The organism is Spongisporangium articulatum (genome assembly GCF_044465595.1).
GTDB lineage: Bacteria > Actinomycetota > Actinomycetes > Actinomycetales > Kineosporiaceae > Spongisporangium > Spongisporangium articulatum.
In genome coordinates, this window is sequence record NZ_JBITLV010000008.1 from 1 (window position 1) to 57,671 (window position 57,671).

Annotated in this window: 48 protein-coding genes (1 of these 48 running past the window's edge); 19 read left to right on the forward strand and 29 right to left on the reverse strand. The window is 72.1% G+C overall.

Translation table 11 applies throughout. The features are described from left to right. Positions 1 to 82: 82 nt before the first annotated feature. The 3 genes from ACIB24_RS20900 to ACIB24_RS20910 form a co-directional block, all read right to left on the reverse strand. The gene (locus tag ACIB24_RS20900) at positions 83 to 472 is read right to left on the reverse strand and encodes a hypothetical protein (RefSeq protein ID WP_398284136.1); all 390 of its coding nucleotides are present in this window, start codon (positions 470 to 472) and stop codon (positions 83 to 85) included. 368 nt (positions 473 to 840) lie between these two features. Continuing rightward, on the reverse strand, positions 841 to 1,479 hold the full coding sequence (locus ACIB24_RS20905; RefSeq protein WP_398284137.1) for a TetR/AcrR family transcriptional regulator: 639 nt from the start codon (positions 1,477 to 1,479) through the stop codon (positions 841 to 843). Further along, positions 1,476 to 1,904, reverse strand: coding sequence for a hypothetical protein (locus ACIB24_RS20910; RefSeq protein ID WP_398284138.1), 429 nt, complete (start codon positions 1,902 to 1,904; stop codon positions 1,476 to 1,478). Before ACIB24_RS20910 ends, ACIB24_RS20905 begins: the two co-directional genes overlap by 4 nt. Positions 1,905 to 2,171: 267 nt before the next feature. Between ACIB24_RS20910 and ACIB24_RS20915 the strand changes: the two genes are divergently transcribed. Continuing rightward, positions 2,172 to 3,659, forward strand: coding sequence for a sugar transferase (locus ACIB24_RS20915; protein ID WP_398284139.1), 1,488 nt, complete (start codon positions 2,172 to 2,174; stop codon positions 3,657 to 3,659). A 122-nt stretch (positions 3,660 to 3,781) separates the two neighbouring features. Beyond that, positions 3,782 to 4,108: a YciI family protein gene (locus ACIB24_RS20920; protein WP_398284140.1), complete on the forward strand. Its 327-nt coding sequence runs from the start codon at positions 3,782 to 3,784 to the stop codon at positions 4,106 to 4,108. A 3-nt stretch (positions 4,109 to 4,111) separates the two neighbouring features. Here the strand turns inward: ACIB24_RS20920 and ACIB24_RS20925 are convergent, their stop codons facing one another. Beyond that, a complete protein-coding gene (locus ACIB24_RS20925; protein ID WP_398284141.1) occupies positions 4,112 to 4,702 on the reverse strand; it encodes a hypothetical protein in 591 nt (196 codons plus the stop codon). Between the two features lie 129 nt (positions 4,703 to 4,831). Then, positions 4,832 to 6,796 (reverse strand): serine/threonine-protein kinase, encoded by a 1,965-nt coding sequence (locus ACIB24_RS20930; RefSeq protein WP_398284142.1) that lies wholly within the window; start codon positions 6,794 to 6,796, stop codon positions 4,832 to 4,834. 134 nt (positions 6,797 to 6,930) lie between these two features. On the opposite strand from ACIB24_RS20930, the gene ACIB24_RS20935 reads away from it, so the two are divergent. After that, complete coding sequence (locus ACIB24_RS20935) at positions 6,931 to 8,700, forward strand: protein kinase domain-containing protein (RefSeq protein WP_398284143.1); 1,770 nt, start codon at positions 6,931 to 6,933, stop codon at positions 8,698 to 8,700. Then, complete coding sequence (locus ACIB24_RS20940) at positions 8,697 to 9,863, forward strand: FHA domain-containing protein (RefSeq protein ID WP_398284144.1); 1,167 nt, start codon at positions 8,697 to 8,699, stop codon at positions 9,861 to 9,863. Before ACIB24_RS20935 ends, ACIB24_RS20940 begins: the two co-directional genes overlap by 4 nt. On the opposite strand, the gene ACIB24_RS20945 is transcribed toward ACIB24_RS20940, so the two are convergent. The 6 genes from ACIB24_RS20945 to ACIB24_RS20970 form a co-directional block, all read right to left on the reverse strand. After that, positions 9,857 to 10,519 carry a hypothetical protein gene (locus ACIB24_RS20945; RefSeq protein WP_398284145.1) on the reverse strand — a complete coding sequence of 221 codons (663 nt, stop codon included), beginning with the start codon at positions 10,517 to 10,519 and terminating at the stop codon, positions 9,857 to 9,859. The genes ACIB24_RS20940 and ACIB24_RS20945 overlap by 7 nt on opposite strands. Continuing rightward, complete coding sequence (locus tag ACIB24_RS20950) at positions 10,516 to 11,337, reverse strand: hypothetical protein (RefSeq protein ID WP_398284146.1); 822 nt, start codon at positions 11,335 to 11,337, stop codon at positions 10,516 to 10,518. The genes ACIB24_RS20945 and ACIB24_RS20950 overlap by 4 nt, the downstream gene beginning before the upstream one ends. Further along, positions 11,337 to 12,536 (reverse strand): hypothetical protein, encoded by a 1,200-nt coding sequence (locus tag ACIB24_RS20955; protein ID WP_398284147.1) that lies wholly within the window; start codon positions 12,534 to 12,536, stop codon positions 11,337 to 11,339. The genes ACIB24_RS20950 and ACIB24_RS20955 overlap by 1 nt, the downstream gene beginning before the upstream one ends. A gap of 11 nt (positions 12,537 to 12,547) precedes the next feature. Next, on the reverse strand, positions 12,548 to 12,820 hold the full coding sequence (locus tag ACIB24_RS20960; protein ID WP_398284148.1) for a hypothetical protein: 273 nt from the start codon (positions 12,818 to 12,820) through the stop codon (positions 12,548 to 12,550). A 93-nt stretch (positions 12,821 to 12,913) separates the two neighbouring features. Further along, positions 12,914 to 17,254, reverse strand: a complete 4,341-nt coding sequence (locus ACIB24_RS20965; RefSeq protein ID WP_398284149.1) for an FtsK/SpoIIIE domain-containing protein — start codon at positions 17,252 to 17,254, stop codon at positions 12,914 to 12,916. Then, the gene (locus ACIB24_RS20970; protein WP_398284150.1) at positions 17,254 to 18,039 is read right to left on the reverse strand and encodes an FHA domain-containing protein; all 786 of its coding nucleotides are present in this window, start codon (positions 18,037 to 18,039) and stop codon (positions 17,254 to 17,256) included. The genes ACIB24_RS20965 and ACIB24_RS20970 overlap by 1 nt, the downstream gene beginning before the upstream one ends. Before the next feature lie 79 nt (positions 18,040 to 18,118). On the opposite strand from ACIB24_RS20970, the gene ACIB24_RS20975 reads away from it, so the two are divergent. Both ACIB24_RS20975 and ACIB24_RS20980 read left to right on the forward strand, forming a co-directional pair. Beyond that, complete coding sequence (locus tag ACIB24_RS20975) at positions 18,119 to 20,623, forward strand: extracellular solute-binding protein (RefSeq protein ID WP_398284151.1); 2,505 nt, start codon at positions 18,119 to 18,121, stop codon at positions 20,621 to 20,623. Between the two features lie 26 nt (positions 20,624 to 20,649). Then, positions 20,650 to 21,630, forward strand: a complete 981-nt coding sequence (locus ACIB24_RS20980; RefSeq protein ID WP_398284152.1) for a hypothetical protein — start codon at positions 20,650 to 20,652, stop codon at positions 21,628 to 21,630. A 5-nt stretch (positions 21,631 to 21,635) separates the two neighbouring features. Here the strand turns inward: ACIB24_RS20980 and ACIB24_RS20985 are convergent, their stop codons facing one another. After that, positions 21,636 to 22,256 carry a dihydrofolate reductase family protein gene (locus ACIB24_RS20985; protein ID WP_398284153.1) on the reverse strand — a complete coding sequence of 207 codons (621 nt, stop codon included), beginning with the start codon at positions 22,254 to 22,256 and terminating at the stop codon, positions 21,636 to 21,638. After that, positions 22,253 to 23,470, reverse strand: coding sequence for an HNH endonuclease (locus tag ACIB24_RS20990; RefSeq protein WP_398284154.1), 1,218 nt, complete (start codon positions 23,468 to 23,470; stop codon positions 22,253 to 22,255). The genes ACIB24_RS20985 and ACIB24_RS20990 overlap by 4 nt, the downstream gene beginning before the upstream one ends. Positions 23,471 to 23,687: 217 nt before the next feature. Between ACIB24_RS20990 and ACIB24_RS20995 the strand changes: the two genes are divergently transcribed. Together ACIB24_RS20995 and ACIB24_RS21000 are read left to right on the forward strand one after the other, a co-directional pair. After that, on the forward strand, positions 23,688 to 24,632 hold the full coding sequence (locus ACIB24_RS20995; RefSeq protein ID WP_398284155.1) for a DUF6615 family protein: 945 nt from the start codon (positions 23,688 to 23,690) through the stop codon (positions 24,630 to 24,632). A 90-nt stretch (positions 24,633 to 24,722) separates the two neighbouring features. Next, entirely contained in the window at positions 24,723 to 26,534 is a 1,812-nt protein-coding gene (locus ACIB24_RS21000) for a serine/threonine-protein kinase (RefSeq protein WP_398284156.1), read from the forward strand. Between the two features lie 7 nt (positions 26,535 to 26,541). Here ACIB24_RS21000 and ACIB24_RS21005 read toward each other — a convergent pair whose 3' ends face one another. Further along, entirely contained in the window at positions 26,542 to 26,970 is a 429-nt protein-coding gene (locus ACIB24_RS21005; RefSeq protein WP_398284157.1) for a hypothetical protein, read from the reverse strand. Positions 26,971 to 27,167: 197 nt separating this feature from the next. Here ACIB24_RS21005 and ACIB24_RS21010 point away from each other — a divergent pair, with 197 nt between their 5' ends. Further along, positions 27,168 to 28,715, forward strand: a complete 1,548-nt coding sequence (locus tag ACIB24_RS21010; protein ID WP_398284158.1) for a polysaccharide biosynthesis tyrosine autokinase — start codon at positions 27,168 to 27,170, stop codon at positions 28,713 to 28,715. 78 nt (positions 28,716 to 28,793) lie between these two features. Here the strand turns inward: ACIB24_RS21010 and ACIB24_RS21015 are convergent, their stop codons facing one another. The 8 genes from ACIB24_RS21015 to ACIB24_RS21050 form a co-directional block, all read right to left on the reverse strand. Continuing rightward, entirely contained in the window at positions 28,794 to 30,572 is a 1,779-nt protein-coding gene (locus ACIB24_RS21015; protein WP_398284159.1) for an outer membrane protein assembly factor BamB family protein, read from the reverse strand. A 301-nt stretch (positions 30,573 to 30,873) separates the two neighbouring features. Then, positions 30,874 to 32,187, reverse strand: a complete 1,314-nt coding sequence (locus tag ACIB24_RS21020) for a hypothetical protein (protein ID WP_398284160.1) — start codon at positions 32,185 to 32,187, stop codon at positions 30,874 to 30,876. Further along, complete coding sequence (locus tag ACIB24_RS21025) at positions 32,184 to 33,389, reverse strand: glycosyltransferase (RefSeq protein ID WP_398284161.1); 1,206 nt, start codon at positions 33,387 to 33,389, stop codon at positions 32,184 to 32,186. The genes ACIB24_RS21020 and ACIB24_RS21025 overlap by 4 nt, the downstream gene beginning before the upstream one ends. Then, entirely contained in the window at positions 33,382 to 34,515 is a 1,134-nt protein-coding gene (locus tag ACIB24_RS21030; RefSeq protein ID WP_398284162.1) for a glycosyltransferase, read from the reverse strand. Before ACIB24_RS21030 ends, ACIB24_RS21025 begins: the two co-directional genes overlap by 8 nt. Continuing rightward, positions 34,512 to 36,020 carry a hypothetical protein gene (locus tag ACIB24_RS21035; protein WP_398284163.1) on the reverse strand — a complete coding sequence of 503 codons (1,509 nt, stop codon included), beginning with the start codon at positions 36,018 to 36,020 and terminating at the stop codon, positions 34,512 to 34,514. Before ACIB24_RS21035 ends, ACIB24_RS21030 begins: the two co-directional genes overlap by 4 nt. 10 nt (positions 36,021 to 36,030) lie before the next feature. Further along, positions 36,031 to 36,987 carry a hypothetical protein gene (locus ACIB24_RS21040; protein WP_398284164.1) on the reverse strand — a complete coding sequence of 319 codons (957 nt, stop codon included), beginning with the start codon at positions 36,985 to 36,987 and terminating at the stop codon, positions 36,031 to 36,033. A gap of 231 nt (positions 36,988 to 37,218) precedes the next feature. After that, positions 37,219 to 37,782 (reverse strand): hypothetical protein, encoded by a 564-nt coding sequence (locus tag ACIB24_RS21045; protein ID WP_398284165.1) that lies wholly within the window; start codon positions 37,780 to 37,782, stop codon positions 37,219 to 37,221. A 66-nt stretch (positions 37,783 to 37,848) separates the two neighbouring features. Then, on the reverse strand, positions 37,849 to 38,145 hold the full coding sequence (locus ACIB24_RS21050) for a hypothetical protein (RefSeq protein WP_398284166.1): 297 nt from the start codon (positions 38,143 to 38,145) through the stop codon (positions 37,849 to 37,851). A 349-nt stretch (positions 38,146 to 38,494) separates the two neighbouring features. Between ACIB24_RS21050 and ACIB24_RS21055 the strand changes: the two genes are divergently transcribed. Then, positions 38,495 to 38,863, forward strand: a complete 369-nt coding sequence (locus ACIB24_RS21055) for a BLUF domain-containing protein (RefSeq protein ID WP_398284167.1) — start codon at positions 38,495 to 38,497, stop codon at positions 38,861 to 38,863. Between the two features lie 14 nt (positions 38,864 to 38,877). Here the strand turns inward: ACIB24_RS21055 and ACIB24_RS21060 are convergent, their stop codons facing one another. Genes ACIB24_RS21060 through ACIB24_RS21075 form a run of 4 tightly spaced genes read right to left on the reverse strand, consistent with a single transcriptional unit; the run spans position 38,878 to position 42,138 of the window. Then, positions 38,878 to 39,600 carry a hypothetical protein gene (locus ACIB24_RS21060; protein WP_398284168.1) on the reverse strand — a complete coding sequence of 241 codons (723 nt, stop codon included), beginning with the start codon at positions 39,598 to 39,600 and terminating at the stop codon, positions 38,878 to 38,880. A gap of 10 nt (positions 39,601 to 39,610) precedes the next feature. Further along, entirely contained in the window at positions 39,611 to 41,608 is a 1,998-nt protein-coding gene (locus ACIB24_RS21065; protein WP_398284169.1) for a putative bifunctional diguanylate cyclase/phosphodiesterase, read from the reverse strand. 49 nt (positions 41,609 to 41,657) lie between these two features. After that, positions 41,658 to 41,954 (reverse strand): hypothetical protein, encoded by a 297-nt coding sequence (locus tag ACIB24_RS21070; RefSeq protein ID WP_398284170.1) that lies wholly within the window; start codon positions 41,952 to 41,954, stop codon positions 41,658 to 41,660. A 10-nt stretch (positions 41,955 to 41,964) separates the two neighbouring features. Continuing rightward, positions 41,965 to 42,138, reverse strand: a complete 174-nt coding sequence (locus ACIB24_RS21075; protein ID WP_398284171.1) for a hypothetical protein — start codon at positions 42,136 to 42,138, stop codon at positions 41,965 to 41,967. A gap of 323 nt (positions 42,139 to 42,461) precedes the next feature. Between ACIB24_RS21075 and ACIB24_RS21080 the strand changes: the two genes are divergently transcribed. The 6 genes from ACIB24_RS21080 (at position 42,462) to ACIB24_RS21105 (ending at position 50,137) form a co-directional block, all read left to right on the forward strand. Then, complete coding sequence (locus tag ACIB24_RS21080) at positions 42,462 to 44,027, forward strand: polysaccharide biosynthesis tyrosine autokinase (RefSeq protein WP_398284172.1); 1,566 nt, start codon at positions 42,462 to 42,464, stop codon at positions 44,025 to 44,027. 131 nt (positions 44,028 to 44,158) lie between these two features. Further along, positions 44,159 to 45,718 (forward strand): sugar transferase, encoded by a 1,560-nt coding sequence (locus tag ACIB24_RS21085; RefSeq protein WP_398284173.1) that lies wholly within the window; start codon positions 44,159 to 44,161, stop codon positions 45,716 to 45,718. 115 nt (positions 45,719 to 45,833) lie between these two features. After that, positions 45,834 to 46,823 carry a glycosyltransferase gene (locus ACIB24_RS21090; RefSeq protein WP_398284174.1) on the forward strand — a complete coding sequence of 330 codons (990 nt, stop codon included), beginning with the start codon at positions 45,834 to 45,836 and terminating at the stop codon, positions 46,821 to 46,823. Positions 46,824 to 46,864: 41 nt separating this feature from the next. Then, positions 46,865 to 48,157: a glycosyltransferase family 4 protein gene (locus ACIB24_RS21095; protein ID WP_398284175.1), complete on the forward strand. Its 1,293-nt coding sequence runs from the start codon at positions 46,865 to 46,867 to the stop codon at positions 48,155 to 48,157. A 14-nt stretch (positions 48,158 to 48,171) separates the two neighbouring features. Next, on the forward strand, positions 48,172 to 49,059 hold the full coding sequence (locus ACIB24_RS21100) for a WecB/TagA/CpsF family glycosyltransferase (protein WP_398284176.1): 888 nt from the start codon (positions 48,172 to 48,174) through the stop codon (positions 49,057 to 49,059). Positions 49,060 to 49,183: 124 nt separating this feature from the next. Beyond that, complete coding sequence (locus ACIB24_RS21105; RefSeq protein ID WP_398284177.1) at positions 49,184 to 50,137, forward strand: hypothetical protein; 954 nt, start codon at positions 49,184 to 49,186, stop codon at positions 50,135 to 50,137. Here ACIB24_RS21105 and ACIB24_RS21110 read toward each other — a convergent pair. Next, positions 50,122 to 51,549 carry an O-antigen ligase family protein gene (locus ACIB24_RS21110; protein WP_398284178.1) on the reverse strand — a complete coding sequence of 476 codons (1,428 nt, stop codon included), beginning with the start codon at positions 51,547 to 51,549 and terminating at the stop codon, positions 50,122 to 50,124. The genes ACIB24_RS21105 and ACIB24_RS21110 overlap by 16 nt on opposite strands. A 3-nt stretch (positions 51,550 to 51,552) precedes the next feature. Continuing rightward, on the reverse strand, positions 51,553 to 52,974 hold the full coding sequence (locus ACIB24_RS21115) for a hypothetical protein (RefSeq protein WP_398284179.1): 1,422 nt from the start codon (positions 52,972 to 52,974) through the stop codon (positions 51,553 to 51,555). Positions 52,975 to 53,091: 117 nt separating this feature from the next. Between ACIB24_RS21115 and ACIB24_RS21120 the strand changes: the two genes are divergently transcribed. Genes ACIB24_RS21120 through ACIB24_RS21130 form a run of 3 tightly spaced genes read left to right on the forward strand, consistent with a single transcriptional unit; the run spans position 53,092 to position 56,779 of the window. Next, positions 53,092 to 54,165, forward strand: a complete 1,074-nt coding sequence (locus ACIB24_RS21120; RefSeq protein ID WP_398284180.1) for a glycosyltransferase — start codon at positions 53,092 to 53,094, stop codon at positions 54,163 to 54,165. Further along, positions 54,162 to 55,721 carry an oligosaccharide flippase family protein gene (locus ACIB24_RS21125; RefSeq protein WP_398284181.1) on the forward strand — a complete coding sequence of 520 codons (1,560 nt, stop codon included), beginning with the start codon at positions 54,162 to 54,164 and terminating at the stop codon, positions 55,719 to 55,721. Before ACIB24_RS21120 ends, ACIB24_RS21125 begins: the two co-directional genes overlap by 4 nt. Continuing rightward, positions 55,718 to 56,779 (forward strand): hypothetical protein, encoded by a 1,062-nt coding sequence (locus tag ACIB24_RS21130; protein ID WP_398284182.1) that lies wholly within the window; start codon positions 55,718 to 55,720, stop codon positions 56,777 to 56,779. Before ACIB24_RS21125 ends, ACIB24_RS21130 begins: the two co-directional genes overlap by 4 nt. Before the next feature lie 19 nt (positions 56,780 to 56,798). Here the strand turns inward: ACIB24_RS21130 and ACIB24_RS21135 are convergent, their stop codons facing one another. After that, a protein-coding gene (locus ACIB24_RS21135) for a DUF4124 domain-containing protein (protein ID WP_398284183.1) crosses the window boundary here: on the reverse strand, positions 56,799 to 57,671 show its 3' portion. 192 nt of this gene lie beyond the right edge of the window; only the last 873 of its 1,065 coding nucleotides appear in the window; the start codon falls outside the window, past its right edge; its stop codon occupies positions 56,799 to 56,801.

Genomic DNA, 57,671 nt, shown 5'->3' on the forward strand with positions numbered 1-57,671 from the left:
CGAGATCGTGTCCGACATGCCCAGCTCCAAACCGCCAAGCATCACGCTCGGCGTGTCGAGCCAGACCCAGTTACACCGTTAATCAGACAGTCCCGCCACCCGCAGCGGCCAGACCGGTGTTGACCGCCGCCCAGGACCCGTCCTTCTGCTGGACGCGCACCGGGTGGTTCGTGATGTCCTTCGACAACATCCCATTCGGGTTCGCCCACACAGTGGCCGTGGGCGTCCGCTCCGACACCACCTCGACCCGCTCGCCCGAACCATGAGCCTGCGCCAGAGCCGCAGCCTCATCTTGCGGATGGTCTCCCAGGTCGATCGGAGCCGGAGCGGCCGCCTCAGCCTTCGGCGCCGCTGCAACGTCCGCCGCGAACGCCACCGCCGAGACACCACTGACGATCAATGCCGCCGAGACCACAGTGGCCAGTCCGCGCTGACGCGGGGAACGCTGCGAGAAGAACGAGAAAGTACGCACGACCAAACAGCCCCGATGCAGCCATCACACGCCCCAGCCACCCGTGCAGCGGTCCCGTGATTCCGCTGCGCCAAGCCGTGCGAAGCCGCCACTCTTCTTGAGCAACTCGTTCGGCAACACGAAGTAACCCACAGCAATTGCAAGATCACAAGAGGTTGACAAAGGGCGTTCTACTCTGCGTGGCCCTTACCGGCCGACTCGTCTGCCACGAAAATGTCTGGCGAAAATCCCTGCCTAAAAAGTGTTTCCATCATTCTGCAGACGATCTGACGATGTCGTTGACGGATCACGCACGTCCGCCCGAACGCACCGACCCCGAGGTCCGGCGAGGGCCGAGCCGATGGTGAGCGGCGTCGTCCCGGTGCTTGTCACTTCACCGGCGCCGAGGCGCCCGGTCCGCAGAAGCCCCGCAGGAGAACCGCCGCGGCGTGCTCGGCGTACCGCTCGGCGTCCACGGCGGGGTGCGCGTCGAGATAGGTGAGGACGGCGTCGACCGCCCCCTGGTAGACGACCGCCATCAACCGCGGGTCCAGGTGCGGGTCGAAGTGCCCTTCGACCTGCCCGCGGCGGAACAGCGCCTCCTGGCCGGCGTAGGTCTCCTCGAAGTCGTCGAGGCCGAGCCGCAGGCTGCCGTCGGCGTGGCGCAGGTGGACGACGATCTCGCGCAGGCTCGCCAGCTCGTCGCGGTGGGTGGTGCGCAGCGCGACCGCGCGACGGACCGCGGCGGGGATCACCTCCGGGGCAGCTTGAGTCAGGTCGATGTCGGTCGCGACCCGGTCGCGCAGCAGCGCCAGGGTTCGGCGGGCGGTGAACTCCAGCAGGTCGTCCCGGTCGGAGAAGTAGTGCCAGAGGAGGCCTTTCGACGTGCCGGCCCGCTGGGCGATCGCGTCGGCCGTCGCGCCCGAGTAGCCGGCCTCGGCGATCACGGCGACGGCGGCGTCGGCGAGCTGCTCGCGGCGCCGTTCGGCGCTGAGTCGCTTCCGCGGGGCGGCCTGCTCGTCGCTCACCGGGCCGCCGGCTCGGCGTCACGGGCGTGGGAACGCAACCGGATGCGCACCACGAGGAGGATCAGCACGGCCATCATCACCGCGATGCCGACCATTTCGAGGCGCATCCACCCCGGGAACGTGCCGGGCAGCAGCGCCTCCACCACGTTGACGAGGAAGAGGGCCGCCGCGATCAGGCCGACCGCCCGCAGCCCCGCAACCCGCCCGGCCGTGGCCGCCCGCATGCGCAAAGGCAGGAGCGCCGCGAAGAAGGCGACGATGACCGCGTGGACCCACGCCGACTCGCCGGCCTGGCGCGGGTCGACCTTCGCCAGGATCGCCAGCAGCACCAGGGTGCCCAGGGCGACGACTACGTACGCGGAGATCGTGAACCGGGCGGCTCGCAGATCACTTACCGACTCCGACGAGTCGAACGTGTTGACCATGCGGTCAATAATATTGACCCGTAGGTCAATAAGCAACTGGGTGCGATTTGGCGTGTTTGCCTACGCCGGAGTCCCTACTTGGTTACCGTCAGGTTTCACCGGCGCCCCGAGATGCAGTGATGTCCATCAAGGGGGCATCTTGGTCGGTTGACCTGGCCTAATGTGGGTATTGCGGTTCCGGGGCCACCCCGGTCCGGCCGACCAGGGGCGCTCGGTGGCACGGCCCGAGCAGAGCACCAGGTAGGCAGGACGGGAGGGTTCGGCGGGATGACTCAGATCTCCAGCCAGCACGTCCCCATCGACCGCCTCATGACCTCCGCCGCGCAGACCGCCGGCCTCCCGATCCGGCGCGACGGCCAGGCGGCGAGCATGCTGCGCCGCTACCGGAACCTCGTGATCACGGGTGACGTGCTGGTCAGCGCTTCCGCCGTGGCCGCCGCGGTCTGGCTGCGGTTCGACACCGAGACCCCCTGGTTCTACGCGATCACCCCGGTCGTCGCGCCCCTGCTGTGGCTGGCGTTCCTCGCGGTGAACCGCACCTACGAGACCCGCTTCCTCGCCTCCGGCAGCGAGGAGACCGACCGGGTCGTGCGGGCCGGGCTGGCCCTGTTCACGCTCGTGGCCGTCGGCTCGTACACGCTGGCGGGCAACGTGTCCCGGGCCATCGTGCTGTTCTCGGCGCCAGCCATCGTCGTCGGCTCGCTCACCCTGCGCTGGTACCTGCGGCAGCGGGTGCACAACGCGCGCCGCTCCGGCCGCGGGGTGCACCGCACCGTGATCGTCGGCCGGCATGACGCCGCCCGCCACCTGATCTCGATGCTCCAGCGGGCCTCCTACCGGGGCCTGGCCCCGGTGGCCGCCTGCGTCCCGGACCTGCAGGGCCTGCGCCCCGGCGACATCGACGGCATCAAGGTCATGGGCGGCCCCGAGGACGTGCTCGACGTCGTCGACCGGGTCGGCGCCCACACCGTCGCGATCGTCTCCCACCCCGACCTCGCCGGCCACGAACTGCGGCGCCTGTCCTGGGCCCTGGAGGAACGCCAGGTCGACCTGCTCGTCTCCCCCGGGATCATGGAGGTCGCCGGCCCCCGCCTGTCCATCCGCCCCGTCGCCGGCCTGTCCTTGCTGCACCTGGAGAAACCCCGCGCGCACGGCGGCAAGCTCCTGTTGAAGGCGGTCGTCGACCGCCTCTTCGGCACGTTCCTGCTGCTGCTGTTCGCGCCGGTGCTGTTCGCCGTGGCGCTGGCCATCAAGCTCGACAGCCGCGGCCCGGTCTTCTTCCGCCAGACCCGGGTCGGCGTCGACGGCCGCGAGTTCGCGATCGTCAAGTTCCGCTCGATGGTCGTGGACGCCGAAGCGCGCCTCGCCGCGCTCGCCTCCTCCTCCGAGGGCAACGGCATGCTGTTCAAGATGCGTGAGGACCCGCGCGTCACCCGGGTCGGGCGCTTCATCCGCCGCTACTCCCTCGACGAACTCCCCCAGCTGATCAACGTGGCCCGCGGCGAGATGTCCCTCGTCGGCCCGCGCCCGCCGCTACCGTCGGAGGTCGCCACCTACGACGGCGACGCCACCCGCCGCCTGCGGGTGCGCCCCGGGATGACGGGGCTCTGGCAGGTGTCCGGCCGGTCCGACCTGTCGTGGGAAGAGAGCCTGCGGCTAGACCTGCGCTACGTCGACAACTGGTCCATCGGCATGGACCTCAGCATCCTCTGGAAGACGATCCGCGCGGTCCTGGGTAGCGACGGGGCCTACTGACCCCCTCCTCCGCGTTGATCATGCGCAAACGCAGGATCGCCTGTCGCATCGGCCACTCGCCATTCGTAGTACTGCTGAGCGGCCGCTACCCACGCGGCCCTGAGCGCAGGAGATGATCAGCGATGCAATACCTGCTTTCCGTGGTCCACGACAGCCCCGACGCCCAGGCCTCCCCTGACGAGACCGCCGCGATCGACACCTTCAACGCGCAACTCCAGGAACAGGGGCAGTGGGTGTTCGCCGGCGGGCTCGGCTACCCGGACAACGCGACCACGATCGACGCGCGTGGGGCCGAGACGGTGATCACCGACGGACCGTTCGCGGAAACGAAGGAGTACCTCGTCGGGTTCTGGATCATCGAGGCGCCGGACCTCGACGTGGCCCTGAAGCTGGGCACCGCGGGCTCGAAGGCGTGCAACCGGAAGGTCGAGGTCCGGCCGTTCCTGTGACTGTCAGTCCTCCGCGGCCATGAACTCGTCGCAGCTGCCCTGGGTGTCGTCACTGTCGTCGACCACGGGGTGAACGTCCGCCTGCACCCGCATGGCATTGTGGGGAATCGCGGTCGTGACGAAGCCACCGGTGGCCGCTTCCTTGGCCAGGGCCGGTTGCAGCTGGCGCTGCCCCCGGTCGTCGAGGGCTACGACTATCACCTTGAAGTTCTTGCCGGACTCCCGGGCCAGCTCCTTCGCGTCCATGCTGCCGAGATGTCCACCGGTGCGCCACTTTCCGTCGGTTCCCACGGCTATCGCTCCCCCACCTGTGACGTAATACGTCAGCTGGTCGGGCGACTGGACGAGCGCCACCAGCACCCACTGCGGGTCGAGGTCCGCTGTCCCGCAAACCTGCAACTGACCGTCGAGGACACTCGCGCCGGTGGCCGGCACGGCCAGGGTCAGCGATCGAACCGTGTGCGACTTCACCTTGTTCAACAGGTCGACCGGCGTCGAGAAGAAGAAGACGGTCACACCACCGAGCACCGTGAGAATCGAGGCGATCGAGCCGACAGTCTCCAGAATGGACCGCCCACGTGGTGTTTCCGTCATGTCCGCCGCACCCCCGCTGTGAAACCCGACCGGGCCGACGATCCGGATGATCGTCTGCGGCGACTATGGGGCCTGTCGACAAGAGCTTTCGAGGGCAGCCCTGCCCAAGCCCGGGCAGCAAGGATCGGGTCAGCGGCAGACCCAGGGACGGCTACGGGCAGTCATCCCGGCCACGGTGGCGGCTATGTGTTTTGTTCCGCTCACTCCTGTGTAGCCCCAGCCGTCCTCCGTGCCGGAACTGCTGCCGCCCGAGGAGTCCGTCTCGATCGATGTCTTCTCCTTGGCCCCGTTGGGGAAGGAGAGTTTGACGGGATAACGGGTGTCGGGCTTGAGGCCCCGCACGACCACGTCCACGGTGCAGTATCTCTCCCCGTCGTCCTTGAACTTATCGCCGGGGCGGACTTTGAGGGACGGCTTGTCGTACGTACGCACCTCCGCCTCGACCGTGTCGGACAGCGCGCCCGACAGCGCCCGGGTGACGGCGGTGGCCGTGTACGTCGTCGCGTACTCGCCCTCGATCGTGCACTCGCCGCGTCCCTCCAGGACCGGCGGGCAGTCGCCGAGGGCGGCCTTCGACAGGCTCACCGTGGTGACCGTTCCCCGCTGAGGGATCACGTCCCACAAGAGTCTGAGCCGCTTGCCGTGCGGATACTCGTCCACGCTGAGATCCAGCGTGGGAGCACGTGGTGGGTGCTCCGGGCACCCCCGGTCGAGGTTGTTGACACAATAGGCGGCCGCGTCCTCGTACTGGCCGACGAGCGCCTCAGCGGCCGACCTGTCCTCTACGGAGACGCGGTCCTTCAGTCGCTGCCGTAGGGCCAGGGGCAGGGCGGACGTCGGCACCGACGTCTTCTCGTAGGAGACCAGCAGCGGTAACCAGGCACCCCGCTGAATGGCGACGACCCCGTCCCGGTCCTTCACACCGTAGGTGTGGCGCTCGACCAGGCCGAGAACGAGCCCGCACGCGACGATCACGGCGAGACCCATGGCCGCGACGCCGACCAGGCGACGACGAGACCGGCGACGCCTGACCACGAGCTCGGCCGGCTCCGGCGGCTCGCCGGCGGGCGGCTCGGGCTCGGCATCATCTCGACGCCGGGTGACCTCGTCGGAATCCTCGGCATTCAGGACGGTCGTCTCGCCCGTGATCCCAACCTCGGACGGCACGACCTCGGACGGCACGACCTCGGACGGCACGACCTCGGGCGGCGCGTCCGTAAGTCGCTCGTCCCCGGGCGCTCGTTCGTCGTCGGGGCGCGGCTGCGGGTCAGGCAATTCGGCGAGCGTCGCCTGCAGCTCGGAAGCAAACTCACGCGCGGACGGCGGCCGCACGGCAGGGTCTGCGGCGAGGCCTCGCAGGATCACCGCCGCGGCGGCGGGCGGAACCCCGTCACCCAGCGGATCCGGCGATGTCACGTGGGCCTGCGGACCACGACCCGCGTCCGCGAACGGTGGACGGCCCGTGATCAGGAAGTACGTGGTGGAGGCCAACGAGTAGACATCCGAGGCGATTGAGTAGTTGTTGTCCCGCAGGACTTCCGGTGCGGCGTGCGCCGTCGTGAACGCGAAGGTCCGGGTGCCCTCACCGACATCGAGCAGGGCTGCGATGCCGAAGTCGGCGAGCAGGGGCTCGCCGTCATCACCGATGAGGACGTTGCTCGGGGTGACGTCTCGGTGGATGACCCCGAGGGCGTGCGCGGCTTCCAGGGCCGACGCGACTCCCCCCACCACCCGACCGACGTCACGCAGGGCGAGGGGCCCCGACTGCTTGACCCGGTCGGCGAAGCTACCGCGCGCGTAAATGCGCATGACGATGAACGGGCGGCCGTCCGCAGCCACACCCGCGTCGTAGACGTCCACGACATGGGCGTGGTTGCTCAGGCTGCTGAGCGCGCGCCGCTCCCGGTCGAACCGTCGGCGTTCGGCCTCGGTTCCCAGATCCGTGAACAGCACCTTCAACGCGACGTCCCGGTCGAGACTGAGCTGCCGGGCCCGATAGACGGTCGACGAGCCGCCACGCCCCAACCGCTCTACGAGGTCGTAGCCCGGGATGCCGAACGACGCCGATCGTGGTTCGGACAAGGCGCCTCCCATCGTGGCCCATGGTCGGACCGGGCAGACCCCCCGACGTCTCGCCGAGCGGGAATGGTGTGATTCGGAGTGCCTATCCTGAGGTATCGGCTCCAGATCTGCAGCCGGTCGGCGCAACGAGGGGACCACGAAGAGACATGGAACGGGGAGAGCGGTTGGAGGAGTACGACCCGCGGCGACTCGGCCGTTTCACGGTGATGGCCCGACTGGGCAGCGGTTCCATGGGGCGTGTCTTCTTGGCGGAGTCCGAGCGGGGGGAACTGGTCGCGATCAAACTGGTGCACGAGGGTCTCGCCTCCGACCCCCAGTTCCGGAAGCGGTTCGCCCGTGAGGTGGAGGCCGCTCGACGGGTCGGCGGCTCGTCGACGGTGCGCGTCCTGGACGCCGACGTCGACGCCGCGCGCCCGTGGATGGCGACCGAATACGTAGACGGGCCAACTGTTCTGGCCTCCGTGGAAGCCGATGGCCCGTTGGTCGACGCCCGGCTGCGTGAGGTGGTCGCGGCGATCGCCGATGCCCTCGTGGACATTCACGCAGCCGACGTGATCCATCGAGACCTCAAGCCGTCCAATGTCGTGCTCGGCCCGGACGGACCGCGGGTGATCGACTTCGGCATCGCCCGCGCGTCCGAGGCCAGCACGATGACCGGCACCGGGCACATCAGCGGCTCCGCCGGGTTCATGTCACCCGAGCAGGCCCTCGGCAGATCGGTGACCCCGGCCACCGACGTGTTCTCCCTTGCAGCCCTGGCCTACTTCGCCGCGACCGGCCGCCCGGTCTTCGGCACCGGCACGGTGGCCGCACTCGTGTTCCGCGTGGTCCACGACGACCCCGACCTGTCCGGGCTCGACGACGCCGGGCTGGTCGACCTGTTCGGCGCCTGCCTCGCCAAAGACCCCGAGGCCCGGCCCACTCCGGCCGAGGTGGCCGCCGTCGTCCGCGGGGAACAGGAGCTGCCCACCCGCCTGGGCACCGTTCCAGCGCGGCCCGTGAACGACGCCCCGACCGTCCACGCCGCGCGCCCACCGGAACCCCTCGCGGCCCAGCCGATCTCCGCAGCGCCCAGCTCACGCCCAGCTCGTAGGGCTCTGGCCCTCGTCGGAGTCGGTGCCGCCGTAATACTCGTCGCGGCCGCCACGCTGGTCGGCGTCCGCCTGCTGGGCGAACCGGCCGGCGCCACCGCCGACAAGGCCGCCGGGCCCGGGCCGTCGACCGCACCCCGCTCCACCACGCTGCCCGGCGCGCTGACCACCTCCCAGCCGACGACCTCGACGTCCTCCGCGCCGTCGAGCACCGCCGGCAGCACCGGCTCGTCCGGCTCCGCCGGGGCGACCGCAGTGTCGGTGCCGGCCGGTGGTTCCGGGAGCAAGCCGCAGTCGGGGGGCGGCACGAACACGGGCCAGAGCTCGTCCGGCGGCAGCACCACCAGGAGCACGACCCCGGCCCGTCAAGCCTCGGTCGGCCTGGACGTGCCCGGCTCGCTCACGGCGAAGGCGTATTTCGGCCGGCTCGACGCGGTGATGGCCACGCTCGACGCTCAGGTCACCTTCCTGGTCAACCCCAGCTTCGAGGCGGCTCACGGCGACCAGTGCGTGCTCACGGTCGTGTTCAAGAAGGCCGTCGGTGACCAGGGCGCCGTCTACGCGCAGAACCTGGGCTCGGGGTGGACGGGGGCGGAGAACCAACCCGACCAGAACGTGTCCACCGACGACGGCGTGATGCACCAGCAGTTGATCGTCCCGCCCGTGGGCACCGGCGCCGGGGCGAGCTGGCAGGGCAGCGCCTTCCTCCGGCTCGACGGCGTCGACCATGAGTCGAGCAGCTACTCGCTGCGGCTCAGCTCCGGCAGCGGCTCGCGAGCGACCTGGAAGTTCGCCGGCCAGAGCGTCCGGTGCACGGTGCCGTGAGCCAGGCCGCGCAGCGCCCCGACCACTCGCCCGCGGACGCCGACGGCGTCCTGACGGTGGTCGACCTCGGCCGCCCCGACGTGGTGCACGAGTTCTCGGCCGAGGGTCAGCGCCGGTCGTTCGGTCGGGGGGCCGAGTGCGACATCGTCATCGCCGGGTCCGGCGAGCGCCGCCTCTCGGCGCTCGCCGGAATCATCTGGCGGATGGACGGCGAGCTGTGGCTGCGCAACGTCTCCCTGGCGCACGACCTCTACGTGGAGGTCCCCGGCCTGCCTCCGGAGCCGCCTCTGCCGCCCCGCCGCAGCGAGACCGACCGCGGGCCCGCCCGATCGATCCCCGGTGACCTGGCCTTCGTCAACGGACCGGACGGCTGTCGCCTGCGGGTTCGACAGATCCTGCCCGAGAACCCGCTGCTGGCCGGCTCCGGCTACGGCGGCGACCCGGAGAAGACCATGCGGGTCCCCCCGGTCCCGACCTCCCTGCGCGACGTGGCGCAGGCGCTGTGCGCTCCCCTGCTGGAGGGCGGACAGCTGCCCGCCTCCTACGCCCAGATCAGCGCCGCCACGGGAATCACCAGCCGGAAGTCCGTGCGCAACAAGGTGGAACAGCTGACGGCCCTCTACCTGGACGAGATCCCGGCCCTGCGCAGCCTGCTGGACGACCGGCTGGAACGCGAGGCAGCCCAGTTGGGCCTCCCCTCGGCGCCCCGGGTGGGCGGCGCCACGCGCAGCGCCGACCCGAGGGCCGACGTCGTCGACACCGCGGAGCAGGAGCGGCGTTCCGCGCTGGCCCTGCCCACGTACTACGAGGTCGCGCACCTGCTGGTCCGTCGCGGCCTGGTCACGTCGGACGGCGCCGGCCCGGCCCCGGCGCCGGCGGTCGAGGCCGAGGGCGGGCGGCCCGGTCCGAAGGTCGTGCGGATCGGCCGGGCACCCTCCAACGCCCTGGTCCTGGGTGATCCGTCGGTCTCCCGCGAGCACGCCGAACTGCTGATCGGGGACGGAACCACCGAGATCCGCGACCTGGGCAGCGGCAACGGGACGTTCGTCAACGGCGTCCAGATCCGCCGGCGCAAGCTCAACCCGGGTGACCTGCTGACCATCGGGAAGTTCACCCTCCGCTACGACGGGCGCAAGCTGGCGATGGTCCGCCGGGATCAGTGACCCGCGGGCCGGTCCCATCGCTCGACCGAGGGGTCGGCCAGTTCCCGCGCGGCCAGGCCGCGGCTGCCCGCGCGCCCGGCCGCGGTCAGGGCGGCCTCGATCGCCTCCAACGCCAGGTCCGGACGACGGGTGCCGATCACCCAGCGGATCTCACCGGCCGCCCCCGTCAGGTTCCAGGCCGCCAACTCCGCCCGCATCCGGTCCATGGCCTCGGTGGTCGCCGACGACGAGGCCCGCCGTCGCCGAGGCGCCGGCCCCGGGAACGACACCGCGATCGTCGTCCAGGGAGCGGTCTGGAACCGGGCCTCACGGGTGCTCCAGCGGCGGCCGAGCAGGTTGGCCCGACGGTGCAGCCGCACCTGACTGGGGTCCACAACGGCCCACGGGACGACCAGGGGCGGCCAGAAGGGCGCGGCCCGCGTCACGAGTTCCCTTTCGTAGAAGGAGTTCTCGACAACGAAGAACGGCAGCAGCACCGCCAGGGTCGCCGTCATGAACGCGAGCACTCCCCACGCGGCGCCGGCGCCCGCCTGCGCAGCCGCGACCAGCACGACCGCCATCACCGCGGAGGCGAGCACCAGGAGCGCCGTCCCGCTCGGCCACAGCCGTTCGGTCAGCAGCAACCGGCCCCGCCCCGCCGTGTCCCCTCCGGTCACGACGGGTCGGGGGTCGAAGCCGCCTGAGAGACCAGTTCCTGCACCCGGTCTCGCAGGGTTTCGGGCCCCACCGACCGGATCAGGGCCGCCGGGCGGCCGGCTTCGCCGGTCCCGGCCTCGGCCAACCGCACCTCGTCCTGCTTGGTCATCACCGTGAGCCGCCGTTGCTCCGCCCGGCCGTCGGGCCCGGCGGTGACCACCACCAGGACGGCGACCAGCAACACGTCCGCCTCGGCCTCGGGCAGGACCCCGCTCGCCGCCGCGCCCAGGTCGACCTCCTCCGCGGGGCCGTCCGTGGTCGCGACCCCGGCCGGGTCGAGGAAGGCGACGAGCGCGTCCACCGCGGGCGCCGTCGGGCCGGCCGAGAACACATGCAGCCCGGCCTGGTTCACCGTCTCGTCGACGACACCGGCCGCGCCCTGGACGTAGAGGACGTGAGTGATGGACTCCTGGTCGCTGCGCCGTTCGGCGATGACGAAGCCGGACGACGAACGGCGGGCCGCGAGCACCGCGTGCGTGTCGCCGTCCACGGCGAGGACGACGTCCCCCGTGGTCTCGTCGATCGCGCTCGGCCGAGCCACCCCGCGGACCGCGAGGCTGCGAGCCGCCACGGTCCGGGCCGTCTCCTGCTCGGTTTCCGGCAACGCCGACAGCCAGGGCAACGGTGCGACGTGATCGGACTGCGGGCCGTCGAGCACGGCCAGCTCCTCGTCCGTCAGTCGCACGACCTCGACGCGCCCCGCGCCGGCCCGCTCGAACAGCCGCCCGAGCAGCGCGGACGTGACCTCCGGCGCCCGCATACGTACCGACCCGCTCATCAGAACAACCCCTTCACGGATTTCCAGGCGCCCGTGGCGCTGCTGCCGACCGCGTGGGCCACGTCACCGGCCCCGTCGGCGACGGCCCCCGCAACGTCGTCCACCGCATGGGCAGCCGTGTCCAGCACCTTCTGGTTCTGGGCGTTGATCCAGTCACCCGCCACGTCGGCGCCGTGGCTGATCGAGTCCCAGTGGTCCACCACGTAGTTCCCACCGGTCCAGACCGCACCGGCGACCAGCGCACCCGCCACCACCCCGGCCCCGAGCGGGCTCAAGGTGATCAGTCCCACCCCGGCTGCGAGCGCCGTTCCGCTGGCGATGGCCGTGATGCCACCGACGCCGCGGTCGATGACGCTGAGCACGCCGGTCTCGTGGTCCGGGTGAATTACCTGCACTACGCCGCCGACCACGCCGAGGAGTCCCCCGGCCCGGCTGAGGGGGCCTGTCATCTTGACGGCATCGACGAAGGCGTTCTCCGCCCGGCCGATCTCGCCGCCGGCCTTCACGACGTCCTGGAAGGCGTCGAGCACGTGCTCCTGACCGAGGTACCACTGGCGCAACACGCGATAGTCGTTCACGTCGTCGACCTGGCGGAGAATGCTGTTCAGCCGGGCATTCTCGGCCTGCCCCGTCCATTCGAACACCCGCTCCGCCTCGCGGAAGACGTCCTTCGCCCGGCCGATGGCCCGCCACTTCTGCAACCACTCGGGAGCGTCATGACCGACGGTCCACAGACTGTCCAACGGCTCATAGATCTTCTTGAAACCGTTGTACGCGCCCGGCACCAGCCCGAGCATCGCCATGAGTCCCAGTGGCACGGCCTCGCCGAGGTCACCGAGACCCGGTGCTCCCGGACCGTTCACCCCGCCGGGCCCCGCGTCGGCCCAGGACCCGACCCCGCCCGGGCCGCTCGGTCCGGCTCCCGACCCGACGGCTCCACTGGCGACCCGCTGCTGCCGGGCCTGGGCCCTGACGGCGGTGGCCGCCCTCTGCAGAGAGTGCGCCACCGCCGCCAGGTCACCCGCGTGCCGGGTCGACCAGGTGGCGGAGAACCGCTCCATGTCCCCGCCGAACCAGGTCGTCTGCGACAGCTGGGCCCGGACCCGGCTGTCGATCTCGGCCAGGTGACCGGCCTGCCGGCTCATCGTCTGCGCCAGGACGTCGAGGTCCTCCGGGGAGGCGCCGATGAAGGTTGCCATCGCGCGTCGCCTCAGGTCGCCGAGGCGTCGATCTGCTGCTGCGCCTCCTGCATGGCGTGGTTGCCGAACTCCTGCAGGGCGGCCTTGACCTGGTTCAGCTGGGCGACGTAGGTGCCCTGCCAGTCGGTCTCGAACTGCTGCCGGTCGGCGCCCACCCACTGGGTCGACCCCAGCTGGCCGGTGATCTTCGAGATGATGCCGTCGATCTCACCCGGCACCGTGGCGGCCAGCAGCTGGCCCAGACTCTGCACCTCTTCGGGCACCATGCCCACGAAACCTGCCATGACGTCCTCCTTCTCGTGTGTCGACCGGGCCCTTCCCGTCGATGGTTCGACCCTAGGTCGGCACGCCGGACCGACTCCAGGGCAGCCCTGCCCCTAGCCGAGCGGTTCGGCGAAACCGATCTGCAGCTTCGACGCGCGACCGCCGGAGACCAGGTAGCCACGACCGCGGGGGTCACCGCGATCGGCGGCCGGCGTGGTGGTGAACAGCAGGTTCGACCCGTCGGCCAGCCCGGGGCGGAGCAGGATGCCCTGCTGCTGGGCTTTGATCAGCTGCGAGAGCTCGCTGAACATCTTGGCGTTGGCGCCGACGTCGGTGAGGAAGACGTGCCCCTCGGCGATGCACCGGCGGGCCAACTGGAGCAGGGCCGCCTCGGCCGGGCCGGAGGCCACCTCGTGCAGGTCCTCCACGACCACCAGGGTCGGCGGGTGCGCCCGGTCCTCCAGGGCGGCCGTGAGCTTCTCCGTCAGTTCGACGATCTGGTCGCGGTCGGTGGCGCGCGCCGTCCAGCGCACCATCGAGCTGACGGGGCTGCGCTCGAGTCCGAGGTAAGCGGCTACCTGGCACCGGCCCGCTCTCAGCACGGCGGCCGCCACCGATCCCACCGTCGTACTACGGCCGCTGTCCGGAGGCCCGGCCACCAGGAAGGTCGAGCGGATCTTCACGCTCACGGGTTCCAGCGTCAGGTCGTCGAGACCGAGCACAGGATCGCCGCCGAGCTGTGCGGGCAGGTCGAGCAGGCGGACCGAGTCCGGAAGGCGCTCGATCCTGCGCGGCGCCGGGCCTGCCATCCGCGACGAGCCAGCCAGTTCGTCCAGCTGCGCGCCCTGTCTGTCGATGGCCTGTTCCGCACGGAACACCCCGACCTGGACCTCGAAGCCGTCCAGGTGGCCGCGACCGGCGGGGGCGTCGGCGGGCAGGGCCGATCCGGCCAACCCGATCAGCGCGTAGTCCTCCTGTGCCATCCGCAGGTAGACCCGCTTCTGCAACGCAGAGTTCAGGCTGCCGGGCAGGCTGACCGGCCGGTCGGCCGCCAGCGCCACATGCACGCCCACCGCACGGCCGTCGACCGCGATCCGCACGAACTGCTCCCACAGGCCGGAACGGCTCTCGTGCTCGGACCGGAACACCTGGGCGCCGTCCACCATCAGCAGAATGCGCGGCTCAGCAGGCGCATTCGCATTCCGCCGATAGTCGGACAGCGTCGCCGCGCCGGCCTTCTGGTAGCGCTCGGCCCGGCTTCGGACCTGCTCGCCCAGCCAGCGCAGCAGCCGAGCCAGCAGATCCGTGTCCTCACGCGCGATGACCGCGCCGACATGGGGCAGCCGGTCGATCAGGGCCAGCCCCCCGGCCCCGAAATCGACGCCGTAGACGTGCATCGGGTCGCCCGCGACGGTGCGCAGCCAGGCCGCCGTCGCCAGCGAGCGCAGCAGTGTGGACTTGCCGGAACCGCCGGTCCCGAACACGCCCAGGTTCCCCTCACGGTCGGGGTCGAACCCGACCGCGTACTGCTTCTGCTGCTCTGGGTCGTCGCGCTGCGCCAGCGGCAGCTCACCGGGATTCACGGTCATCTTCTCGAGGGCGTAGGCCGGCCCCAGCGGCGGCAGCCACGGTGGTACGGCCGGAGCCAGCCGCGCCCGTTCCGTCGCACGACCCACGACGTCGGCCAGCAGCTCCAGGTCGGTCGGCGCCTCCGGGTCCACGGCGGAGTCCGCCGTCGCCGACGCGGGACCGGCCCAGACCGCGGGAGGCCCGAACGCGAGGTCCTCCACCACGATGGAGGGCGGTTCGGGCCCGTCCGATGTCCACCCGCCGGCGTAGGCGGTCTGGAAGGCGTCCAGCCGGCCCGGGCCGGTGCGCACGTAGGCCCGACCCGGCAGGTCCGGCGAGATCAGCCCCGACTCGGGCGAACCCAGGACGTCCGTACTGTCAGCGGTGTCGGCCATGCGCAGGGCCACCCGCAGATTCGTGTTCGCGCGCAGGTTGTCCTTGATGACGTTGGCGGGCCGTTGCGTGGCCAGGATGAGGTGCACGCCCAGCGACCGCCCACGCTGGGCGATGTCGACCATGGAGTCGACGAACTCGGGCAGATCCTGCGCCAGGGCGGCGAACTCGTCCACGACGATCACGAGACTGGGTGGCGTGTCCGGCGCACCGCGGCGTTCCAACTCGAGGAGGTCCTTGACCTTGTGCTCGTTGAGCACCCGTTCCCGGCGCCGCAGTTCCGCGCGCAGCGAGATCAGCGTGCGACCGAACCGGTGCGGAGTCAGATCGGTGATCAACCCCACGGCATGCGGCAGGTCCTGGCAGACGCCGAACGCGGCTCCGCCCTTGTAATCGATGAACAGGAACGTCACGCGCCGCGGGCTGTAGGTCATGGCCAGGCCCATCACCCACGTCTGGAGGAACTCCGACTTGCCCGCGCCCGTCGTCCCGCCGACGAGCGCGTGCGGACCCTGCCGACGGAGGTCCAGGTAGTAGGGCCCCTCGGGGCCCATCCCCACCAGAGCCGACAGGTGCTGCTGCCCCGGGCTGAGTCGGCCGTCCGGGCCGGGCAGCGACCCGCTGGCCACCCAGCGCTCCCGGACCCGTTCCTCCTGGCTGAGCACCTCGTGCCCGACCAGGCTCACGAGGGAGACACTCTCGGGCAGGTCGGACTGGGACGGTACGAGGGCACCGGCGTCCACCACCGGGGACAGCACGCGCGCCGCGCGGGCCGCCACCTCGGCCGGCAGCGGTTCGAGGACCACCGGGTCGACGACCTCGCCGTCGCGGCAGACCACGAGCTGCCCGGCCCCGTCCGGCGCGATGCGCACGTACGTGTCGCAGCGCGCCGGCAGGCGTTCGGCCCGCGCGGCGACGTAGACGACGTGCACACCGACCTCGGCACCGCGCTCCGCGACCCAGACGAGCCGGGCCCGGTCGACGGAGGCGTCGTCGTCCACGAGCACCACGCAGGCGGGGGACGACGACCCGGCCCGTCGCGCCGCCACCTCACGTTCCAGCTCGGTCAACAGTGCTCGGCAGGACCCGGCGTCCCCGGCCAGGTGCGGCACGGCCAGCGGCGAGTGGTCGGACGACGTGTGCGGCAGCCAGCGCAGCCACGACCAGCGGGCCACCCCGGCCCGGTCGGTGAACGCGACCACCACCAGCTCGGCCGGTGAGTGCAGGCCGACGAGCTGCAGGACGACGGAGTCGGCCATGGCCTGCGCCCGTTCGGTGGGCCCCACGACCCCGAAGGCGCCCGCCGCGCCGAGGTCGACGACGACCGGGACGGGTTCGATCACACTGCTGCGCGCGGCCAGCTCGTCGAGTTCGGCCCACAGCGCGGCCTCGGCGGCGTTGCGGGTGGGCAGCACGACGCGGGCGCGGGCGGGTAGCCGCCCCAGGCCGAGCCGGGCCACCAGCCACTGGGGTCGGTCGACGCGGCGGGACCACAGCAACGACGACCGCTCGAAGACGGCGGCCACCACGTCCGCCACCGGCGGCGTCTCGGCGACGCGGGCCGCCCGCTCCGCGTCGGCCGCCTGCGCCAGCCGCCCGCGCAGCACGGTGAGCTGTTCCTCGTGGTCGCGCAGCGCCCGCCGGTACTCGCGGGCCTCCGAGAACCGGGTCTCGGCCCACGTCCCCAGCAGCAGGATCGGACTCATCGCGATGAAGAGGACGACGAACGGGGTCCGGGTGATGGCCAGGATCGCGAGGCCCATGGCGATCGGGACGAGGAACGCGATCACCGGGAAGGCCCGCGACCGGGCCCGCTGCGGTGGCTGTGGCGCCTCCAGTTCCTCGCCCTCGAACACCACCTGGACGCGCGGGCTGCGGTTGTGGTCGGAATCGGAGCGACCGGGGCCGGACGACGCATCCGCCCGCAGCGAGACCCGGATGCCGCTGCCGCCCAGGACGACGACCTCACCGCGGCCCAGGTCGGCGTGGCGCACCTGCTCCTCGCCCAGCAGGATGCCGTTGGCCGAGTTCAGGTCGACGATGTGGGCCTGCGCCCCGGACGACGTCCCCGGTGCGTCGCTGATGACGATGCGCGCGTGCTCGCGGGAGATCATCGTGTCGTCGAGGCGCACGTCGCACGCCGCTCCGCGCCCGACCACCGTGCTGGCCTTGTGCAGCGTGAAGGTCCGGCCCACCTCCGGGCCGCTGACCACGGACAGGGTGCCCAGCGCCGGTTGCGCCTGCGTCTCACCGGTGGCCAGGCAGACCCGGGACCCCGACGGCACCGCCGCCTCCGCGAAGGGCTGCGTGCCGTCGAGCACGCGGCGTCGACCTTCCTCCACCACGGCCAACGTGAGGGGTGCGGAGGCCGCTCGAGGGTCGCCGGCGGCCAGTGCCTCGGCCACGTCCGCGACGGCGGCCCGCAGGTCGCTGACCACCACGACGTCCGCGGCCGAGCCGTTCGCCCGTTCCAGGGTGAGCTTCGTCCGCATCAGTCCTCCCCAGTTCCCGGCCGCACGGTGAACGAGCGACGATTGCCGAGCGACACGCGCTGCCCGACCTCGACGTAGTGACGACGGCCGGCGACGCAGGTAGTGATACTGCCGTCGACCGTCGTGATCCGGGTGCCGTTCGTCGAACCTCGATCGGTGATCCAGAACCCGCTGGAGTCCATGCCGAAGTCGGCGTGCTCCTTCGAGACGCGGCGGTCCGGATCCGGCACGACGACGGTGAGTCGTCCGTCCGCGGCTCGCGGCTGACGGCCCATGACGCCCCCTCCGGTGACGAGCACCGACGGCCCCCAGTCGGGGACGATCAGGTAGGCGCGGGGCTGGGCGGCGGGGCCGGGACGTCGTCCGGCCACCTCGGTCGATTCCTCCCCGGCGGGCGGGGGCAACGGCCGAAGCGCAGGAACGGCCCGGGTGTCGGGCGCAAGTGCCTGCGGCGCAACGCTTTCGATCAGTCCCGCCCGGAGTGCACCGACCAGTTCCTCGGGCACCGCGCCCGACAGATGGACGCGTGCCCCCGACAGGGCCGGCTCGATCACGCACACCACCGTCTCGGTTCGCCTGAGCAGCAGCAGGAGGAGGCTCGACCCGACCGTCGGCAGGGCCAGCGCCCAGGCCGCGATCCGTGACCAAGCGGGTCGCCGGCGCCGGACGAACGTGAGGGCTGAGCCGCTCTGCGGTGCGCTCGCGAAACCATGATCGAACAGCCAGGCTTCCACCGTTCGGCGGATATCCTGGGGGCTACCGGCGAGAGCCACGGAGTGCGTCATGCGCTGCCAACCTCTCGTGGTCACCTGTCTCGCATCAGGATTCACAGCAAACTACCCGCGTCACAACTAATCTGTGCCGGTGACCGGTTGGCCCCTCGTCTCGATGCACTGGACACTCGACGTCGAGCCCATCACGGAGGGTGACTCGAGTCTGCCGCAGGGTGCCCAACAGGCCTCGGGTTGGCAGCAGCGACTGACGAGGATCGGTCCGGGCGGGCGCTACGTCCTCGACGGCCTGATCGCCCGAGGTGGCCAGGCCTGGATCTGGTCGGCCCGCGACACCACCACCGGGACGTCGGTGGCCGTCAAGATTGCCTCGGCCGGTAACCATCTGCAGGAGAACGCGCACCGGATCGCCCGCGAGGCCCAGCTCCTGCGTGCCCTACGTGGGCACGACTCCGTCATGCCGCTGCTCGACGTCGGCGGGCCGGTGCGCTTCTTCGCCGACGGCGACGACCGCTTCGTCGACGAGGCCGACGACCCGTTCCTGACCGAGCTGCCCTGGTTGGTACTCCCGCGCATCCCGCATCTGCGACTGAGAGCGGCTCTCGAGAAGTCGGGCGGCTCGCTGGGCGCCGAGGCGACCACGGGCCTGGCCACGGAGCTGGCCGACGTCCTGGCCCATCTCTCCCGGCACGGAGTCGTTCATCGCGACCTGTCCCCGGGAAACGTGCTGCTGCGTCGCGAAGGCCTGGTGGTGGCCGACTTCGGACTGGCGTGGCAGCGCGGCCATCCCGACGAGGCCATGCGCGAGCTGGAGACGCAGCAGCGGGCCATGCTCACCGAGTTCGGCGGGCCGGGCATGACGGCCGGGTGGGCCGCCCCCGAGCGACATTCCGTCGACGAGAACAGCGGAGACCGTCCGGACCGCGACGAGGCGGGCGACGTGTTCTGCTGGGGTCTGTTCACCTTCGCAGCGATCGCCGGACGCCACGCCTGGAAGAGCGCGTCCTCCGACGCCAATCCGCTGAAGCCGCGGCCGTCCGAGCTCCACGAGATGACGGCCGGCCACCCGGCACCGGATGTCGGCCCCCTGCACGCCCTGCCGAGTGAGCTGTCCGAACTCGCACGGGCCGCGTTGTCCCCTCAGCCACGGGACCGGCCGAGCGCCGCCGAGATCGTCGACCGGCTGAGCGGCGCCGACGATCGGACGGTTCAGTCCAGCACGGTGCTGCGGACGAGATCGCACTCCTCGCCGACCCGGCCGTCCGCCACGCCCCCGACGCCGCAACTCCCACCGGGAGGTCTTCGCCCCGTCCCGGTCCCGCGCCGGTCCCGGCGCACCGCGCTGATCGCAGCGACTGTCGCGGTCGCCGTCCTGGCCGTGGGCGGGACAGCCGGGTGGGCCCTTTCCCGGGGCGAGCCGGACCCGCCGTCCCCCGGTGGTCCGGCCTCCCTGACGATCGGCACCTACGGGACGTCGCCGCCCGTGTCGGAGCAGATGTCGGTGGCCTATCACCGCTTGTGGCCCGACGTGACCGTGAAGGTGGGCCGGCACGACTACGACACCTACGAGAAGGACCTCCGGAACAGGGCCGCCACCGGTGCACGCTCGGAGGACCTGCAACAGGTGGAACAGTCCTCGGTCGCGGCGCTGACCCGGCATGCCGACTACTTCGTCGACTTCAAGGACCTCATCGATGCGTCTGCCTGGGACCCGGCCGACTTGCGCCTGGTGACCGCCCCCGACGGCCGGGTGATCGGGTTGCCGTTGGACAGCGGCGGACTGTCCCTCTGCTACAACCGGGCCCTGCTGGAGAAGGCCGGGTTGCCGACGGACCGGCAGGAGCTGGCGGCGGCCCTGCCCGACTGGGAGGCCTACGTCGCCATGGGTCGCAAGTATATGGCAGATGCGCCGAAAGGTACTGCCTGGTACGACAACTCGGCTCATCTGATGAACGGGATTCTGGGCGGAGCGGTCTCCGGTGACCTGGGCGGCACGCCCGCCGCTCGGGCCGCTGCCCAGTCGGCCTACGACTCGGCTTCCGACCCCACGGTCAAGGCCGCCTGGGACCTCGTGGCGGACGCCGTGGAAGCCGGCGAGAGCGCCGAGGCACGGGCCGCCACCAGCGGGAAGGACTTGAACGAGGGCCACTTCGCGACGGTCGTGTGCCCCTCGTGGATGATCGGTGACATCGACGCCGCGTTCGGCGGCGCGGCCAGCGACTGGGATGTCGCCGCAGCACCGGGCGGCAAGGGGAACTGGTCCGGCTCCTACCTGGTTGTTCCGAAGAACGGACCCCACGTCCAGCAGGCGATCAAGCTGGCGCTGTGGTTGACCGCCACGCAGCAGCAGTCGGACGCCTTCGACCAGCTGCGCCACTTCCCGGCCTCCCTGGCGGCCCGCGACTCCGCCCAGGTCCGGGGGGCCACATCAGCCTTCTTCAACGGCGCGCCGGTCGGACAGATCATCGGGGACTCGCTCACCGGCTTCGCCGACTCGCCGCTGCGCGCCGAGAGCGTCGACGTGGCCAACGCCGTTCATCCCGCCCTGAACGCGCTGGAGAACGGGAAGTCGCCGACGAGCGCCTGGGAGAGGGCGCGCGCCGCGCTGGAGAGGCTGAACCAGGACGGCTCAGGGTGATCCGGGCACTTACGAAGGCTTTCATCGTGGGGGTCTGCCTCGCCGCCGTGGCGGCCTGCTCGACGTCCCCCACCCCGGCCCCCGCACCCAGCTCGCGCGAAGTGGCGCTCGGCGTCTTCCGTGGCACGGAAATACCGCGGGTTCGAGCGTTCGGAGAATGGCTCGGTCGACAACCTGACTACGTCCTCGACTTCCCCGAGACCGGCTCGTGGGAAACCATTCTCAGGTCCACACGCGAGAAGGGCGATTACTGGCGAGGCAGCGGGTACCGGCTCGTGTACTCGGTGCCGCTGCTGCCCGACGAGGCGGCACCGACCATGGCGAAGGGCGCCGACGGCACGTACGACGACCGGTTCACCGACATCGCCCAGGCTCTCGTGGAAACCGGTCAGTCGAACGCCGTGATCCGCCTCGGCTGGGAGTTCAACATCAAGAACTCGCGCTGGAAGACGGACGTCCCGGCCGAGTTCATCGCCTTCTGGCAGCACGTCGTGAGCGCGATGCGGGCGGTGCCCGGCAACCGTTTCGAGTTCGACTGGAACCCGACGAACGGCTACACAGCATTCTCCGGGGAGAAGTACTGGCCCGGCGGCGACTACGTCGATTACGTGGGCATCGACGTGTACGACATCTCCTGGCGCAACGGCAGTTACCCGTACCCGAAGGGCTGCGACGACGACGCCTGTCGACTTCCCCGCCAGCAATTGGCCTGGGACGAGATCTACAACGGCGAGCGGGGACTCGGGTTCTGGACGGAGTTCGCCGCCGACCACGGTAAGCCCGTCTCGCTCCCCGAGTGGGCGATGTGGACCCGGACCGAGGACTACAACAGCGGCGACGACGATCCCTACTTCATCGACCAGATGGCCGACTACATCGAGAACCCGGCCCACAACGTCGCCTACCAGATCTACTTCGACTTCCTCGCCGACAACGGACCGCACCGCCTCCAGGAGGACTTCCCGCGCGGTGGTGCCCGATACCGGGAGCGCTTCGGGCAACCCTGAGCCCTTTAGTCGCCGACCCGGCGGTACCGGATGTGCGTGGTCAGCGGCGAGTGCAGCACCTCGACGGGCTCGAACGGGAAGTCCTGGCCTTCGAAGATGCGCTCTCCCGAACCGAGCAGGACGGGCGCGATGTCGAGGGTCAGCTCGTCGATGACGCCGGCGGCCAACGCCTGCCGCACGGCAGACGCTCCCCCGGCGATGTCGACCCCCTTCTCGCCGGCCGCCTCACGCGCCGCCGCGTAGGCAGCGTCGAAGCCGTCGGTGACGAAGTGGAAGGTCGTCCCGCCCTCCAGCTCGATCGGCTCGTGCGCGTGGTGGGTGAGCACGAAAACCGGCGCGTGGTAGGGCGGTTCGGGGCCCCACCAGCCGGTCCACTCCTCGTCCCATGGGCCGCGGACCGGGCCGAACATGTTCCGGCCCATCACGTATGCACCGCGCGGGCGCATGAGCCAGTCGTTCGCCACCCGGTCGGCGTCGTTCGCCCGCGGGTCGCCGATGTGCCAACCGTGCAGCTCACGCCCCCGCGTGCCCAGCGGGTTGTCCCGGGCCTGGTCGGGCCCGGCGACGAACCCGTCCAGCGAGATCGACATGTGGCACGTGGTGTACGGCTCCGCGAGATCGGTCATGGGGCCATCCTGCCCTTGGCGAGGTTGCACCACTGACAGAGCCCCTGACCGTTGGCCGCCGACGTCGGCCCACCGTCGGCGTACGGCAGCACGTGGTCGATCTGCCGGATCGGCGCATCGCACCAGGGCGTACGGCAGTACTGGTCGCGCGCGACGATGAAACGGCGCAACCCGGCGGGGAACTGGCGTGACCGGGCTTCCATCTGGACGAGTTCGCCAGTCTCCGGTGAACTCCAGAGGCGACGGACCTGGCGGACGACGTGTTGGTCGGGCGGGTCGGCGAGTGCCCTGGCCAGCGGGGCGGGGATGGGGCCGTAGCCGTGCACGTGCGCGGGCTCGTCGCACGCGCCGGTGAGCGCCTGGTCGCTGATGACGAGTTGCACCTCGACGGGCACGTTCGCGGCCTGGCTGGTGCCCAGCACGCGGGACGCGAGCGTGTCGGCCATGACCTGCCCCCGGGAGCGGTGGTCGTCGGGGTCGACGGCGGCCGAGTCGGCGGCCTGCGACAGCGCGGCGAAAACGGCGACGCCCTCGGCGACGGGCAGGTGGGCGGTGACGACGGTCATGCAGTCGGGCGCCGGGCGGATGGTGACGCGACGCTGCACCGTCGCCTTCTGAGCCTGCTTCCAGGCCAGCCCCGGTTCGAGCCGTTGCGCGATGCGGCGGGCCTCGCGTTCGACGGCGCCGTCGCCGAGCAGACCGAGCCGCGGGGCCAGCTGCTCGTCGACGATCGCCCGGGACTCCTTCGAGAGCAGGGCCGTCTCGCGCACGACGAGAGTCGCCCGCCAGTGGGTGGTCTCGCCGCGTTCGAGGGCCGCCAGCGTCTGCGGCAGCTCGTCGACCAGGCAGCGGGCGACGCCGAGCAGGCGACCCGCCTTGTGCGGCGAGACGTGCAGGGCGCCGGCGATCTCCGAGGTGACGGCGCGCCGGGCCCGGTCGTCGGGCTGACCCTTCGCCAGACGACGGGCCCGGGCCGAGTCGTCGTACGCGGCGGCCGCACGCACCTGGGCAGCCGCGACAGCGGAGGCCAGCTTCTCGAGCGCCCCCAGCAGCCGAAGCCGCTCGTCATCTGCGGAGGGAAGCTCGGTCTCACCGAGCCGCGCGGCGAACTCTTCCACCTCGTCGACCGGGCCGAATTCGGGGTGCGCCGCGGAGAACTCCACCGCCCACAGCTGGGCAGGGTCGGCCAGCATCGCAATGTCGACCGCCGCCATGCTCACACCCCCGAAGGCGTCGCACATCTGTTCGAATCCATGTCAATGGTGGCATACTCCAGTGCTCCGCGCAAGAGAAACTCGGCCACCGGGCGAGCCGAAAATGTCTCTCTCAGAGCGTAATTCGAGACCGACCGCAAGCTATGCCGGCCGCCGGGACTCAAGGCACGACTCTGGCCGTCGATGTGGACTGCACGTTCACGGGGAGGAGCAATCCATGGGGCAGTTCTCTTCATACGATCTGCGACGGCAACTCGCCGGCCGCTTCATGACCGAGGCCGCGCGGGTCTACGACGATCTGCGTGACTCGGATCGCTGTGGAGCCGGACTCAAAGAAGAAGCCATCACGTCGAACTTCTTGATCGGCCTGAGCCGTCACGCCACACCGGCACTGTCGTTCCGTGCCTACTCACATACCGAGGAGAAGCTGACCGGCGCCGACTGGGAGTGGTGGTTCGGCGACGGGCCCGGCACTCCCTATGTGGGCGTGCGCGTCCAGGCCAAGCGCTGGCGCACGACGGTCGCCGGAGGGTACGACTTCAGGTATCCGAACGATTCGTCTCGACCGCGGCAGGTGGACACCCTGATCAGCGCCGCGCGCGCGAGCACGCCTCCGCGGGCGGCGCTGTACTGCCTCTACTCCGGCCCGCGGACGAAGTCCCTCCATTCTCACTGCTGCCAGCCGGTTCCCCCTCCGGAACCCGCCTTGGGTATCAGCGTCATCCCCGCCCTCGCCGCGCGCGCGATCGCCGACCGCCGTAGCGGGGTGAGCGCAGATGCCAATGACTACGCGGTCCCGCTTCACTGCCTCGTGCTCTGTGAGCCGTCGTGGGTCGGGTCGATGCATTCCGCGCCGGGCGCGGCGACCGAGCCCGTTCCCGACGACGTCCCGCTCAGTTGGTGGGTGAACTCAGCCCTGACCGGTCTCCAAAACTTGATCATCCAAGACGCGCACGTCGCCGCGGCCGACGAGACCTCCGTCGTGATGAATTGGCAGCAGGTACCTGACGGCGTTCAACGCCTCGTCCGGTTCGAGCAGGACGAGGTTCGCGCCGAGCCCGACGACCAACTGAAGACCTATCTGGACGATCAGCGCCTGCAGGGGCTGATCACCTTCAGCCTCCGCGCGTCGCCTGCCCCCGAGGAGCCTCGACAGGGTTGAGCTTCCAGCGACGCCTGCGCCTGGTGTTGCGAATCGCCATATTCACCGATATGCCTCCCCAACCGCCCACGGGTGGAGCACAATCTCCGCATGGCGGAGCCGAGCGCAGAACTCGAAGGACCAGGTCAAGACCTGGTCTTCGAGGAGCGCATCGGCTCGGGCGGCGCCGCCCAGGTGTACCGGGTGCGCGACCTGCGGCTGGGGCGCCTCTTCGCGCTGAAGGCCTACCGCCGCCCGGTGGAGGACCTGTCGGTCCGGGCCGCGTTCGAGCTGGAGACCCGGGTCGCGACGCAGCTGGGCACGCACCCGAACATCGCGACGGTCCTGGGCGCCGGCGTCTCCGAGGGGCGCCCGTGGCTGGCGACGGAACTGGTCGAGGGCGGCCCGCTGTCCCGCCGGCTCAAGGGGGGCCCGCTGCCCTGGGCCGAGGCGCTGCGCCTGGCCATCACAACGGCCGAGACCCTGAGCTGGGCGCACAACCTCGACGCCCCCGTGCTGCACCGCGACGTGACCCCGGCGAACGTGCTGCTCGACAGCTTCGGCCGGCCGATCCTGACCGACTTCGGCGTCGCCGCGGCCGGCAACTCCCCCGGCCGGATCGCCGGGTACACGCCCTCCTACTCGGCGCCCGAGGTGCTGGCCCGCGGCCGCTACTCGGTCTCCTCCGAGATCTGGAGCGTCAGCGCGATCCTGCACCAGATGCTCACCGGTTCCACGCCTTTCCGGTACGACGGGCGCCGCGGCATCACCGCCTACGTGCAGCAGCAGAAGTCCCGCCTGCCCCGGCTCGGCGACGGCGTCCCCGAACCGCTGGCGGAACTGGTCCGCTCGGGCCTGCACCCCGACCCCGAGGCCCGGCCCACGTCGATGCTGTCGCTGGCCCTGCGCCTGCGCACGGTCGAGGCCGAACTCGGGTTCACGCCGACGCCGCGCACGGCCGGGCCGATCGCGATCCCCACCGGCCCCGAGGCCCGGGCGATCCTCGCCGGCTTCGACCGCGCCGTCGTCCTGCCCGCCACCGACGACCCCGACTTCAGCGACCCGGCGGACGGCCCCGAAGAGGTGACGGCCGACGTCCGGCCCGAGTACTTCGACGACCCGGAACCCGAGGTGACGTTCGCGCCCGACGCGCTGGGCGGCGTCCCGGCCACCCCGGCCCGCGGCCTGCGGGCCGTGCGGCGGCGCAGCCGGCGTCCGGCCCCGCCCGTGGTCGCCGCGATCGCGACCGGCACGGCCGCCGTGGTCATCGGCCTCCTGCTGACGGTCAGCGGGTCGGTGAGCATCGTGGCCGGCGGCCCACGCAGCAAGGCCACGAAGGACAACGTCTCCCAGGCGCTGACGGTCGTCGACCCGCAGAAGCCGCAGGGCGGCACCGACGGCACCACCCCACCTCCCGGTGGGGAGACCGCGCCGCTGCCGCCGTGGGGGTCCGTGGTCGGAGACCGCCCCCTGGACCCGGCGAAGCCGGCCGACAGCACCGGGACGACGCCGGTCACCCCGGTCACGCCGGTCACCCCCGTCGTGCCCGGGGGGCCCGTAGTCCCGCCGGTCGTCGTCCCGCCCGTGAACCCGCCCGTGAACCCGCCGGTCGTGGACCCGCCGCCGGACCCGGTCGTCGACCCGCCGGTGGTGAACCCGCCGGTCGTGGACCCGCCGGTCGTCGACCCGCCGGTCGTCGACCCGCCCGTCGTCGACCCGCCCGTCGTCGACCCGCCCGTCGTCGATCCGCCGGTCGTCGACCCGCCGGTCGTGGACCCGCCCGTCGTCGACCCACCCGTCGTCGATCCGCCCGTGGTGGACCCGCCGGTGGTGAACCCGCCGGACCCGGCGCCCCAGCCGGACCCTCAGCCGGCGCCCGACCCGGACCCGACGCCCACGCCGACCCCGGACCCGGCTCCCTGACGTCGCCTCAGAAGACGCGGGCGATCGCGGTCTGCACGCGGTCGGGCAGGTACTGCACGAGCTGATCGCGCATGCCGATCGCCAGCCCGGCGCCCAGGCCGAGCAGAAGCGCCACGACGACCAGCGTCGTCCAGAAGACCGGCCCCCGACCAGACCGCTCGTCCGCGGGCGGGCGGGCCGCCAGTGCGACCGGGTAGGCCGGCGGGAAGTCGAGGGGATGGTCGACCGGCGGCTCGACCCGGAACTCGACCCGGGGCTCGACCCGGGGCTCGACCCGGGGCTCGACGCCTGGTTCGAGGCGCGGTCCGACCTGGCGCTCGGCCGGGCGCATGATCGAGCCCGTGGGCGGCCAGTTCGGGCCGATCCCGGCGCGCGGGGTGGCGATCTCGGACTCCGGGAGCAGGGTGCGCCGAGGCTCGTTCCCGTACTCGGCCATCCTTGGCGCCACCTTCCGTCCACCGAGCTCGGGTTCCGTCCAGCGAGCTCAGGGGCAGCATAAGAGGAAGTCAGCGGGTGCGGGGGAACGGCTTCGAGTGTCTGCATCGAACGACCTCCCCGATGGCACGCTCTGTGGCACGATGCCAACCGTGGGTGATCGTCGCCCGCTCGACCCATCGTGCTGACGGGAGCCCCGTGACCCTCGCCGAGTACCTCCGCGTGCTGCACCGCCAGTGGTGGCTGGTGACGCTGCTGACTTGCGTGGCGCTCGGCGGAGCGGCGTTCTACACGTGGACCTCGACCCCGATCTACACCGCCAGTACCAAGATGTTCGTGCAGGTCAGCAACACGGACAACGACATCGCCGCCCTGACCTCGGGCTCCACGTTCACGCAGCAGCGGGTGAAGTCGTACGTCGACATCATCACCAGCGAGCTCGTGCTCGAGCAGGTCGCGACCCGGGCCGGGCTGCGGCTGACGACGAGCCAGCTGGCCGGCGAGATCACGGCGTCCTCGCCCCTGGACACCACCCTGCTCGAGATCAGCGTGAACGACCCCGACCCGCGCCGGGCCGCGCTGATCGCCAACACCCTGTCCACCGTCTTCCCCGAGTTCGTCGAGCAGCTGGAGACGCCCAAGAACGGCGGCGTCTCCCCCGTGAAGGTGTCGCTGACCGACCCGGCCAAGGTGCCGACGACGCCGGTCTCGCCGCGCGTGCCGTTGAACCTCGCGCTGGGCCTGCTCGTCGGGTTGGGGCTCGGCGTCGGCGCGGCGGTGCTGCGCGACCAGACCAACACCTCGATCAGCGGCCCGGCCGACGTCGAACGGGTGACGGGCGCGGTGCCGCTGGGCGTCGTCCCCTTCGACCGGACGACGGCCCGCCAGCCGCTCGTCGACCCCGGCGACCAGACGGGCCGGGCGGAGGCGTTCCGCGCGCTGCGCACGAACCTGCAGTTCACGAACGTCGACGACCCGCCGCGCATCATCGTGGTCTCCTCGCCCCTGCCGTCGGACGGCAAGAGCACGACCTCCTGCAACATCGCGCTGACCCTGGCGCTGAGCGGTGCGTCGGTCGCGCTGGTCGAGGGCGACCTGCGCCGGCCCACGCTCGAGCACTACCTCGGCATCAGCAACGGCGCCGGCCTGACCAACGTGCTGGCCGGGCAGTTCGACGTGCGCGACGTCCTGGTCGCCTACCGCGCCGAGGACCTGGCCGTGCTGCCCGCCGGCCCCACCCCGCCGAACCCGTCGGAGCTGCTCGGGTCGGAGACCATGGCCGCGCTGATGCAGATGCTGGGCGAGCACTTCGACTACGTGATCATCGACGCCCCGCCCCTGCTGCCGGTCACGGACGCCGCCGTCCTGTCCGCGGTCGCCGACGGCTGCGTCCTCGTGGCGCGGCACGGGAAGACGTCGCGCGAGGAACTGACGCTGGCCAAATCGTCGCTGGAGGCCGTGAACGCGCGTCTGCTCGGCACGGTGCTGAACTTCGCGCCCCGCAAGGCTCGCCGCAACGGGTACGACTACGGGTACGGCGCCCCGGAGCGCCGGCCGACGCTGCGGCTGCCGCGGCCGAGGCTGGGCGGACGGACCCAGGTGGACGACGACCGCCGGGCGCCGCTCGGGGCCGCGCCTCAGCTCCCGGTCGGGTGGACGCGGCAGCAGCTGCCGAGTCAGAACTCGCTCGACCTGCGCGTGCTGCCGGACGACGCGTCCCAGCAGTCCCAGCACAACCGCCACTAGCCGCTCATGCTGTTGACATGCACAGTCTTACCGCCCAAACCGGCCGTCTAAGTGTGTATTTCGGCAGCATGAGCCGGTTTAGGTGACGGGGCCGACGTACGTGAGTCGGCCCTTGTGGCCCTGGTCGTCGGTGTACGTGACGCGGCGGGGTTCGCCGGTGCCGCCGCTGAGGGTGAAGGATTTCGGGCAGTCGGCCGTCGCGGCCTGGACGGCGAACTGGGCCTTCCCGCCGGACGTCGGGCCGACCGTGAACGGGACCGTGCAGCTGAGGGCGCCGGTGGCGCGGAAGGTGTGGCCGCCCGCGGCGCCGGCGACCGTGAGGAACAACGAGAAGTAGTCGCCCGGTGTCGTGATGACGCCGGCCCACTCGCCCTGCAGGCTCGTGGGTGCGACGCCGGAGCCCTGAGCCGTCGGCTGGTCACTCGGCTGGTCACTCGGTTGGCCGCTCGGCGTCGGGGTGGCCGAGGGCTTCGTTGCTTTGCGCAGGGGGGCGGGGGCGCCGGCGAGGACGGTGAAAGCCGTTGCGGGGAAACCGGACACGGTGGTTCCGAGGGTCGCGACGAACGCATCGCCGCCCGTGAAGGTGGCCGACGCGGCCTCGGCGGCGACCTTCAGAGGCTCACCCTCGACGCCGTCGGCCAGGCGCCACTGGCGGACGACGGCCTGCCCGGTGACCGTGGCGACGACACGGTCACCGGCCACCGTGACCGTGCCGGCGCCGGTCACCGGCTGGAACCAGCGGACCTCACCGGTGAGGACCTCGAGCGCGAGCAGGCCGGCGGCCAGGCGCAGGACGAGGACGCCGCCGCCGGAGCCGACTACGAGCGGCGGGGCGTTCTCGAGTTTCAGGGCGGACTGGTTGCGCCAGCGGCGCTCCCCGGTGGCCGGGTCGAGGAGGGCGACGGCTCGGGACTCGTCGGTGACGACCAGGCCCTCGGGGATGCGGGCGGCGCTCAGTGAACCGGCGTCCGTGCGCCACAGCTCCTTGCCCTTGGTCGTCTCGAGCGTCACGAGGGTTGGTTTCGCGGGGGTGGTGAAATCGGTCTGCGTCGGCGTGAAGACGACGTGCACGTGCGCCTCGTCGGCGTACGACCACGTCGGGGTAGCCGTCCCGGGAGCCTTTCCGGACTCCTTCGCCTTCCCGGTCAGCCAGCGACGCCAGAGGACCTTCCCGCCGGCGGCCTCGACGGCCACGACGGTGGGGCCGCTGCCGACCGAGACGGCGCTCGTGGGAGTGACGAAGAGCTGTGGGACGGTGGTCAGCAGGGCCGGGTAGGTCAGCGTCCACACCGGGCGGCCGGCGCGGACGGCGCGGCGCGCCATCCCCGAGGGTGTGGTGCCCACGACGTCGGTGGCGCCGGGAACGGCGGCGAGGGTCGCCTCACCCCCGGACGTACCGCGCCACAACGTCTTTCCGGTGACCAGGTCGAGGGCGACGGTCGACGTGGGGTCGGCGGTGAGGACCAGGACGTCGTCGGCCCGGGCCCCGACCTTCAGGTTGCCGCCCAGCCCGCTCGCCTGCCACAGCCGCGCCCCGCTGCGCCGGTCGAGAGCCCACACGGCGTCGTTGCCGACCACGTACACCGACTGCTCGTCGACGACCAGGGCACCGTGGCCCGCCAGGCCACCCGCCACCAGGCCCGGCAGCTGCGTCTGCCAGTTCGCGGCGCCCGACGCACCCGACGGGGTCGGCGAGGTCGCGGCGGGAGCCGGGCTCCCGTCGTCCGGCCGGAGCACGAACCACCCGCCGACGCCGGTGGCGGCGAGTCCCACCGCCCCGACGGCCCCGCCGATCAGGCGGCGACGGGTGAGCCCCGGGCGCGGCGCCACCTCGGGCTCGTCGGGTTCGTCCGGCAATTTGTCCCCCGTGGTCCGGAAACGGTGTGGTTAACCTACGCTCCACGACATGACGGGGTTGGATCTGGGGTTGGTACTCACCGAATGGGGCGTCGTGCTGACGCTCGCCGTGATCGTCGTCGGCCTGCTGCCGCGGGCCTTCGACCTGTACCGGACGGCGGTCGCCTCCGGTGAGGCCGCCGACCGCGAGCTCGCCGAGCGGTGGTGGGCCGGGCTGAGTTACCTGTCGGCCGGTTCGGTGCTGGGCACGTTGCTCATCGCGATCGTCGCGTTCCTGAGTCACGACGACCAGGTCGCGCAGCTACGTCCGAACTGGTGGGTGGGCGCCACGGTCGTGGTCGGGGCTCCGCTCGTCCTGCACCTGGCGTTCCTGCTGGTCCTGGGCACGCTGCTGCCCAAGCTGCCGGTCACGACGGACGCCGCCGCGTAGGCCCGCGACCAGCATCCACGTCGTGAGGGTGATGTCGACGAGCGCCACGGCCGCCAGGGCACCGGTCGCCCCGAAGGCCACGGCCAGCCCGAGCAGCAGCGGCACCCCGAGGACGGCCGACAGCACGTAGCCCGTGTACACGGCCGATTCGCGCCCCTGCGGGACGAGCAGGGTGAGCACCAGGCCGCGGTTGAGGAAGGCCGCCGCGAACAGGACCGAGGCGACGAACTGCTGGGCCGTCGTCCAGGTGGCCTCGCCCGCGTAGAGCAGGTGGATGACGAGCGGGAAGGCGAAGTACGCGACCGGGAGGGCGAGCAGCGCGAGCCCGGCGCCGACGGCCGTGACCCGGCGCGCCCGGGCGGTGACCGCGGCCGGGCCGCCGGAACTGATCCAGCCGGCGACGGCCTGCGGCAGCGCGAACAGGCCGTTGAGCCCGATGACGATGATCCGGTCGAACACGGCGTACACGGCGACGGCGCCGGGGGCCACGAGCGCCACCAACCCGGCCGTGCCGAGGTAGTACATGCCGTACACGGTGCGCGCGACGGTGCCGAAACCCTGTGCGGCGAGCGTGGTCCGCAGCAGCGCACGGGTCGGGCGCAGGGGCGGTTCGCGGCCGGCGATGGTGCGGTGGTTCAGCCCGATCGAGATGACCCAGCTGGCCACGGTGACCCAGCCGAACACCCACAGGTCGGCCCCGGCGAACAGCAGCCCGGCGATCGCGACGGAACACGCCAGCCGGAGCACCGACTCGTTGATCACGAGACCGCGCACCGAGGAGACGCCGACGAAGTACCAGGCGCACGTGAACCCGTTGAGCGTGATGCCGAGCGCCGTGGCCCCCGCGTTCACCGGGTGCGCGGGGCTCACCAGCCAGGCGGCCAGGAAGGCCAGGGGCCCGACGACGGCGAAGGCCACGGCCCGGGTGACGAAGGACTCCTGGTAGATGTGACGGCGGCGGCCCGGGTCGGGCTCGGAGGCGATCAGGTGCGCACCGATGGTGGGCCAGCTGAGCGCCATCACCACCGACGCCGCACCGCCGACGGACTGCCCGACGGCCACCGAACTCCAGCCGCCGGCACCGAATTTCGCGGCCACGAGCGGGGTGACGAGCAGGGGCGACAGGATCGAGAGGGCCGGGACGGCGGCGAAACCGAGAACCCGGCGGGCCAGGTCGGCGATCACCGACGGGCCGCCAGGACGGCGTCGTAGAACTCCTCCAGGCGGGCCGTCACCGGCTCCTCGAGGAAGGCGGAGGCGGTGTGCGGCGCACGGGCGGCGAGGCGCCGGCGCAGGGCGTCGTCGGCGGCCACCAGCTGGAGCGACTCAGCCAGCGAGTCGACGTTGCGCGGCTGGAACAACAAGCCGTCGGCACCCGAGGTGATCATCTCGGCGGGCCCGCCCTCGCCGGACGCGACGACCGCCAGCCCGGCGGCCAGGCCCTGCGCGACGACCATGCCGAACGGTTCCGGGATCACCGACCCGTGCACGAGAACCTGTGCGGTGCACAGCAAGCCGTACACGTCCAGGACGTGGCCGGTGAAATCGACGCGCGCGCCGAGGCCCAACTCGCCGACCAGATCCTTCAGTTCGGCGAGGTAGTCGTCCTCGCCGAACTGCGGGGCGCCGACGATCAGCAACCGGTGCCGCTCCCCCGCCGATCCGGCGCCGAACGCCTGGGCGAACCCGCGCAGCACGAGGTCCTGCCCCTTCCACGGCGTGATCCGCCCGACCATGACGAAGGTCAGGCCGTCGGCCGCCGCCCGGGTCTGCTCGGCGGTCACGCCCGGGTCGGTCACGGGGCTGGGCAGGACCAGCGACGGACGGCGACCGCGCACCCGCGCGGGCACCGTCGCCTCGGTGGCGCCGGAGTTGGTCACGACCCCGGTCGCGAGAACCCGCAGCACGAGCCGCATCAGCTGCACCCCGGCCGCCGACATGAACACGGTGCTGATCCGGTCGTGCACGTGCAGCAGCCGCGGCCGCCGGGCCAGCCACGCGGCCAGCCCGCCGAAGACGTGCGACTTCATCGAGTGCGTGTGCACGAGAACCGGCCGTTCCCAGCGGATCTCGCGCCGCAGCACCCAGGCGTAGCGGACGACGTCCAGCACCTGGGCCGGCAGCAGCGCCAGCGAGCCGACCGCGTTGCGCGACGCGTCGCGAGTGCGGTCGGGCAACGGCACGACGCGGGTGTCCACCCCCGCCTCCGCGAGTCGCCCGACGAGGGGGCCGTTCTCGCCCAGCAGCACCACGGGCCGGTACCGGTGCATCGAGCGGGCCAGGGCGAGCAGCGTGAGCTCGGCCCCCGAGTCGCGGGCGCAGTGGTCGACGAAGACGACGGTGGGGCGCCGGTGCCGGGGGGTCTCGGATGTCGACGGTTCAGGCATCGGCGAGCGCCTCACGCATCCGGTCGAGGAAGGCCGCCCGGCTGAACCGGGCGGCCCGGCGGATCACGAGTTCCTCGTCCCAGTCGAGCGCCTCGAACTCGGTGATGGCCTTGGTGACCATGACCGGCGTCTGCTGGTGGAAGAACAGGCCCGTCGTGCCGGCCTCGACCGTGTCCAGCGCGCCGCCCGCGCCGTAGGCGATGACCGGCAGGCCGCACGACATCGCCTCGACGGGGACGAGCCCGAAGTCGTCCTCGCTGGGGAAGATGAGCGCCCGCGCCCGGTTGTAGAGGGCCGCCACCTCGGTCGGGCTCTGCCAACCGAGGAACGTGACGTTGCCCGGGGCCCGGGCCTCCAGCCGGGCCCGGTCGCGCCCGTCGCCGACGACGACGAGCCGCTTGCGGGGCAGGTAACCGAACGTGCGCAGCAGGAGGCCGAGCTGCTTGTACGGCTCGGTGATGCGCCCGACGAACAGGTAGAAGTCCTCCCGCGGGGTGTCGGTGCGGTAGAAGATCGAGTCGTCGACCGGCGGCGGGATGATCGGGGCGTCGTCGCGACCGTAGAACGCGGCGAGCCGGCGTTGCACGGCCCGGCTGGTGGCGATGTACGTGTCGGCCTGGGCCGCGGCCTCGCTGTCGCGGCGCCGCAGGTTGGCGCCCAGCAGCCGGGTCGCCGCCCGTTCCACGACGGGGCCCTGCTGCTGGTAGGCGGCCGAGCCCGTCCACGCCTGACGCAGCGGCGAGTGGCAGTAGACGACGGTGCGCCCCGTGCCGCGCAGGTGGTGGGCGAAGGCGTACGAGCTGGCCAGCACGTTGCCCTCGATCCGGGGCAGCCGGCTGATCATCCGCGGGTAGAGCGGGGTGGCCAGCCGGTACGTCTCCTTGTTCACCCACTCGGGCAGTACCTGGGTGACGGCGCCCTGCGCGTTGAGCCGGGCGCTGATCGTCGGGTCGCCGGTGAGCACCTTCGTGGTGCTGCCCGGTAGGAGCTGCTCGGACAGCACGCGGGTGACCCATTCGGCGCCGCCGAAGACGAAGGCGAAGTCGTGCGTGACGGTCCAGTCGGTGGGGCGGAGGTCCACCGACGGGAAGGGCGTGGCAACTGCGGGTTGCAAGGTGTCGGTCATGTCTGGATTCCCCTGGAGGTCCCGTGATCCGGTGGGTGATGGCCCCGCCGCGCCCACAGCGCCACGGCGAGGAGTCCGGTGGTGGTCGCGATGACGGGCACCAGCGACCCGAGCGGCCCGCGCAGCAGGCCGAGTTGTCCGACGCACAGGTAGGGCACCAGCAGCGCCGGCGGTCCCGCCCGGGTCAGCCACGCGTCGTCCAGGCGCCGCCAGAGCAGGCCGACGCCGCCCATCAGCAGGACCGCGCCCCAGCCGAAGTCGAGGAAGAGCTCGGCGTGCAGCGGTTCGGACAGGTCGATGAACTGGTACCCGCGGTGCTCGGCGACGTCGAGCGACGAGGAGCGCGCCTTCGCCGTCCAGATCGAGCGCGGGACGACGTACAGCGCGGCGGACAGCGTGTGCAGGCCGTAGGTGTGGCCCAGGTCCTGCGTGTACTGGACGGTGTTGACGACCTGCTGGAAACCGTCGAAGTCGTTGGTGGACAGGGCGGCCCAGCGGGACGAGCCGGGCGGCACCTCGGACGGCAGGCCGCGCAGGGTGTACGCCAGCGGGTAGACGAGCAGGAGCCCGGCGACGGCGATGGCGGCCGTGACGGCGGCCGCGCGCGGGCGGCGGGGGGCGCCGACGAGCACGGCCAGCGCGGCGAACATGCTGACGCTGATGTACCGGCTCATCGACAGGGGGTTCGCGTACAACACCATCAGTCCGACGCCGATCACGGCCAGTAGTCCGGCGAGGCCGACCGCCAGGCGCGGTCGCGGGTCATCGTCGTCGTCGCGCACCGCGTGCAGCTGCAGGAGCGTCGTGAGGGCGATGAAGGCCGCGGCCAGGGCCAGGCTCGCGGGCAGGATGCGCAGGAATCCGTCGGCGGCCCGTTCGGCGGCGTCCGTGGCCGCGGTGGCCGTCGTCCCGGTGCCGTCGGCCGCCTCGCGGGCGTGGAACAGCCCGCCCACCCCGCCGACGCTGCCCGCGACCCGGGGCAGCAGCACCACGGCCAGCCCCGCGAACCCGTACCCGAGCAGCAGGGCGCGGCCGAAGTGCGTGAGCGGCGCGGCGGCCGGGGCACTCGTGCGGCGGCGCGTGTAGCCGACGGCGAACGCCAGCAGGCACGCGAGGGTGAGCGCCTGGGCCTGGATCACCCGGTTCGTGTCGCCGAGCAGCAGCGTGTCACCCCAGGCCACCCGGCCGGCGGCCAGTTGGTAGAGGCTGCCCACGCCGAGCCAGATGCCGTTGAACACCCAGAACAGCAGGGCCATCGGCCGCGCCCCACCCGTGCACGACTCGACGACGCCGTAGGCACAGACGCCCAGGATGCCGAGGGTCAGCGCGGCCAGCCGGGCGTCGACGATCTGGACGGCCAGCGGCAGCGCGGGCAGCACGGCGGCGAGGACGAAGGTGGCCCGCCAGGCGTCGGCGGTGCGCCGGGCGCCTCGATCGGCGCCTCGATCGGCGGCTCGAGCGGCGGCCCGTTCGGGACTGCTCCACGTGAGCGCCGCAATGCTCATCCGGCGTCCCTCAGCTGAACCGGGGCCGGAAGCGGCGCCACAGGAGTGCGCCGGCGGCTATCGCCCCGATGACGACCCCGGTGGCGACGTCCATCGGGAGGGCGGTGCCGGCCGACTTCGTGACCGGTTTCGCGTCGAGACGTTGCGTCGTGGCCGGCAGGCCCCGCAGCGTCTCGGTGACCCGGGAGAGCCGGTTCGCGACGTCGTCCGAACTGGCCGCCAGCGACTGCCGTCGCGGCGCCTGCGCCTGCACCAGGATCTGCTTGCGGGCGGTGCTCGCGGCGGCCAGTTGGCTGTCGAGCGCGCTCACCTGGGTCTTGTAGTTCGACTGCAGCGCAGCCAGTCTCGTGCGTTCGCCGGTCAGGATGGCCTTCTGCTGCGCCGACAGCAGCGCCTCGTAGGCGGTCACGTAGGCGGTCACGGCGTCGGCCGCCGCAGCGCGGTCCGCGGCGTCGACCGCGGCGGTCACGACGTTGCTGTCGGAGCGCGAGGTCACCTGCAGCTTGGGCAGTTTCGTGCCCGCCGTCGCCTCGGCGCGGTCCTCCACGAGCGCACTGCTGAGCAGGTCGACGTTGGTGGTGACGTCGCGTTGCTGGGGCGTCGGGTCGGCCTCGGGGTCGGTGAGGGTCGTACTGGAGACGGTCACGATCTCCGAGATGCTCGCTGTGAAGCGCGGGGGTTTGAGCACGTGGTAGCCGGCGCCGAGACCGCCCCCGGCGACCAGCAGGGCGAGGACGACGAGGGCCAGGAGGGCCAGCGACCGCGGGTCGTGCTCGGGCTGCGGCTGGGGCTTGGGCACGGGCGGCTGGGGGTAGCTGGGCAGTGGGTGCTCCGGGGCGGCGGCCCGGCCGTTGACGGGCTGACCGTTCTGACCGTTGCGGTGCTTGACGGGGATCTCGACCGTGGGCGGGCTGCCCGACGCGGAGCCACCGGCGGCGGGACGGCCCGGACGACCGGACTTGCTCATGCGGAACCCTCCCCGGCGTGGGGCCCTGATCGACGTTCGCGGAGGCACGACCGGACAGAGCCGCGGAATGCCCGCCCGATACATGCTGGTTCGGCGCCTTCCATGCCGCCGGTTTCGGCAAGCTAGCACCGGAAATGGCCAGTGACCTGCGCTTTTCGGATCGTTAACACGAATTGGTGACCTCAATCACCATTCGACCACCTATGGCCACACGGCGCTCACGGCCGGTGGTCAGCAGCTGCGGCGCAGTGCCACCTTCACGTAACCCGCCGTTTGGTAGACGTACTGGTACGGCCAGGAGGAGGTGGGAAAGGGCGCGTGAGCGTCGACCATCCGCAGCCGACCGGGGTAGCACCGTTCGACGAGGACGCGGGCCCGCGAGATCTGGAAGACGGGCGCCAGGACCACGACGTCGTCCCACCCCCGTTGCCGGGCCAGCCGCCCGATCTCCTGCGCCTCGCCGCGGGTGGTCGAGGGGTCGGGCACGAAGCACGTCACGTGCGGACGCGGCACGGCCGGGCAGATCGGGCGCAGGTCGGGATAGCCGGCCGGGTAGGGGTTGGAGACGACGAGTTCACGCGCCGCGCCGGCGCGCCACAACGCCTCGCCGGTGACGGCCGTGGCCGGAATCCCGCCCAGGACGACGATCGCGTCGGCCGGACGGGCGGGCGAGACGTCGTTCGTGGCCGGGCGGGCGTAGACCGGCCACCCTGCGGCACCGAGTCCGAGCAGGGTGAGCGTGATGAGCACGGCGACGACCGTCGTGCGGCGCAGCCTGCGTGAGGCTCGGCCCATGCAGGCATGATCCAGCGACGCGGACGCGCCCCGTGCGGTGATCGGCCGGGGGCGACCGAACTCACATCAGCCGTGGTGGATGCGGCTCCACTGGTGGTCGACGCGGTACTGGATCGCGTCGTGGAAGGCGGCGGCCAAGCCGAGACCGGCCCCGAGCACCGCGGCGAGCGTGAAGAGCACGACGTAGTAGAGGACCGAGCGCCCCCGCCGGAGCGGTGCGTCCGGCGTCCAGGTGCCGTACCCCGCCGGGATCGCCTGCGATGTCGGGAACGGTTGCCCCGCGCCCCATTCCGCGATGGACGGCGGCCGCCGCAACTGCGTGGTCTGCGGTTCCCCCGATGAAAACGTTCTGTCTGCAGCCATGCCGGAAACGCCCTCCCCCGTGACGAGACCCCGGTGGTCTCACCTCATTAGACGCATCCCGACCCCCGCCTGGTTGCGCATTCAGGTGAACGGATGAGCCTGACGGGGTACGCCGAAAACGCAGCGCGACAGCGCTGTTACGAACGGTCACGGCCCGCGTTGCGGACGCGAAACCGGCTGGGCGCGGTGTGACACCGCGACCGCCTGGTGAGCACTGTGTGACACCGTGCCCATCCGCAGGCGTTGGGCTACCGTCATGGTCACGAAGGCTCGTCAAGACCAGGGCGAGGTCAGCTGTCCCGCCGCCGATGCGGTTCGGACAGGCAGCACGTCCCGCAGGAGCCGGCCTGTGTACTCACTCGTCTACGTCAGTCGCGCCGTGACCGCGCTCAACGACGTCGAGCTCGAACTCCTGCTCGGCACCAGCCGGGCCAGCAACGCGAGCGAGGGGCTGACCGGCCTGCTGCTGCACGTCGTCGGCTACGGCCCCGACGGCGAGGGCGCCTTCGTGCAACTCCTGGAGGGCGGTCAGGCCGCCGTCCAGTCGACCTTCGACCGCATCCTGGTCGACGAACTGCACCACGGCATCACCGTCGTCACCGAGGGCCCGGCGCCGACCCGTCGCTTCGCCAGCTGGGCGATGCGGCTGGAAGAGATCTCCGCGCAGGACTTCTCGGGGCCGGACGACGCCGAGCGGCTGCTCGCGAAGTTCGGCTGAGCGGCCGACCCCGATCAGGCGACGAGCGCCTTGGCCAGCTTCTGCGACACCGTGAGCAGCTGCGCGGGCGTGCGGTCCTTGCGCCCGACCGCCACGGCGCTCACGTGGAAGAACCGGCCTCCGGAGTAGTCCCACTGGAGGCCGCCCACGCGCTGCTTGTCGGGTGACGTGGTGCAGGTGGTGGTGAACGCGGAGTGCCCGTCGAACGTCGTGTCCTTGACGCTGCACTTCTGCTTGAGGCCGCCGGACTGCGTCGAGCCGCCCGCGGCGTTGGCCTTGCGGCTCTGCTTGTACAGGCCGGCGACCGCGACCTTCTCGACCGTGACGGTGAGGCTGCTGGTCGAGGTGGAGGCCGTCGTCCGGTAGTAGCAGGCCAGGACCTGGTCGGAGGAGTCCTCGCTGGTGGCCCGCACCGGCTCGCCGAGCACGGCGCCGACCTGTGCGGCGGTCAGCGTGCAGCTCGTGGACGCCGGGCCGGAGCCGACGCCGGCGGCGTATCCGCCGAGCCCACCCCCCGACGAGCTGGACGAGCCCTTGCCGCCCGACCCCCCGCCGTCCGCTGAAGCGGAGGCCGAGGCACCGGCGGAGGCGGACGTCGTCCCGGAAGGCTCCGAACCCGTGGCCGCCGAACCCGAAGGCGCGGCGGGCCCGCCGCCCGCCGACGAGGCGGAGCCGCAGGCGGTGAGGACGGAGACGGCGAGGACGGCGACGGTCAGGGTCAGGGCGTCTCTGCGCATGCCGGGCAACCTACCGGTTCCGCACCAAATCGCCCCCTGCGAGAACCTTCGTCAGCTGATCGGCGGGCATCGGCCGGAAGTAGAGGAAGCCCTGGGCGCTGTCGCAGCCGAGCTGCGTGAGGACGTCGGCCTCGTGCTGCTGCTCGACGCCTTCGGCGACCACGTGCAGGCCGAGCGAGTGGCCGAGCTCGATGATCGAGGTCACCAGCACCTCGTCGGCGCCGGCCACGGCCTCCGGCCCGCCACCGGCCGCCGTCGTCCCGAGCCCGTTGACGAACGACCGGTCGATCTTCAGCTCGTCGACGCGCAGGTGGCGCAGGTACGACAGCGACGAGAAGCCGGTGCCGAAGTCGTCGATGGAGACACTGATGCCGAGCTGGTGCAGCTCGGTCAGGACGGCGATCGCGGCCACGGGGTCGGCGACGATGGCGTCCTCGGTGATCTCGATGCGCAGCAGGGACGCGGGGATCCCGTACGTGCCGAGCGTGGCGGCGACGAAGTCGACGAACTCGTCGCGCAGCAGGTTGCGCGGGGTGACATTGACGGCCACCGGCACCTGCCAGCCCCGGTCCCGCCAGGCGGCGGCCTGCCGGGCGGCGACGTCGATCACCAGGCGCGTGAACCGTTCGGCGTGCTCCGTGGTCTGGGCCAGGGCGACGAACTCGGACGGCGGGAGCATGCCGCGCCGGGGGTGCGCCCACCGGGCCAGGGCCTCGACGCCGATGATCCGCGCGTCGGGCAGCGAGACCTTCGGCTGGTAGTGCAGCAGGATCTGGTCCCGGGCGGCGAGCGCCTCCCGCAGGTCGTTCAGCACGTTGAGCCGCTCGCGGGCGTTCTCGTCGGTGGCCGGTTCGTAGAACGCGAGGGTCTCCCCCGCCGCCTTCGCCTGGTACATCGCGACGTCCGCGTGCCGCAGCAGGCCCTCCGCGGCGGCCTCGGCGGACTTCTCGATCCCCTTCGCGTCCCGGCCGAGCCCGTGCGGGCCGGTGTACGTGGCGACCCCGATGCTCACCCCGACGGAGACCGGAACCCCCGCCACCTCAACGGAACTCGTGGTCACGACGGCGATCTCCTGGGCCACGTTGCGCAGCTCGACCTCGTTGCGCGAGTGCAGCAGGACGGCGAACTCGTCACCGCCGAGGCGCACCAGCAGGGCATCCTTCGCACGCCGGGCCAGGGCGGCCGCGATCTCGGCCGACAGCACCTGCAGCAGCTCGTCACCGGCGGCGTGGCCGAGGGTGTCGTTGACCTCCTTGAACCGGTCGAGGTCCAGCAGCAGCACGGACAGCCGCTCGTCGGGCCGGGTCATGAGAGCGACGCGCATGGCGTTGGCGAGCGCCTCGCGGTTGGCCAGTCCGGTCAGCCCGTCGTGCGTGGCCCGGAAGTGGAGCTGGTCGATGAGGCGCTGCTGGTCCAGCCGGCCGGCCTCGGCGAGCCGCCAGGTGACGAGTGACCCGAGGCCGGCCAGCGTCACGAAGAAGGCGTGCACGCAGGCGAACCGCCACGGGTGCTCGGTCTGCATCATCGAGTGCCCGAAGACCGCGTGCGGCCACACGGTGCCGACGAGGCCGTGGTCGACCAGCACGATGCCGATCGCGACGAGGAACGGCGTCCACGCCTCGTAGAGGGTCACGACCGGCAGCAGGACGAAGAAGTGGAAGTGCGCCTCAATGTACCCGCCGGACACGGAGACCAGGTAGGCGGCGCACGACATCAGGCCCGCGGAGGCCGCGGCGGAGGCGAACCCCCGGTTCAGCCCGACGCGACCGCCGCTGACCAGGTCGATGCGGGCCAGGGCCCAGAGGACGGCGGTGAGGGACAGCGGCGCGACGTCAGTCGGGCTCGTCCCCAGGTAGAGCGACCACAGCGCCAGGACGGGCAGGTGCAGGAGCAGGACGTTCGTGACCCAGCCGTGGCGCTGCCGCCACACGGACTCGGGCAGGGCGACGCCGCGCGGGATGAGGATGCTCCGCAGGAAGGTGAACCTGGGCAGCGTCGGACGCGGCACTCTCCCTTGTCGGGCGATGAGGCCCCCCGCCTGAGCCCCGGCAACACATTCAACGTGTGGGCAGGAGGTACCGCGCGCCCCGCACCAGCAGGGCCGGGACGACGACCGCCGCCGTGAAGAGGTCGCCCTGGGTGACGCCGTGGGTCGGGTCGAGCTCCAGCAGCACGCGCCCCTCCAGGGGCGAGTTGACCAGGAGCCAGAGCACGGACGCCCCGGCCAGGGCGAGGAGGGAGACGGCCCGCCGGCTGAGCGCCGTCCACACCCCGCTGACCACGAGCGCGTACAGCCCGAGGGCCGCGAGTTCGGGGGAACCCGCGTTGTGCAGCTCTCTCAGGCCGGTCAGCACCGTGGCGGCCTCACCCGGCCCGGACGTCGGGCCCGTGCAGGGCCACGAACACCCCGAAGGCCACGCAGGCCAGCGAGACGACCACGACGGCGACCCGGAAGAGCAGGGCCGACCCCGTGAGGTCCTCCGAACCCCCCAGGCGCCGCCGCAGTCGGCGGCGGAATCGGGCATACCGCTGATTCATTCTCCCGACCGTAGGTCAGCAACCTGTGTGTCGCGTGAATCGCTCGTAACAGAACCCTTTTGGGCGGTCCCGCACCGTGTCGGCGGTCACATCCCGGCGCCCCCGGGGCGCGAAAGGGGCGTACGGGACGGGGCGGGTTTCGACGCGCGGGTCGGCGGGTAGCCCATTAGCGTGACGAGCGGCCCGGTGCCAGACTGACGCTCGTTCGGGGGACGCGCACGGTCGCACAGAGCCCGTTGCCGGCGCGAACGGAGTCGCGTCGAGTCGTAGCTGCAGGGGAACACCGGAGGTCCGCCCCCTGCCGCCTCGAGCCGAGGAGCTCCGTGGCGATCGCCGACCACCTCCGGGTCCTGCGCCGATACTGGTGGATCCCCCTGCTGACCACGATCGCCTCGGTGGCCGCGGCCGCCTGGTACTCCTTCACGGTCACCCCCACGTACACGGCGAGCACCCAGCTGTTCGTGGCCACCGCCCTGGACGACTCCAGCGCCGGCGACCTTTCCCAGGGGTCGACGTTCGTCCAGCAGCGGGTGAAGTCGTACGCCGACATCGTCACCAGCGAGCAGGTCATGCTGCAGGTCCGCGCCGCCCTCGGTCTGGACGAGAGCACGGCCCACCTGGCCGGCCGGATCGACGCCGAGACCCCGCTCGACACGGTGCTTCTCACGATCAGCGCGATGGACTCGTCCCCGCAGCAGGCGGCGGCCGTGGCGAACGCGACGGCCTCGGCCTTCGGGCAGTTCGTCACGCAGCTGGAGACCCCTCAGGGGGCGACGGAGTCCCCGGTGACGGTGCAGACGACGCGCCCCGCGACCGCGCCGGTGGCGCCGACCTCACCGCGGATCCCGCTGAACCTGGCCCTCGGCCTCCTGGCCGGACTGGCGCTGGGGGTCGGGTCGGCCGTGCTGCGGGACCGGACGAACTCGCACGTCGAGTCGGCGGCTGACGTGGAGGAGGTGACCGGCGCCGTCCCCCTCGGCCTCGTCCCGCACGACCGGACCGCGACGCGCCGCCCGCTCGTCGACCTCGCCGAGCAGAGTGGCCGGGCCGAGGCCTACCGGGGCCTGCGCACCAACCTGCTGTTCACCGGCGTCGACCGGCCGGCCACCTCGATCGTCGTCACCTCCCCCCTCCCGGGCGACGGGAAGTCCACCACCGCAGCGAATCTCGCGCTGACCCTGGCGATGAGCGGCGCCCGGGTGGCGCTGGTCGAGGCCGACCTGCGCAAGCCCGCGGTGAGCCGGTACCTGGGCCTGAGCCACGCCGTGGGGCTGACCAACGTGCTGGCCGGGCAGCACGAGCTGCGCGACGTGATGGCCGTGCACACCGGGCCCGACGGCCGGGAGCTGATCGCCGTCCTGCCGTCGGGGCCGACCCCGCCCAACCCCTCGGAGCTGCTCGGCTCGGCGCAGATGGCGAAGCTGCTGGCGATGCTGACCAACCACTACGACTACGTGGTCATCGACGCGCCGCCGCTGCTGCCGGTCACCGACGCCGCGGTGCTCGGCTCGACCGTCGACGGCGTCGTGATGGTCGCCAGGCACCGGGTCACCGGCCGGGACCAGCTCGCGCAGGCGCACCGGGCCCTGACCGCACTGAACGCGCGGGTGCTCGGCACGGTGCTCAACGGCGTGCCCGCCAAGGGGGCCGGGGGTTACCAGGGGTACGGCTACGGAGCCTCGGCACGGGGCTCGGCACCGACGCCGATCGAACCACCCACCCTGGGTCGCCCCTCCATCCTGGTCCCCGACCAGGCGCTCGCCCGCGTGCCCGAACAGCGAGGCGCGATCGATCTCACCGCGCACAGGCCCGGCGTGTCCGACGGCGTACGCCGCCGAGGTACGGGTGCGAAACACGTAACTGGTGATGCGGACACCTACACCGTGTAGGGGGTGTCGGGGATCAGCGGAACGGATGGATTTCCGGATCGGTGATCAAAGGTGTTTCAGCGCAGAGCGTTTCACCGATGCCCCGGATAGCTTCGTGTCCTGCCCGCCCTCGGAGGAGGAATCCAGAGCCGATGACGCAGACCACCGATGCGTCCTCCACGGCGCCGCTGCCCGTCCAGCGCTCGCTCAGCGTCTCCACCGTCCCGGCCCCGCCGGGCCACGGGGCACCGCCGTCCCGGGACACACGGCCGCCGTCCCGGCGCGACCTGTCGCCGGGACGGCCCGACGACTCGGCCGCCCGGCTGCTCACCCGCTACCGGACCGCGCTGCTCGGCGGCGACGCCCTGATCGTGGCGGTCGCCGTGAGCGCCGCGGTCTGGCTGCGTTTCGACGACTACGCGGCGCAGTCCGGGTATCGCATCGCCCCACTCCTGGCCCCCCTGCTGTGGCTGGGACTGCTCGCGGCCAACCGGACGTACGAGACCCGGTTCCTGGCCTCCGGTTCGCAGGAGACCGAGCGCGTGGTGCGGGCCGGGCTGGCGTCGTTCATGCTCGTCGCCGTCACGTCGTACTCGTTCGCGGGCAACATCTCCCGCTCGATCGTGCTGTTCGCGATCCCGTGCACGATGGCGGGCTCGCTGCTGCTGCGCTGGGTGCTGCGGCGCGGCGTCCACCGGGCCCGCGCGGCCGGGCGCGGCGTGCACCGGACCGTCGTCGTCGGGCGGCACGACGCGGCGCACCACCTGATCGCGATGCTGCGTTCGGCGTCGTTCCGGGGGCTCTCTCCGGTGGCCGCCTGCGTGCCCCCGACCGAGGGGCTGACCGCGGGGGCGGTGGACGGCGTGCCCGTGCTCGGCTCCCCCGGCGAGGTGCTGGACGTCGTCGAGCGCACCGGCGCGCACACCGTCGCCATCGTGTCCCACCCCGACCTGGCCGGGCACCAGCTGCGCCGGCTGTCGTGGGCGTTGGAGGAGCGGGGCGTGGACCTGCTCGTCTCCCCCGGGATCATGGAGGTGGCCGGGCCGCGGCTGTCGATCCGGCCGGTGGCCGGGCTGTCGTTGCTGCACCTGGAGAAGCCGGCCGCCCACGGCGGGAAGATGCTCCTGAAGGCCACTCTGGACCGGGTTTTCGGGACCGCCCTGCTGGTGTTCCTGGCCCCCGTGCTGGTGGGCCTGGCGCTCGCGGTGCGGCTGTCGTCGTCCGGGCCGGCGTTCTTCCGGCAGACCCGGGTGGGCGCCGACGGGCGCGAGTTCACGATCGTCAAGTTCCGCACGATGGTGGTGGACGCGGAGGCGCACCTGGCCCGGTTGGCCCACCTGTCCGACGGCAACGGGATCCTGTTCAAGATGCGCGCCGACCCGCGGGTCACGCGCGTCGGCGCGTTCCTGCGGCGCTACTCGCTCGACGAGCTGCCGCAGCTGATCAACGTGGCCCGCGGCGAGATGTCGCTGGTCGGCCCGCGCCCGCCGCTGCCCTCGGAGGTCGCCACCTACGACGGGGACGCCACGCGCCGGCTGCGGGTGCGACCCGGCATGACCGGGCTGTGGCAGGTGTCCGGGCGTTCCGACCTGTCGTGGGAAGAGGCGCTGCGGCTCGACCTGCGCTACGTCGACAACTGGTCGATCGGGATGGACCTCGTGATCCTGTGGCGCACCGTGCGGGCCGTGTTCGTGGGGTCCGGCGCCTACTGAGGCAAACCACTTCACGCAGTCGGATCACTGCATATAGTGACAACCACATGGAGTGGCGATTTGATTACTCCTTGCTTATGACGTGATCAAGCCGACCCCTCATCGGAGGCCCGGGATGACCGAAGCCGAGACGGACTCGCGACCTCCCACGCTCCAGGTACGGCCGGACGTCGTACAGCCGGACGTCGCGCCGACGGTCACGCACACCGCCGCGCCCTCGGTTCTGCCCGACGCCCCGCCCGCCCCGCGGCCGGGGCGCGGCGCCCGGCCGCGCGCGTCGTTCTCCGTGGTCATCCCCGCCCATGACGAGGAGAGGACCATCGGTCGCTGCCTCGACTTCGCCGCCGAGCTGGAACCGGGCGAGGCCGAGATCGTCGTGGTCGCCAACGGGTGCACCGATGAGACGGCGACGGTGGCCGCCTCGGTGCCGGGGGTGCGGGTGATCCTGTTGGACGCGGCCGGCAAGACCGACGCGCTCAACGCCGGGGACGCCGTCAGCGCCGCCTACCCGAGGGTGTACCTGGACGCCGACATCGCCGTCAGCGCCGACACCCTGCGGCGCATGCGCGACGCGCTCTCGGCCGGGACCCCGCGGATCTGCGCGCCGACCATCCGGTTCGCGACCGACGGGCGGCCGTGGAGCGTGCGCGCCTTCTACCGGATCTACGAACAGCTGCCGTACGTGCGCTGCGGACTGGTCGGGCTGGGCATCTACGGCATCTCGGCGGAGGGGCGCCGGCGCTTCGACGGGTTCCCGCGGATCACCGCCGACGACCTGTACGTGCAGCGCATGTTCACGGCCGATGAGCGGACGGTGCTGGACGACGCGGAGTTCGTCGTCCAGACCCCACGCACGCTGCGGGCGCTGCTGCGGGTGCGCACCCGGACCGCCGTGGGCAACGCCGAGCTGGCGGGCGTGCCCGGCGCGTCGGCCGACTTCGGGCGCACGGGCGGCGGGACGACGCGGGCGCTGGTGGGACTGGTCGCCCGCCACCCCGGACTCCTGCCGGCCGGGCTGGTCTACGCGGGCGTGACCGCCGTGTCCCGGATGCGCGCGAGACTGCGGAGAAATCACCAATGGCATCGCGACACCAGCACCCGTTGACTACTCTTCGTCGTATGGCCTCGCACACTGAGTTACCAACGGTGTCCGAGTGGCCCCGGCTCATCGCCGTGACGGACGAGCCGCCCGAGGCGGGTGGGCACCCCGCGCTCCCGCCCATCGCCTACCTGGTCAGCCAGTACCCGAAGCTGTCGCACGAGTTCGTGGCCCGCGAGATCCGGGGCCTGCGCGCCCTCGGGGTCGAGGTGCACACCTTCTCCGTCCGGCCCGCACCCGACGACGAGGTGCGCACGCAGCGCGACGCGGCCGAGCGCGACGCGACCCACGCCCTGCAGGACGACCGCAGCGGCGTCGTCCGGGCCCTGCTGCACCTGGCCCGCCGGCACCCGATCGCGCTGCTGCTCACCCTGGTCCAGGCCCTGCGGACCGGGCCGGCCACGGCGCGGGCCCGGCTGTGGCAGGTCTTCTACCTGGCCGAGGCGGCGCTGCTGGTCCGGCACCTGCGGGCCGAGGGCCTGCGACACGTGCACGTGCACCTGGCCAACAACGGGGCCGACATCGCCCGGCTGGCAACCGCTCTGGCGAACCGGATCGAACCGCGCCGGTTCACCTGGTCGATGGCCGTGCACGGGCCGACGGAGTTCGCCGACGTGATGGGCAGCGACCTGGCCGCCAAGGTGCGGGCGGCCGACTTCGTGACCTGCATCAGCGACTTCTGCCGTTCGCAGCTGATGGGCCTCGTCGAACCCGAGCACTGGCCGAAGCTGCACGTCGTCCCGATGAGCGTCGAACCGGGGCGCTACGCGCCCGTGGCGCGGGAGGGCGGACGCCGGCCCGCGCGGGTCCTGTTCGTCGGGCGACTGGTGCCCGAGAAGGGACCGATGGTGCTGCTCGACGCCTTGGCCCGGCTGGCCGTGACGGCCCCCGGCAGCGTCGAGGCCCGGATCGTCGGGGCCGGGCCGCTGGCCGCGGACCTCGCGGCGCGGGTGCGGGCGCTGGGGCTGCACGACGTGCAGTTGCTGGGCGCGCTCGGCCAGGACGACCTGCCCGACCAGTACGCGTGGGCCGACGTGTTCTGCCTGCCGTCGTTCGCGGAGGGATTGCCGGTCGTGCTGATGGAGGCGATGGCCACCGGGCTGCCGGTGGTGACCACCCCGATCGCCGGGATCCCGGAACTGGTGACCGACGGCGTCCACGGGCTGCTCGTACCCCCCGGGCGGCCCGACGCCCTCGTCACGGCGCTGGCCGCGCTCGCCGGTGACCCCGACCGGCGCCGGCGCCTGGGCCGGCGCGGCGCGCAGGCCGTCGCGCAGCAGCACGACGCGGCCCGCAACGCCGCGCTCCTGCTCGACGTGTTCGCCCATGGGCTGCCGTGAAAGAGGTCTCCCCGGTGCCCGTTCCGCGCCCGCGTGACACCGTCGCCGACGCGCTGCCGCAGGTCACGCGGCCGCGTGCCCCCGGTGGGACCGGCCGCGGGGGCGAGGCGCCGGTCGTGCTGCACCCGGCCCCGCCCGCCCCGTCGCACCCGAAGGTCCGGATCGGGCGCGCCGAACTCGCCTGCGTGAGCATGGCCGAGGCGCTGGACGACGTCCGCCGGCTCGCGCTCGGCCCCGACGCGGCCCTGGTGGTCACCGCGAACGCCGACCACGTCGTCCGGATGCAGACCGACGAGGGCCTGGCCGCGGCCTACGCCGCCGCCGACCTGGCCCTGATCGACGGCCAGCCGCTCGCCTGGACGGCGCGGCTGATGGCGCAGCCGACCCCCCGGGTCGCCGGCGTCGACCTGTTCGAGACCCTCTGCGCGTCAGCCGATTCCGCGGACTCGAGGCTGCGGTTGTTCCTGCTCGGCGGGTCGGAGCGCAACAGCGCCGCCGCGTTGTCGGTGCTGCGCGAACGGCACCCCGCGCTGTCGATCGTCGGGCGCAACACCGACTGGGTGACCCCGGAGAACTCGGCCCGCGTCGTGGACGAGATCCGTTCCAGCGGAGCGAACGTCGTGGCCGTGTTCTTCGGCTGCCCGAAACAGGAGCGCTGGGTGCACGAGCACCGCGACGCCCTGCCCGCCGGGGCCTACCTGTGCCTGGGCGGGACGGTCGACATCGTGTCGGGTGCACTCCCCCGCGCCGGGCGGCGCTGGCAGGCCCTCGGTCTGGAATGGTTGCACCGCCTGATGCTCGAGCCCCGCCGGCTCTGGCGGCGCTACCTCGTGGCCGACCTCCCCTTCGCCCTGATCGCCCTGCGCTCGGTCCGCGCGTCCCGCCGCCACCCCCCTCCCTAACCCCCGTTGATCATGCGCAAACGCATGACTTGCGCGTTGATCATGCACAAACGCAGCATCGCCTGGGGCCCTGCCCTGTGGATAACTTGCGGGTCGCGCCTGCGGTGGCCTCATCCTGAGGTGCATGACAAAACGGGGTTCCTTCGGACTGCACCAGCTCCACGACCTCATCTCGACCGGCGGCTCCTTCACCGTCTCGACGGCCCGTGACCTCGGCCTGACCCGAGGGGTCGACCAGTACCGGCGGGAGACCGGGCGGCTCGGCCGCCCGCACCACGGCCTGCGCACGACCGCCGAACCGGCCGACCTGCTCGACCGCGCCCGGATGGCCGGCCTGCTGCTCCCGCCCGGGGGCGCGATCGGCCGGCGCACGGCGGCGGATCTGATGGAGGTCGACCCGCGCCTGCCGTCCGAGCGCGGGATCGACCTGGACGTCGAGTGCCTGGTCCCGCTCGGGGCGACACCCTTGCGCCGGCCCGGTATCCGTTCGTACGTCACGGATCTCGAACCCGACGAATTCGATACCGGTCTCGGCTTCCCGTTGACCACCCCGGAGCGGACTCTCGCCGACCTGCTCCGGTGGCTTCCCGCGCACATGGCCCTGGCGGTCGCCGATCGGATGGCGCGCCGGAAGCTGGTCGACCTCGACGGTGTCGAGGCGATACTCGACCGATGGCACGGTCACCGCTTCGTCCGCCAAGCCCGGCGACTGCTCGACGCAGTGGAGCCGAAGTCGGAGTCATACGGTGAGAGTTGGCTACGGCTGAGGCTTCTCGACGCGGGCTTTCCGCGACCGGAGGCTCAGATCCCGATCCTGGACGGCGGCCTCGAGATCTACCGCCTCGACCTCGGCTGGCCCGACCTACGCATCGCTGTGGAGTACGACGGCGAGGAGTTCCACGGCTCCCCCGAACAACAACAGCACGACGCGGACCGCCGCCGCGACATGTTCGAACGGCACCGCTGGAACGTCGTCGGCGTCGGCAAGGCCCACGTCCTCGGCCCGACGCTGCTCCTCGAGCACGGGGTCGGCGAGATGCTCGGCCTGCGACCGAGGATCACTCACCGTTCGTGGTGAATACGATCCTGCGTTTGCGCATGATCGACGGGGAAGTTCTGCGTTTGCGCATGATCAACGGGGGGATGGCGGTCGGAGAGGGCGATGCCGGCCAGCATGAAGACGAGCAGGTTCGGCAAGGGATAGGGCACCGGGGAGAGCATGACGGTGACCGCCCAGCCGACGGTCGTGGCGGCGGCGATCATCCACCAGCCGCCCGTCTCCGGTTCGCCGAGCACCCGGTTGACCGGACCGCCGCGGGGCGGGTTCGCTGAGGTGCGCCGCAACGCCCGCACCGGGCCGAGCAGCACGCACAGCAGCCAGAGCGCGCAGCCGGGCAGGCCCAGTTCGGCGGCCCGGCCCAGCACCACGTTGTGCGCCTCGATCTTCGTGTACCCGATCGGGATGTCGTCGGCCTGCCGCACGTAGTCCTGGTTCTCGTCGACGAACTTCACCCAGCCGACGCCGAACAACGGGTGCGCCTGGACCATCCGCAGCGCCGCCGCGTCGGTGCTGGCCCGGTCGTACAACGACCCCTGCGTGTTGGCCCGGTCGTCGACCATCGTGGACAGGCCGGGGAAGTGGGCCAGCGCGCCGAGCAGGCCGAGGACCAGCACGAGAGCGACGGCGGGGAACCACTTCCGGATCCGCGGTTCGCGGAAGGCGACCACCACGAAGGCCAGCACGAAGCCCACCCAGATGGAGCGGGTCAACGTGAGGAGGCAGCCCAGGCTGGCCAGCCCGACGCAGGCCAAGGCGGCCGGGCGCCACCACCAGCGCAGCCGTCCGGCGGCGTACCAGGCCGCGAACGCGCACGTCAGCATGGTCAGGCCGTCCGGTTCGGCGGACAGGAACGGACCGCGCGCGCGGCCGTAGTGGATGCCGAGTTCCGGGCGGTTGATGAACGCCGGGCGCACCAGCGAGCGCGGCCCGATCACCTCGAAGAAGGCCGTCGCCCCCAGGTAGATACCCAGCAGGACAAGGCATTTCAGGAGCAGGTCCCGCTGCTGCGGGGTGCGGAAGACGAACGGGCCGACGATCACGAACAGGAACGGGAAGACGATCCGGTCGACCAGCGCGTAGAAGCCGTAGGGGTCGTGCAGCGTGCCCACGGCGATCGCCGAACACGTCACCCACAGGGCCGTCGCCGCCATCACCACGGCGACCGGCTCGACCCGGAACCGCAGCCCGTCGTCGGGCCGGTCGCGCCGCGTCCGCTCGTGGAACACGACCAGCACGCTGGCCAGCAGCAGGAACCGGTTGGGCGCGAAAGGCCAACCCAGGTACTGGGTCTGGCCGGCGAACACGGTGGTCACCAGGCCGGCCAGGCACAGGTAGGCGCTCAGCGAGTGCCCCTCGAGCGGCCGGGGGCGGCGCGCCGTCCCCGGCTCGGACTGCGGCGCCGCCCTCCGGTCCGTGAGCGTCAGGCTCACGGATCAGCTCCCGTGACGCGGGTCGGGCCGCCTGATCTCGAGGTCGTCGAAGTCGAGCAGCCCCCGGCGCAGAGGCTTGTCGGACGTCGTCCGCGGGCGCAGCGGGGCCGCGGCGGCCCGACGCGGTCCCTGCGCCGTCGGCCCGGGCGGCAGTCCCTGCGCCGGAGGCAGGGTCGACGGCATCGGGCCCGGCATCGCGCCGAGCGTCCGGGTCGGCATCTCGTCCGCATCGGCGGGCGGCAGCGGGGAACGGGCCGGCCGGGCGGGCATGACGGGTTGAGCGGGCTGGACGGGCTGGACGGCCTGAAGGGGTTGCGCGACCGGGGCCGGGCCCTGGACGCGGACCGCCGGCGGGGCGTCGTCCCGCAGCATCGAACTCATGCCGGCGCGGGAGCCGGCCTGGCCGCCCCCGGACGGCACAGCGTGCGCGGCGGCCGGCTCGGGCGGCGAGAACAGCCGCAGCAGCGGCTGAGGTGCGGTCTCACCCGACCGATCGGTCGCCCGATCCCGGGGGAGTTCGACGCGGCGGGGGCGGTCGTCGTCCGGGATCTCGACCTGCAACAGCGGTTCGGGCAGGACGGCGGGCGCGGCCGGAGCGTGGGCCGGGACGGGGGCCTGGACGGCGTCCGCGCGGCGGTCGTCGTACGTCTCGAAGGGGTCGTAGGACTCGGGCTGCGGCGCCCGGTCCGGACGACGGCGGTCGCGCGCCTCGGGCAGCCGGAGCCCGGCGACCAGCCGGCCGATGACGTAGGCGATCAACGCGCCGCCACCGAAGCCGGCCAGGAGGTAGATCTGCTTGCGGCTGGCGGCGTTGTCCCCGGTGTTGACCGGCTCGCGCACGACGCTGAGGTCGGCGGCCGCGGCTCCGGTCATCAGGCTCTGGTAGGTGGCGTTCAGGGCGTTGGCCTGGGCCTGCAGCGTGCCCAGCTGGGTGGAGGCGTCGATGTAGTCGGAGCCGGTGCCCCCCGAGGCGTTGACCCGGCTCTGCTGCGTCGCGACCTGCCGGTTGAGACGTTCGAGCTTGGCCAGGGTGTCCTTGGCCTTGCCCTGACCGCTCAGCTCGACGACCCGGGACTTCATCACCGTGGTGGCGGTCTTGGTGGCGGCCAGCGCGGCGGCGGGGTCGGACGCCTTGACCTCGATGCGCAGGACGTTGGAGTCCGGGATCGGGCTGGCGGTGATGCTCTGGACCTGGGTGGAGACCGCGGGGTTGAGCTGCGGGCGCACCATGTCGTCGGTCAGGTACCGGGCGTAGGTCTCGGCGAGGCTGGTGCCGGTGCCGAGGTCCTTGGCGACGACGGCCAGCCGCGACTCGGCGGAGTAGACGGGCGGCTTGCCCTGGACGGCGAGTGCGCCGACGAGCGCGCCGACGACGGGCAGCAGCGCGAGGGCGGCGTAGATCGCCCAGCGGATTCTGACAACCATTTCCCGGACCCACCCTTGACGTCGTCCTGACCTGTTGCCGGTAAGCGTAGCGAGGACAATGGCTCAACGTGACCGTTCGGGCACATGTGGTGACGGACCTGGGTTACGTTGGGCCACATGTCCCGACCTCGCACACCGGGCCTGTCCACCATGTGGTGCGACGAGGACCCGGTGTGGAACCGCGCGGTCGACGTCCTGAGGGCCCGCGACCCGCACCGGACGTTGCCGCTGCCGGTCTGGCTGTGGCGCTTCTGGCGCGAGTCACGCGGGCGGCAGGCGATCGTGCTGCGCGGCACGGTGACCCTGCGGGACGGTTATCGCGACCTGCTCGGCGCGGTGCTGCTGCGCCGGATGTGCTTGCTGCGCAAGGCTTTCGGCGACCGTCCCCGGATCGTGGTCTCCGACGCGACGATCGAGCCGACGAGCCGGGCGCTCGAGGCCCGGCTCGGGCCGTTCGCCGCCGTCCTGCCCTGGCTGGCCCGGCTGCTGGTGCGGGCCGCAGACGGGCCCGACGTCCGCTGGTGCGTGCTGTCCACCCCCGAACGACAGCGGTTCGCGCAGACCTGGGGGGTGCCGGCGTCCCGCGTCGTCGTCACGCCGTTCCGGCACACGCTGTGGGAGGCGGGCGCGGGGGCGCTGCCGTCGATCGGTGACCCGCACGACCCGGTGCGGGTGTTCGCCGGTGGCAACAGCCTGCGCGACTACGGGCTCCTGCTGGACGCGTTCACGGACCTGAGGGGCGCCCGGCTGCTGGTCGCCACCGACCGGCTCGCGCCCCGGGACGACGGGCGCGTGGTGGTCGCTCAGCTCACCGAGACGCGCTACCGCGCGGAACTCGAGCGGTGCGACGTGCTCGTCGTGCCGCTGGCCGACTCGAGCCGCAGCGCCGGGCAGCAGACGTACCTGAACGGGATGGCGCTGGGCAAGGTCGTGGTGGTCGCCGACCCGCTGGGCGCCGCGCACGACTGCGTGGACAACGGGACGACGGGGGTCGTCGTCCCCGCCGACGTGGAGGCGTTGCGGGCGGCGCTGACCGACGTCCTGGCCACCGACCCCGGCCGGCGCGCGCACCACCTGGCGATGCGGCGGCGGGCCCGCGACGCGGCTCTCGGCTTCTTCTCCCCCGAGGCCTACCGGCGCCGGTTGCTCGACGTGGCCGGGCTCGACGTTCGCGAACCGGTGCGCGCGTGACGGCGGGCCTCGAGGGCGTCGAAGGCGTCGAGCAGAGCGTCGACGAGGCGGCCCGGCCGTCGGTGCTGCGCTCGGGGGCGTGGAGTTCGCTGACCCAGGTCGCGCCGGCGATCAGCGCGATCGTGATGACGCCGTACGTGGTGCACGGCCTCGGCCCCGACCGGTACGGCATGTACATCCTGGCGATCAACCTGCTGAGCTTCCTGGGCTCGTTCGACGGGGGCCTGACCGCCTCGGCGGGGCGCTACTTCAGCCTGTACGCCGGGGCGGGCGAGACCGCGCTCAGCACCAGGCTGCTGGTCACCCTCGTGAGCACCGTGCTGGTCCTCGGCTCGGCCGCGGCGCTGCTGGTCGGCGTGCTCGCGCCCTGGCTGGTCAACGTCGTGCACGCCCCGGCCGACGTGGCCGCGGAGGGCGCCTTCCTGATCCGGGTGATGGCCTTCGTGACGGTGTTCTGGCTGGTGTACTCCGTGTGGTGCGCGCTCGCGAACGCGCACGGCCGGTTCGCCGGGACGTCGCTGGCCTACGTGGCGGGCTACGTGGTGTTGATGGCCGGGCTGGCCCTGGTCCTGCTGGATCACGGCGGCCTGCGCGAGGTCTCGTGGGTGCTGCTGGCCCAGGCGGTGACGTGCGTGGTGCTGGCGGCACCGTCGGCGTTGCGGTTCGCGGACCGTTCGGCGCTGGGGTTCCTCGGCCTGCGCGAGGTGCGCGAGTACCTGAGCTTCGCCTGGAAGGTGCAGATCCAGGGCCTGGCCGGGCTGATCAACTCACAGCTGGCGTCGCTGTTCTCCGGCGCCGTGCTGCGCGTGCGCGAGGTCGGCGTGTACAACGTCGGCGCCAACTACGCGCTGCAGCTGAAGTTCCTCCCGCTGAACGGGTTACGCCCCGTGGTGGCGTGGCTCGGCCGCGACTACGGGGCCCGTGGGCGGGCGGCGGCGGAGACGTTCGAGCGGCTGCAACGGCAGTGGGTGCTGGCGGTCTGCGGCTGGTCGTCCATGGCGCTGGGCTCCGCGTACTTCGCCGTGCAGGCCTGGCTGGGGCCGGCGTACACCGACGCCGGGGTCGTGGCCACGGTGCTGGTGGCCGGGAACGTGGCGGTGCTCGGTAGCGGGGTGCTGCTCGGCTGGTTGAACACGGTGGGCCTGCCGGCCGTGGAGGCCCGCTACTCGGTGCTGTCGGTGGTGCTGAACCTGGCGCTCCTGGTGGCGCTGGTGCGCCCGTTCGGGATCGTCGGGACGGCGGCCGCCACCGCGATCACCCAGTGGCTGTCGGTCTCGTACCTGCTGTGGCGGGCCCGGGCCGCCCTCGACGGTCGGCCGACAGCGTTCGTGCGGTGGATCCCGGTCGTGCCGGTGGCCGTCACGGTCGGCCTCACCGTGCTGCTCGAACTGGCGGCGCGCCCCTGGCTGCCCGGCGGCGGGCTCGGGCTGTTGAGCGCGGCCGCGGTGTCGGTCCCCGCGGGAATCGTCTACTGCCTGCTGGTCTTCGGACCGCGGCGCTGCCTGGAGGCGGCGCGGGGCGTCGTCCACAAGCTCGGGAAGGAAGGCGCGCGGTGAGCGTTCGCGGTCGGTACTGGCAGGCCCGGTTCGCCCGGTGGGGGCGGCCCGCCCACCCGCACCCCCAGCCCGGGTACTCGCTGCTGCTGCCCGTCCCCGGCGACCTGCCCGTCTTCCTCGAGCTGGCCCTGGCCGTGTGCCGGTTGCAGGACCCGACGCACCGGGTCGAGACGCTGGTGATCCCCGACCGGTCGACGGCCGCCGTGCGGCGCGTGGTCGCCGACGCCCGCCGCGACTGGCCGGACCCGCTCCGGCTGCTGCCCCTGCCGGCGGCGGAGCGGCTGGTGCTCCCCCGCCTCGGCGACCCGGGCCGCAACCACGGCGCGCAGCTGGTCACCGGGGTGCGCGCCGCCCAGGCCGACCGCATCGTCCTGCACGACGCCGACCTGTTCCTGCGGGACCCGCGGGTGCACGCCGACGAGTTCGAGCTGGCGGAGAAGGAGGACGTGGACGTCCTCGGCATCTCCCCGGCCTGGGACGACTGGTACGCCGAGCGCGGGCGCCGGCTGGCCGCCACGTGGGAGCTGTGCGGGCGGGTGGCCTGGTTCCGGGACTTCCCACCGCACCGGCACTTCGGGCACGACGCGGTGGTGGACGGCGAGCGGCACACCTTCGACACGACGTTCTGGCCGCAGCTGCACACCGGACCCGGCCGGATCGACGTCGGGGTGGGGCTGGCCGAACGCACGGTGCACTTCAACTACACGATCAGCACCTACCGGCTCTTCCAGCGCGCCGCCCGAAGTCGGGAACCGTTCCGGGACAAGGCGTTCCGCATCCTGCTGATCCGACTGTTCGTCGAGCTGTTCGGCCGTGTCGAGCACCCCTACGGGCTGCCCACCCTGGAGCAGCTGGGCGACGGGCTGCACCGCGGCGGCCAGCACCTGCGGGTGCTCTACTCGCGCCAGGACGGCGAGACCTACCGCCGGGTGCGCGAGGGGCTGGGCGCCGTGGTCGAGGGCCCCTGGTCGAGCCCCGAGCGGGCGGCGCGCTGCCGGGAGCTGCTGGCCGCCTTCGACGAGCACTTCAAGGACTTCTTCGTCGTCGACCTGTCGTAAGCGTCTGTCGTAAGAGCCTTCAGCGCTTGGGTTTTCCGTAGTTCTTGGGCAGCGCCTGCAGCTTGTCCCAGGGGAAGTTCTTCATGATCAGGTAGTCGGGCGTGCCCTGCATCAGGGCGTTCCACGGGTTGGTACCGGTCCGGGCCTGGACGCCCGCGCCGCTCTCGGTCACCACCGCGACCGCCCCGGACTTGTCGGTCACGATGAACCCGTACTTCTGCGCGGCCCGGGCGATCATCTTCGCGATCGGGTGCAGCTTCAGCGTGCTCACCTTCACCCTCGGGTCCAGCCGCAGCCGGGTGCCCTCGGGGATGGCGGCGGGCGAGGTGTCGAAGCCGTCGGAGCGCTGCGCGGGCCAGCTGACCCGGGTGTGCACCGCCGGGTTGGGGATGGCCAGCGCGAGCGCGTGGTCGATGCGGCCCGCCTGGGCCTCCTTGATGCCGACGGCCCCGCCGATCAGGCTCAGCCCCGACGCGCTGGCCCCGAAACTGCCGGTGAAGAAGCCCTTCGACGTGGAGACCTTGTCGATCCGCCCGCCCCAGCAGGCGTGCCAGCCGTCGGCGCGGTTGGCGATGCGCCAGAAGTCCCACATCGTGTCGGTGGACTTCTGGTAGATCACCAGGCTGCGGTCGGTGCCCGCCGAGGGCACGGCGCTGGACGGGATCGGGACCCCGACGAACTGCCCGCCCGGGCCGTACAACCCCTGGGGCACGGATCCCTTGCCCTGGCAGTCGTCCCAGGCGATCGTCGTGCGGGGCTGGTCCTTCGAGACGCCGTAGAAGCTGGCGTTGTACTGCGTGACGTTGAACGCGGCGACCCCGCCGTAGCGGTCGGTCACCTGGCCGTTCAGGTTGCGGGCCATGGCCTTCGAGCCGGCCGCCAGTGGCGCCTT

Coding starts and splice junctions, on each gene's coding strand:
- ACIB24_RS20910 (WP_398284138.1), bottom strand. CDS start 1,904: ATGGTCAACACGTTCGACTCGTCGGAGTCGGTAAGTGATCTGCGAGCC.
- ACIB24_RS20915 (WP_398284139.1), top strand. CDS start 2,172: ATGACTCAGATCTCCAGCCAGCACGTCCCCATCGACCGCCTCATGACC.
- ACIB24_RS20920 (WP_398284140.1), top strand. CDS start 3,782: ATGCAATACCTGCTTTCCGTGGTCCACGACAGCCCCGACGCCCAGGCC.
- ACIB24_RS20925 (WP_398284141.1), bottom strand. CDS start 4,702: ATGACGGAAACACCACGTGGGCGGTCCATTCTGGAGACTGTCGGCTCG.
- ACIB24_RS20930 (WP_398284142.1), bottom strand. CDS start 6,796: ATGGGAGGCGCCTTGTCCGAACCACGATCGGCGTCGTTCGGCATCCCG.
- ACIB24_RS20935 (WP_398284143.1), top strand. CDS start 6,931: ATGGAACGGGGAGAGCGGTTGGAGGAGTACGACCCGCGGCGACTCGGC.
- ACIB24_RS20950 (WP_398284146.1), bottom strand. CDS start 11,337: ATGAGCGGGTCGGTACGTATGCGGGCGCCGGAGGTCACGTCCGCGCTG.
- ACIB24_RS20955 (WP_398284147.1), bottom strand. CDS start 12,536: ATGGCAACCTTCATCGGCGCCTCCCCGGAGGACCTCGACGTCCTGGCG.
- ACIB24_RS20960 (WP_398284148.1), bottom strand. CDS start 12,820: ATGGCAGGTTTCGTGGGCATGGTGCCCGAAGAGGTGCAGAGTCTGGGC.
- ACIB24_RS20965 (WP_398284149.1), bottom strand. CDS start 17,254: ATGCGGACGAAGCTCACCCTGGAACGGGCGAACGGCTCGGCCGCGGAC.
- ACIB24_RS20970 (WP_398284150.1), bottom strand. CDS start 18,039: ATGACGCACTCCGTGGCTCTCGCCGGTAGCCCCCAGGATATCCGCCGA.
- ACIB24_RS20985 (WP_398284153.1), bottom strand. CDS start 22,256: ATGACCGATCTCGCGGAGCCGTACACCACGTGCCACATGTCGATCTCG.
- ACIB24_RS20990 (WP_398284154.1), bottom strand. CDS start 23,470: ATGGCGGCGGTCGACATTGCGATGCTGGCCGACCCTGCCCAGCTGTGG.
- ACIB24_RS20995 (WP_398284155.1), top strand. CDS start 23,688: ATGGGGCAGTTCTCTTCATACGATCTGCGACGGCAACTCGCCGGCCGC.
- ACIB24_RS21000 (WP_398284156.1), top strand. CDS start 24,723: ATGGCGGAGCCGAGCGCAGAACTCGAAGGACCAGGTCAAGACCTGGTC.
- ACIB24_RS21005 (WP_398284157.1), bottom strand. CDS start 26,970: ATGGCCGAGTACGGGAACGAGCCTCGGCGCACCCTGCTCCCGGAGTCC.
- ACIB24_RS21025 (WP_398284161.1), bottom strand. CDS start 33,389: ATGCCTGAACCGTCGACATCCGAGACCCCCCGGCACCGGCGCCCCACC.
- ACIB24_RS21030 (WP_398284162.1), bottom strand. CDS start 34,515: ATGACCGACACCTTGCAACCCGCAGTTGCCACGCCCTTCCCGTCGGTG.
- ACIB24_RS21035 (WP_398284163.1), bottom strand. CDS start 36,020: ATGAGCATTGCGGCGCTCACGTGGAGCAGTCCCGAACGGGCCGCCGCT.
- ACIB24_RS21040 (WP_398284164.1), bottom strand. CDS start 36,987: ATGAGCAAGTCCGGTCGTCCGGGCCGTCCCGCCGCCGGTGGCTCCGCG.
- ACIB24_RS21045 (WP_398284165.1), bottom strand. CDS start 37,782: ATGGGCCGAGCCTCACGCAGGCTGCGCCGCACGACGGTCGTCGCCGTG.
- ACIB24_RS21050 (WP_398284166.1), bottom strand. CDS start 38,145: ATGGCTGCAGACAGAACGTTTTCATCGGGGGAACCGCAGACCACGCAG.
- ACIB24_RS21060 (WP_398284168.1), bottom strand. CDS start 39,600: ATGCGCAGAGACGCCCTGACCCTGACCGTCGCCGTCCTCGCCGTCTCC.
- ACIB24_RS21075 (WP_398284171.1), bottom strand. CDS start 42,138: ATGAATCAGCGGTATGCCCGATTCCGCCGCCGACTGCGGCGGCGCCTG.
- ACIB24_RS21085 (WP_398284173.1), top strand. CDS start 44,159: ATGACGCAGACCACCGATGCGTCCTCCACGGCGCCGCTGCCCGTCCAG.
- ACIB24_RS21090 (WP_398284174.1), top strand. CDS start 45,834: ATGACCGAAGCCGAGACGGACTCGCGACCTCCCACGCTCCAGGTACGG.
- ACIB24_RS21105 (WP_398284177.1), top strand. CDS start 49,184: ATGACAAAACGGGGTTCCTTCGGACTGCACCAGCTCCACGACCTCATC.
- ACIB24_RS21115 (WP_398284179.1), bottom strand. CDS start 52,974: ATGGTTGTCAGAATCCGCTGGGCGATCTACGCCGCCCTCGCGCTGCTG.
- ACIB24_RS21120 (WP_398284180.1), top strand. CDS start 53,092: ATGTCCCGACCTCGCACACCGGGCCTGTCCACCATGTGGTGCGACGAG.